The following is a 57,671-nucleotide window of genomic DNA, read 5'->3' as shown; positions in this document are numbered from 1 at the left end:
TTCAGGTTGGTCAGCACAGTTTTAACCGGCGAATACCCAACTTTTGTAAAAGACAAGGAATCTCCTACCGATGCATCAATCGTAAAAACACCAAAAGAGTTACTCAACGTAGACCTGTGTGTACGCATATTAAGCACCACAGCATCTCCAATGCGATTACCGTTACCTTTTTGCAGCACCATCCCCGAAACCTTCTGCAACTGTTGCGCAGTAGCACCGAAATAGGTGAATAACAGTAAAAAAAGCCCTAATATATGTATCTGTATTATTTTCATCCTAATATTTCTCTTCAATTACCCCAATTGGTTTCAGTGCGATTGTGATTCTCAACAATTTTATTGGGTCAAACATTTATTTCCGCAAGAACAGTTTATAATTTATTTCAATTTATTAATTCCCTGTTACACCTAACCTACTTTGCTAAAAGTAGTAATAGTTTGACACTTGTACTGTTAAAAAAGTTTAAATATTCTTTGTTGATCACTTGTATGGATAAAAAACAAAATTAGCGCCTTCAGCAACGACAACAAATAAGCACATATAGTCTTTCGCAGGTTTATAGTTCTGAATAAAAGAAGCCTTACGATCTTCTTGAATAATATCCATTTCTACAAACTCTTCCAATGTAGAGGCATTTATACTCCATTTCGTTTCCAATTCTTTACGATCCAATATCAGTTCACCAACAGAAACTTCATGCTGATGTGCAACAAAAATAGGATAGTCAGAATAACCTTCTTCAACAATCTCCTGCGCTACCTCACGGATTGATTCACTATAAAAATCGAGATCTACCTGCAAACTCTTCAATGGACTTTGCGCTGTAGACGCTGCATTTTCTTCTCTTGCAGATCCTGCAAATAAATCTTCTACTTCCATATGGTATCCTATTACTTCTTTAACTCCAATAAAACGACATTCTCAACGTGTTGCGTATGCGGAAACATATCTACCGGCTTGATCCGCTTCACCTCATATTTTTCGCCTAACAACACCAAATCGCGGGCCTGTGTAGCAGCATTACAACTGACATATACAATACGCGGCGATTCCATTTCTAACAAACGCGCTACAACGTCAGCGTGCATTCCTGCACGTGGTGGATCGGTAATAACCACATCCGGTTTACCGTGTTCGGCGATAAAGGAAGGGGTCAACACATCTTTCATATCACCGGCGTAAAACTTTGTATTCGTGATATCATTGATCGACGAATTCACTTTAGCGTCCTCAATGGCAGTGGGAACATACTCTACACCCACAACTTCTCTTGCGTTCTTAGCGACAAAGTTTGCAATTGTACCTGCTCCTGTATACAAATCATACACCAGCTCATCCCCCTTTAAATTGGCAAAGTCACGTGTGATTTTATACAGCTCATACGCTTGTGCAGAGTTTGTTTGATAGAACGACTTAGGCCCCACTTTGTAACGCAAGCCCTCCATCTCCTCATAGATAAAGTCACGACCTGCATATACATGAATATCCTGGTCGAAGATTGTATCATTGCGTTTCTGGTTTACGATATATAACAGGGAAGCGACTTGAGGAAACTTTTCTTTAACAAATTCCATCAACAACTCAACCTGTCCTTCTTCAGGATATGCAAACACAACGATCACCATCATCTCCCCGGTAGACGAGATACGGATAATCAAATTGCGCAATACACCGGTGTGTTCACGCAGATCGTAGAACGTCATACCTTGACTAAGCGCAAAATCACGAATGCTGTTGCGAACTTCATTTGACGGATCTTCTTGCAAAAAACAATGATCAATATCTAAAATCTTATCAAAACGCCCTGGCACGTGAAAACCTAGCGCATTCATTTCCAATTGGGACGCATCTTCATCAACTGAAGTCAACCATTTTTTGTTGGAAAATGTATATTCTAATTTATTTCTATAGTATTCCGTTTGCGCAGAGCCCAAGATACTTTCCATCGCTGAAGTATCCACTTTCCCAATACGCGATAGGGCATTATCGACAGATTGTTGCTTGAATTTTAATTGAGCATCATAGGTCATATGCTGCCATTTACATCCACCACACACACCGAAATGTTCACAAAACGGATCTACGCGATAAGATGAAGCCTCTTTTAAACTGGTTACCCGAGCTTCCGCAAAATTCTTTTTCTTGCGCATAAGCTCCACGTCAACAACATCACCGGGAACAGCTTTTTCTACAAACAAAACCAAATCTTCGGTTTTTCCAACACCTCTACCCTCTTCGGCAATATCAATGATGGCAATATCTTTCAAGAACTTTTTCTCTTGCGGAATTCTTCTACTCATAGGGTGCAAAAATACAAATTTATACCGATTTTTCATCTGCATAAATGATTTATAGCCATTGATTATCACTGGCATAAACGAGTACCTGACGGGTATGATAAGTTTCAAGCGAATAAAATACGGGGATCAGATTCGGACATTGTTCGTACCTTATTCGGATGCGATACAGATTGTGTACCAATACTGACCAGATTCTGACCTGACTCTGAACAGGAATTATCTGTTCAGAGTCAGGTCAATAATAGTTGCAAGAGTGTTCATCTCCGAAGGTGGTACGAACACAATACGAATACAACCCGGCAACAGCATGAACGTTGCAGAGCATCATAAAAAAGTGAGCATGCAAAAAAGATAAGATGTAAACCTTTTTCAGGAATGGACATAACGTCGCGAATTAGAAAGGGATGCGCGCGTTATAACAACTTTACTGAACTGTTGCCTGAACAAGATAAGGAAGGATTTCTTTCTGAAACGAAATAAAGTTTTTCCGCACATCGGCATCTGAGACAGCCGTAAAAGCAAAAGAAAACACAATACTTTTACTGGACTTGATCAAAAAGGTTAGCTTCTCTTCGCTAATCGCTTCATTTATCTTTTCATTCTGAATGAATGTACTTAAGAGCAGAAACTCCAAATCTTCAGACAGCGTTTTTAAATATTCTTGGGCGTTTGCAGATTCCCGGATAAATTCCCAGCCGATCAATTCATTGCAAGCCGTATAGGTCAGTCGGCTTACCCGCAATATTGTTGAAGCCAAAAACGAAGCCATATCATCTTCATATTTGGTTGTTTTCAAAATATCCTGCAGACTCGCACGAAGATAATCCATGAGAATGGCATGCAGGATCATTTCTTTACTATCAAAATACTTGTACACTGTCGCCTTCGCAATCTTAGCTTTTTTTGCCAATGTGTTCACACTGGTTTTATGATAGCCATTTTGACGAAAGAGCTCACGTGCTGTTCTTTTTATGGATTCAATAATATAATCTGGTTCCATATACGTTAGATCGTACGAATGTTGAAAGTCATCTACAAAGCCTAAAGACCAAAAAGCATCACATTGTTCTCTTGCCTAGTTATCGTAGAGAATAATGTGATGCCACAATCTTTACAATGAATAATTTATATTAATTCAGTCTCAAATTGAGACAAGAAACGTGTGTCATTTTCTGAGAAAAGACGTAAGTCTTTAATCACATATTTAAGGTTTGTGATACGTTCTATTCCCATACCAAAAGCAAAACCAGAATACTTTTTACTATCGATACCACAGTTATCAAGCACGTTAGGATCGACCATACCGCAACCTAAAATTTCTACCCAGCCAGAGTACTTACACAAGTTACACCCTGCCCCCTTGCAGATTGTACAGGAGATATCCATTTCGGCCGAAGGTTCAGTGAAAGGAAAATAGGACGGACGGAAACGCACTTTGGTACCTTCACCATACATCTCTTGAACAAAATGATATAACGTTTGTTTCAAATCGGCAAAAGAAACATTTTCGTCTACATATAAACCTTCTACCTGATGAAAGAAACAGTGCGCACGGGCTGATATAGCTTCATTTCTATAAACACGTCCAGGCATTATCGCACGAAATGGCGGTTTACCGGCTTCCATTAAACGCACCTGAACCGAAGAGGTGTGCGTTCTCAATGTAATGTCATTACCTTCTTGTTTTTTGATAAAGAAAGTATCTTGCATATCACGCGCAGGATGTTCCGGCGGAAAATTTAGTGCGGAGAAATTATGCCAATCATCTTCAATTTCCGGTCCTTCTGATACAATAAAGCCTAATTTCTTGAAAATTTCAACAATTTCTTTACGAACTAAAGAGATGGGATGTCTAGACCCCAGCTGAAAACCTTGACCAGGCAATGTTAAATCACCCGCTAGTTCCTGGGATTTTTGCTTTTCACCAGACCCGAACTTTTCTTGTGCTTCTTTGAATGTATTTTCTGCTAACTGCTTAAATTCATTCAACACTTTTCCCAAAGTACGCTTCTCTTCAGGCGTAACTGTTTTGAATTCATCAAAAAGATTTTTCACAATCCCTTTGGAAACCAAAAACTTCAATCTGAAATTTTCTACATCGGCTGAAGAAGCTGGCGCAAATGCCTTAATCTCTTCAGTATACTGCGTAATTCTATCTTGCAACATAATTAGAGCAAACATAGCCAAAATTTCCACCAAAAAGAAATTTTGAACTTCGACCGGGCATTAAAAACATCACAACAGAAACAGCATGCTCGCTTGGGAGAAAGGAATCAGATTATACGGCTAAAACGCTGATAAAACAAAAGAGCAGGCTTAGTTGCCTGCTCTTTTGTTTTATAGATGATTTTACAATAGTTATTATACATGTAAAGTTTTTACATAATCTCAAATTCTTCAGCTTAAAATGGTAACGGATTATCCTCCTGATCATTCTCCGTAAAATCGACCTCCACTTCCTTATCTTCGACTTTTTGCGCCTGCGTGTTTGCTGTATTACCAGCACTTACACCAGCATTCGGTTCAAAATCCGATTTACGACCTAAAAGCGTGAAGGTTTCAGCGACAACCTCTGTAGCATATCGTCTAATACCCTCCTTATCCTCATAAGTACGCGTCCGCAGTCGACCTTCAATATAAACTAACTTCCCCTTTGTTAGATATTTTACAGCCACATCAGCCAGACCTCGCCACATTACAATATTGTGCCATTCGGTTTGTTCTACTCTTTTCCCGTCTTTGTTATACGTTTCTGATGTTGCCAATGGAAAACTGGCAACAGAGACATTACCTTCTAAATAGCGAATTTCGGGATCTTTTCCAAGATGTCCCACTAAAATGACTTTGTTAACTCCTGACATAATTTAAAAGCATAAATGGTTAAAAATTTGACCTTTCCAAAAAGGTAAAGATCAACTTGTGTTTAGCTAATTTATCTAAATCTTTTAGAAATACATAATCCCAATTGGATTTTTTTTGAATTAGATCGCCTTTTAACCGCACCTCAAAAAATGTCGCGTAGATATTCTGATGACTCAGGATATGTTTTGTCTGCTGCTGTAAAACATAAAGTTGTGCATCGGGGCCGAAACAGGAAATAAACCACTCATCGCTAAGAACATCCGGAATAGACAAGCTGTAGTTAGACTCCAAAAGCGGAAACTCATATAGGTTCTGCCAAACGTCACTTGCACCGCGTTTGGACATCAGTATCCGATCGTTGTCCTTCAAGATAAAATAATTAAAGTATCTATCTTTACTTGCCTTGGCTTTAAGCTTTACAGGCAACTGCTCTACCTGCCCCTGACTCAGCGCATAACAGGAAGGACGAAACATACAGAATTCACATAAAGGCAGCTTGGGCTTACAATGGGTAGCCCCAAAATCCATAATTGCCTGATTATACAATGCCGGGTGTTTACGATCAAGATTTTCTTTAGCGATAGCTGTAAAAATCTTCTTTCCTTCTGTAGAATTGATAGGTGTTTCTATGCCATAGTATCGCGCTAGTACACGAAACACATTTCCATCCAATACCGCCTGGGCTTCATCGTTCGCAAAAGAAGATATCGCCGCAGCAGTATACTCACCTATTCCAGGAAGCGTAATTAATGTTTGATAATCTACCGGAAAGACACCCTGATACTGATCGCGAACAATTCGGGCAGCCTTATGCATATTCCGCCCTCGAGAATAATAACCCAGACCTTGCCAAAGATGGAGAATATCATCTTCTTCTGCATTCGCAAATTCCACAACATTCTTAAATCGCTCGACAAAACGTACATAATAGGGTAAGCCCTGTTCGACACGAGTCTGTTGCAGAATAATTTCAGAAAGCCATATTTTGTAGGCATCTTTTGTTTCTCGCCATGGCAGATCTCGTTTATGCTGTCGATACCATGCTTGCAATTCCTCGCCAAATTTCATAGCGACAAAAATGCGCAATTTTTCGCTAAAACCAGCATTTCATCATTCGAGGATAGGCCTACGAATGTAGGTAATCTGCTCATCAGGTTCCAAAATCGTATTTTCCAACGTGATAAAGCCCTTGTATTTTTCTTTTAGCGCCTGATAGAGACGTCCGTCATAGGAAACAGCAAATCGCCCATCTGCTTTGAGATAAACTGGCAGATGCCGATTGCCCACGTCGAAGCAGAACTCGCCCACAACTGATAGATTCTGACAATCCAACAATACACAAAGACAAGGTAAAATGTTGACCTGGATAAATAAATCACCGCGATGATAAATACACTGTCCTGAACGCAGTGCGCTGCTATCATCGCGCTGTATGCGCACCAGATTACCCTTTCTTGTTTTTCGCTGGATAACGCGCTTATTTACTTCATAATAGGAAAGATCCAAAATATCTGAATCGCGGCCCAGCTTCAATTGGTCAAAATCAGGGATAACATCAATCCATATCTCCTCGTGCAGGCTCTCCTTATGCATAATTAGTTCCTTCCACCACGACAGCTTCCATCAACTCGGGCTTACTTTTTCGACGGGGTTTGCGCTGTTCAATGACGCTGATTTCCTCGGCCTTCGATTTCTCATCTTCCGCTATCGCTTCAACTGTTGTCTCTTCCTTCTTTTCAGAAAGCTTATGTTGTGTAAAATCCCAACACAATTGGCCCAACATGTGTAAGAAGTCGTACAATAACTCTCCATCAGTACCCAAAGCACGCAGGATAACCACATCTTTTGAAGCCTGTGTAAAACCGTACGAAATATCGTTGTATTCGACAGTTAAGATTTCATCCAATTCATATTTTAATTCTTGCGCAAAAAGAGCCGAGAACACAAAAGTGGCCTGATGGGTGTATCCCTCAAAAAACAACATCTTCTGTATCGGCTGACTTTTGGGCCGCAAAACCTGATTGTCAATAAAAGACAGTTTACCATTTCTAAAAATCTTGGTTTGCGTATGCAGACTATCAAACTCAAATGCCTCTTTCATGTGGATTCTACCCACACTAATAATATCCCCCCACATCAAAACCGCATCTTCAGCCAAGTGAATATGATTGCTTGCCTTGAAAATAGAATCCTTAAACGGCGTTACAGGGTGTGGAATGTAATGAAATAGGCCTCCGGCATCCACATGCACATCCGTATGTTGCTTTGCTCCCGTTTTCATGGGGTGAAGCTTATTGAAGGACTGTGTAAAAAGCTTCAATTGTGCATCTTTTTTCACACGAACATCAATATGCAAATAATCCGTATCCATAATACCAGGCGATGCACTCATGATGATCATTTCCAAATGGTTGGTCAATCCTGCCGCGCCATAATGCGTTAGTTTATAAGGTGCATTATGATAACTCTCCTTCAATCTGCTTCTGCCGTCCTCTTTGGCAACATTTAATACGATTTTGCTATCCATATACGATAAAATTTAGCCTACAGGCTCCAACAAAGCATACTTTTTGATCCATGATTTTACATCTTCCAAACCTTCTAAAGTCATTAAGTTTGTAAAAATAAATGGTCGTTCACCGCGCATGCGGATGGTGTCCTGACGCATCACTTCCAAGTCCGCATTTACATAAGGGGCAAGGTCTATTTTATTGATCAACAACAGATCCGAGCGCGTAATACCTGGCCCGCCTTTACGTGGCATTTTTTCGCCTTCAGCAACATCAAGAACGAATATGGTCAAATCGGCTAGATCCGGACTAAACGTGGCTGTCAGATTATCACCCCCACTTTCAACAAATATCAGTTCCACATCCTCAAAACGATGCGCTAATTCTTCTACAGCTTCAATATTCATCGAAGCATCTTCACGGATTGCCGTATGCGGGCAACCTCCTGTTTCAACACCAATAATACGTTCAGCGGGCAGTGCCGAATTCTGCTGTAGATACATCGCGTCCTCACGCGTATAAATATCATTCGTTACAACACAAATACTATAATCTGCCGACATCGAACGTGTCAACCGTTCAATAAGTGCCGTCTTGCCAGAGCCCACAGGACCAGCAACACCAATTTTCACGTAATTTCTCTTAGACATCTTTATTTCAATTTTTTTACGAAATGTAAATTCTCGTGTATAATTTTTCATGTTGCATGCATCGAATATCCTGAGCGATACAACAATTTCCAATCAGATCCTCATCCAGTTCGGGCTGCAATCCGACCAATTTATTAATCAAGGGCTGTAGTTTAAACAAAATCTGCTGTGCATCCATTTGGCTAATGGGAACCAGTTTGGCACAATTCGTCATAATACCATTCAAAGAATTATAATAAAAAGCGCTCAGTGCGTCTGCATAACTAATTTCCTGTGCGTGGGCAAACATGGCAAATGCCATTGCATAGTGACCATGCAGTTCTTGCGCATTGATAGCCTTTAGATAAGCCGAACAACGCTTGACCGGTTTTAACTTTTCTGTTAATTTCAAAAACCGTATTCCCAATTTTTTACTGGCATCCCGAATCTCATAAGGGGCTTTGAAAGCAGTAATTAATGCATCCAGTTCAGCGATCTTTTTCTTGGTTGCTCTTGATTCACACAATTGCCAGGCCTTATGAAAAAAAGCGGCATCGTTGTAATAGAAGCTATGCTCCAATAAAGTCTGTGCATATTCTTTTGCTGTTTTAGCATCATGTACAATCTCTTTATTGATATAGGTTTCCAAGCCATAGGAATGTGTGAAGCCTCCAATCGGAAATACAGAGTCGTTAATCTGCATTAATGTCAACAATGGATTCATATGTAATCGTTATTAATTAAGTATTAAAGCCCCTTGGCCAAGGTAATTTTATGCTGAACTACAGCATACTGATGTATGCGTAAAGTATGGGTTCTTTCAATCACCCGTAACTCTTTCGTCGGTGTAAAACCGGCCCTTTCTAAGGTTTCCCAGAGGGGGTTTTCATACGCTGCAATAATTTCATGCGCAGCGTTTATGAAAACAGGGATATGTTTATTGCCAATCTCGAGACATATCCGAGCCATATCCAAGAGGTTTTTGGGGCGTACGACAAGGCAAGGACAGGGCAATATTCGAACAGCGATACGCAGGTCCTTTGTTTCAAACAAAATATCACCGTCGAACAAGGATTCCGTTCCTAAATTTTTAAAGCCTATTTCGCGGCCTGCAACAGTGAACCCCCGGATAATACGTCTTTCCGTATCGAACCATTCGAGTTCTAAAAAATCAAGTTCAACGCCGTCCTGATCGGTGCCATCGGTCCAAATATTCCCCTTAATGTCTCTTGCTAACAACATAAATAACCAATTAGAATAAGAAGTACCGTTGGGCCATTGGAAGTTCCTTCAACGGTTCACAGGTTGCCAACACACCATCTACTGTTACTTCGTATGTTTCTGGATTAACGACGATATTTGGTGTAGCATGATTATGTACCATATCTTTTTTCATCACCGTACGACATCCCTCCACAGGCAGACATTTACGCGATAAATTCAATTTTTGAATATTTCCGTTCTCCAACGAAATTTTCGAAACGAAATTGAAGCATAGTTTTGAAACTGCTTTACCGTAATTTCCAAACATTGGCCTATAAATAATTGGCTGTGGTGTCGGAATTGACGCATTGGCGTCCCCCATTTTAGCGCCCAAAATCATACCGCCTTTGATGATCAACTCGGGCTTTACACCAAATAATTCCGGTTTCCAAAGGATCAAATCGGCATACTTTCCTTTTTCAATCGAACCGATATATTGATCAATACCATGTGCTTTAGCAGGGTTGATTGTAAATTTAGATACATAACGTTTGACACGGAAGTTATCATTTTCTTTGCCTTTATCTTCAGCTAAAGGGCCGCGTTGGATTTTCATCTTATGGGCCGTTTGGAATGTACGGGAAATAACCTCTCCCACACGTCCCATCGCTTGGCTATCCGAACTCATAATGGAGAATACACCCATGTCTTGCAAAATATCTTCGGCAGCGATGGTCTGAGGACGTATACGTGAATCAGCAAATGCCACATCTTCCTTCACATTTTTATCCAAGTGATGGCAGACCATCAACATGTCCAAATGTTCTTCAGCAGTATTTACCGTAAAAGGTTTTGTTGGATTGGTAGATGCAGGGAGGATATTGGGATACATGGCGATCTTAATAATATCCGGAGCGTGTCCACCGCCAGCTCCTTCCGTGTGGAAAGTATGGATTACACGACCATCTATGGCGGCAACAGTATCTTCCAGGAAACCGGCTTCATTCAACGTGTCGGTATGGATTGCGACTTGTACATCGTATTTATCAGCAACTTTCAATGCCGCATCAATTGATGCCGGAGTAGCCCCCCAATCTTCATGGATTTTGACGCCCAGTGCTCCAGCTTCAATTTGTTCTTCGATAGGTTTAGTGGTCGATACGTTACCTTTTCCGAAAAAGCCAACATTGATAGGAAGGTTTTCAAAAGCTTCAAACATACGCTCGATATACCACTTTCCTGAAGTCACTGTCGTGGCCAGTGTTCCGTCGGCTGGTCCCGCACCGCCACCAATGAACGTGGTTACTCCAGAATATAGGGCTGTTTCAATCTGTTGCGGCGAGATAAAGTGAATGTGCGTATCAATACCGCCGGCAGTTAGTATATAGCCTGCTCCCCCATGTACTTCCGTAGACGCACCGATGATCATGCCCTCGGTTACACCATCCTGTACATCTGGGTTTCCAGCTTTACCAATACCGACAATTTTACCATCCTTAATTCCGATATCACCTTTTACGATACCCCAGTGGTCGATGATAATGACATTAGTGATGCAAAAATCCAATACCCCCTCATCACGCAAGGCACGGGCAGATTGTCCCATACCGTCACGAATGGTTTTACCACCGCCAAACTTGTTCTCTTCTCCGTAAACATTGAAATCTTTTTCAATTTCAATGAAAAGCTCTGTATCTGCCAGACGAACCTTATCTCCAGTGGTGGGTCCAAAAAGAGCAGCATATTTGTCTCTTGGGATATAAAGTTCCCCATCAACATATTTTACAGATGATTTATCTAAACCTAGTTTATCTAAACCAAGCGCATGTAGACCAACAGTAGTACCCAACGTGGTGAGTCCTACGACTTTAATCCATTCGCGTCTATTCCATCCTCCCATAGTTACTTCGATTGTCTGAATTTTAATTTTTTCATTTTATCAATGGCTTTGCTTTTCACCGATTGATCTGTATACTTACCATTTGTCAATCCATTAAAACCGTGGATTTCCTTACTTCCTCCAAATTCAACCAGAACAACTGATTTTTGTTCCCCTGGTTCAAAACGAACAGCGGTACTGGCTGGAATATTCAAGCGCATCCCAAACGCTTTCTCTCTGTCGAAGGAAAGCAACTTGTTGGCTTCAAAGAAATGATAGTGTGAACCCACCTGAATAGGTCGGTCACCTTCATTTTTCACAACAATGCTTGTGGTTCTGTGCCCAACATTAGCTTTGATTTCCTCTTTTTTTAAAATGTATTCTCCTGGAATCATATCATTCAATATTTATTAACGAATAGGATCATGGACAGTCACCAATTTAGTACCGTCCGGAAAAGTAACTTCGATCTGAACATCATGGATCATTTCGGGCACTCCTTCCATGACTTGGCTCCTTTTCAATAAAGTAGTACCATAAGACATTAAGTCCGCCACAGACCTTCCGTCCCTAGCTTCCTCCATGATCTGGGCACTGATGTAAGCGATACACTCTGGATAATTTAATTTTACCCCGCGTTTCAATCGCTTAGCCGCCAATTCGCCGGCCAAATGCAACAGCAGCTTTTCTGTTTCTCTCGGTGTTAAACGCATAAAAAAATAGTTATTTGTTAATTTGTTAAAGGAATTATTATAAAACTGGAATGGTAAAATATGCCCCAAAGGCTAAGCGGTTGTACTGACTCTTGGCCATATCCATATAGCCCTTATAGTTTACGGTGTTACCGACGTAACCTAGATAGAACCGAAGATCCTGGTTATGAAACGGCTTATGTTGCAAAGCCGCAAAATAGGTCCAGTTTTGGCGAAAATTCTTGCCGAGTTGCTTATCATCCCGCGATCCCGCAATCTCATAGCCACCTTTCAACGCCAGCTCCCATTTTTTACTCAAAAATTGATCATAGCGCAGTATGGCAGAGCTGTAGTTTACATCTTTGGCCAATACACGGTTCTCGCCAGTTCGACCATAAAATTCGTTGATCGCGGAAGATGCAATCATTGCATGATCGACAGCAAGATAAGAGTACTGTAAATCAAGATATAGCATCTGCTTTGCTGTTTTGAATTTATTCGCTAATGAAATGGCATGATTGGTATGTCCCTTTGCGAACTGAGCGATGTTGTAAGACCATTTCGTATTAAAACGTTTGTCCATAAATGCACCCACCCATGTGAAATAGGCTCCCATAGGCACAGTAGAGCGTTCCAAATCACCTACAGCAAAACCATTTTTTGTATGAAGCTCCATAAAACTATCATTGGTTGTGTTGTAAACTTGGGCATGCAACGAATGATTCGGGTTGACTTCATAGGATAACATTCCTCCGACGACGAAGAGATTCAATATACGGTCTACATAGTCTGTGAACTTATATTCGTAAATTGGGTTATTTTCGAACTCATAACTCCCGACCATTGCACTTTGTTTACCGGCCGTAACAGACCATTTGAGATCCTTGCCAAACTTGTACTTAATATAAGCCATATCCAAGGCACGCGATCCATTATCCTGACTCGTTGGAGCAAATGACCTATTGAGGCGAAAACGTACTTTATAGGATAATCGATCATTGTATTCCCCGCTCATCAGAATACGGGCGTCATCAAGGTTTGCTTTTGCTTGAGAAGCACCCTCGCCATTGTCCGTTTGCAGACCTGCTCTTAACAGGACATCCAATTGAAATGATTTTGCTCTCGCGGGTTCTTTCAGTAGCAAGCTGCTTCTCTGTGCCTGAACAGAGTCCGTTTGGACCTGCTCCTGCGCATGCAATGATGCTACGCCAATCCCAAGTGTTGTAAAAAGTAAACGTGTTTTTTTCATCCTTATAGTGTATTCCTCTAGGGTAAAGAAGCCATCCCGCGGTTTCAAAACAGAATTCGATTCAAAACAACAAGATAGATCCATGCTTTATACTTATCTCCGGTACAAGTATATCACAGCCACCTAAAAATGGAATAAGGATGAGATTAAAATGAAATTAGAAAGGAGTTTTTGGGATTGTAACAACGACCAAAGTGCCTTGACCTTCCGTTGAATGGAGGAGCAATTCAGCACCATGGAGGTCAAAGATATTTTTGGCTAAAACAAGCCCCAAACCATTGCCATAGATATCACCGACATTAGAAGCGCGGTAAAAAGAGGTAAAAATATGTGGCTGGTCTTTTTTAGGAATACCGATCCCTTGATCAAACACTTTTATCGTAATATTTTTGCTATCGCTACTTATTGCTACGCCAACCTGCAGTCCATTGCCGTACTTAAATGCGTTTGAAATAATATTGCTAAAGGCAATAAAAAACAGATCCGGATTCGCCAAAACCGTAAGTTCATCACTATCTTCCGGGATTTCCGTTAGATCAAAAGAAAGCTTGAGGTCCTTATGAATACTTTTTTCAGCTTTATAAATTTCATAGAGTAACTCGTCAACTCGAATATTTTCTTTATTGTCCACCTCCCCCTTGAAACCCATGCGAGATAGCTGCAAAAGATTATTGATAATCAACTCCATTTTATCCGCATATTTTGCGATAGTCTCCAGGGAATAATAGGCTTCATGCTCTTTCGACAAGAGCTGTTGCGCCAATTCGGCTTCTCCCCCAATAATTGTAAGTGGGGTTTTTAGCGAATGTGAGGCATTTCCGATAAAACTCTGTTGCGATTGAACCGAAATATCCAATCGGTTAAGCATTGAATTTAAGTTCGCAATCAAAACACCCAATTCATCTTTGCTATTACTGAATTTACTGAACAGGCGATGGTCTAAATGGGCGATATCAACTTTATCTAAATCATTGTTGATATCTTTAATAGGTTTCAATAATCGGTCAGCAAAGTAAAAAGACATGAGTACGATTAAAAAAATCGCCAAAATCCCACCTGTGATCAGTGTCTGATCCAATTGACGCTGTTCCTCATGACCGTAATCATCGATCCCTTCCGATACAACAATCAAATTCTCGTGGTGAAGATGATCTTGAAAGAATACCGCTACAAAAGCAGTCTTACCATGCATGTATCTTCCCTTTCCATGGCGAATTACGTCGGTATAGAATGTTTCGGGCATGGGCAACTCAGGCCGCATTTGAACACGATCACTTCCTTTAACAACACGAATAAGATGGTCTGTTCCCTCAGATAACTGTTTCAGGTATTTACGTTTTACCTGAATATAGAGCGCTCTATTTTCATCCTTCTGATGGACGATGTGATCTCCAACAATCACGGCATTCTCTTCTAGCCGATGAAAAAATTTAGTTTGCAGACTGTCGTACGTGAAATAAGACACATAAATGGCAAAAACAACAAGCAGCAGGGTACTGATGATCGAAAATAGAAGAACTATTTTGGTCCTAATTTTCATGACGGATTACATAGCCCATACCAATCACTGTATGGATAAGTTTACGCGAAAATTGTTTATCGATCTTTTTCCGCAGGTAATTCACATATACGTCAACAACATTGGTACTTAAGTCAACATCCATACCCCATACTTCCTCCAGGATATCGATCCGGCTCAATACCTTATTTCGATTGAGCATTAAGAATTCAAGTAGACGAAATTCAGTAGCGGTAAGAATAATAGGAGAATTGGCACGTTGAACCGATTTGCTGTCTCTATCCAATTGAAGATCGTCAAATACCAATATATTTTTCTGCTCGGTCACTGTTTTGGATTTGCGGCTGTAGCGGCTGATTCGAGCCTTTAATTCCTCTAAACGGAAGGGCTTCGTCAAGTAATCATCCGCATCCCTGTCAAATGCCTCGACGATGTCCTCCGTTTGATTTAATGCCGTCAAGATAATAATAGGGACTTCGTTGTTTGACATCCGAATGTTTTTACAGACATCCAAACCATTCATACCAGGCAACATTACATCCAACAGGATGAGGTCATAATGATTCAATCCCGCCATTTTTAGACCAGTATAACCGTCCATAGCAATACTAATATGATAGCCTTCTTCTTTTAAGCCTCTTTCGATCAATGATATGACAGATGGTTCGTCCTCAATTAGTAATAGTTCCACAGGTATCTCTTTTAAACAGTAAAAAATTCGAGGTTTGTAAAATACAAAATTAACATGTCACCTTTTCTCAAAAAGCTACATTCTTAAATTATTTTCGCTTTTTCTTGACGATTATATGATAATAACACATAAAATAAGTATAAAAACACATACACCCTCAAGATCCCTTAACCACCGCCCTAATATCAATTTACTTTACATGATATAAAAAATATGTCCCCCTCTAGGTCTCTACTCAAAGGACGAGGCTACGTCTATCTCCCAAAAAAATAAGCACAGACCAAAAACCGGATTTAAGCATTCGAATACAATAATATCTATTTTTGAAAGAATTTCCACAAATAACGAAAGATTATTTCAAAAATCAATTGAATTTCAATATTTTTGTAGCTCAAAATCACACAATGAAACAATTTATCCTTTGTTTACAGCTGGCATTTTTACTCCTTATAGGACAAGGACATGCTCAGGAGAAACTATATAAAATTTCATACCAATTTGCTGATCCTGAAACGGGAACAGATACGTCATCTTCAGAATTCATCAAAATATTGGCTGGAAATAAGGAAGCGTTAATGCAGGCCTTCATCGCGAAAGACCAGATGCGAATTGAAAGTCTATTATTCGGAAAATCGATACAGATCAGCAATATCCGCGAAGGCAGTTCTTTTCTACTGGATGAAATAAATAAAACCTATACCGCAACAGAACTGGCTACGGGCAAACTCATTGAGACTTCCGCAAACGAAGGCGATAATTATGCCTATTCAGGGGATTTTGAGATCAGCTTAATTCCTAATCAAAAGAAAATAATTGCAGGAATTACCTGCGAAAAAGCAACATTCAATCTAACAGGTAGTCAAGACCAACAAACGGAAATTACCGTTTGGTATGCACCCAAATTACCAAAGTTATACTGGGGCACTTACGATTATCTCGAAAAAGTACCTGGGGCAGCGCTCTATATCGGATCGGCGGGTTTAGGAATTCAGGCCACTAAAGTCGAGGAGATAACATTCGACCAATCGCTCTTTGAAGTCCCAGCAGATTACGAAGAAGGTGAAGCTACAGATGAAGCTGTAGATTCCACGTTAAACGACCATCTATCTTGGTATCAAGATTCCAGCACATCATATTTTGGTGTACAGGACAGCTTAGGAAACAAATTAACACCAGCAAAATATACGGCAATATATAGCTATGTAGGAGACTATGCCATCGTAAACGATGCAGCGCAAATGTTTGGCTTGATAGATCTCCATGGCAAAGAAGTTATTCCATGTCAATATGAATCGCTCAGTTTAGAAACCGAAGGCGGTCCTGTGGTTTATATGAGCGATCTTAAGTATGGACTTCTGGATACAAACGGTAAAATATTGCTGAAGGCGAAGTATGACTTTATTTCAGTACCTAGCCCAGCATATGGACTTTTTACGGAAGGAGAATACACGGGTATTATTGATCAAAAAGGCACCGTTTTACTTCCTGCCAAATATGAGACCATTTCAGATTATCGCGATAATCTCGCGTTAATTATAGTAAACCAATCCTACCAGCTTATTAATAAAACGGGGCACAATCAACTTAAGACGAACTATGAATTTCTGTCTTTTGCAGGAGAGAAACTTCTTTTGGCCTTTAAAGACGACAAGTACGGATACATTGATTACACAGGAAAAGTCGTGGTCCCAATTAAATTTCAGAATGCCCAAGATTTTGAAAACGGGCTAGCGCTTGTAACAGAGGATCTAGAGAATTTTTACTATATTGACACAAAAGGGAAGTTTATCAAGAAATATGAAGAGTAATCCACAGACATTCCACTTGTCGACATTGCATCGTGGAAAATACATGTTAATCTTGCTGGTTTCAATCTTTTTGATCGGAATGGTCATGTCTAAAGTTCCCATACAAGAAATTCTCAAGATTATTGTTGCTCTTTTAATGATCCCTTTAGCACTGTATTTGGCCATAAAGTGTTCGACTTTATCATCGACTTGGGTCTTGGACGAAAATACACTGCAGATAAGCAATGCTAAAAAAACAATCGTTTTCCCTCTGAATAATATTTCTCATATCAGGAATCTTAAACGTTCTGGCGGAAACCTGATCATTATCAACCAAAACAAAGGACCGGCTTTTCGTACTTGGCGCAACAAATTATTTCAAAAAGAAGATGATCTTCCTCTGCTAACCGAAGCCCTAAAGACCGCAGACATCGAATATTACGACCTATAAATTCTTTCTTCCTTCGGTAACATTTGTTACAGGCTTTTGCAAAGGCAGTATGTACCTTTGTAACATCACTTAAGAACATTGTTATGCTATTGGAATACATTAAACAACCGTGGCCCTGGTATATTTCAGGACCTTTAATTGCGCTGGTCATGTACCTGCTGCTCAAACAGGGGAAGGATTTTGGCATGTCCAATAACCTACGTACCATGTGTACTGTATTAGGTGCCGGAAAAACTTCCTCTTTTTTCAGATTCGATTGGAAGACCCAATCATGGAATTTATTGGTGGTACTCGGGACAGCCATTGGCGGTTTTATTGCACATCATTTTCTGAGCGATGGCACTGCAAGCCAGATTAATCCCAAAAGTGTTGCCGATCTAAAAGAGCTGGGTATTATCGACCAACTACAAGGCTACCTTCCTGAATCCATATTTGTTTTCGACGGATCTTTGTTTCAGTTTCTAATTTTAAGTATTGGCGGTGTATTGATTGGATTTGGAACACGCTATGCTGGTGGATGTTCATCAGGCCATGCTATTTCTGGACTTAGCAATTTTCAGCTTCCTTCTTTGATTGCCGTTATAGGTTTCTTCCTAGGCGGGATCATCATGGTTCATTTTTTATTCCCACTAATTTTCGCATAAATGAAAGCACTAAAATTTATTTTCATCGGTATATTGTTTGGAATCATCTTATACAAATCGGAGGCCGCGTCATGGTATAGAATCTACGAAATGTTTCAATTTCGTTCCTTTCATATGTATGGCATCATCGGTACAGCACTGACCACAGCAATTATAATCGTACAGATCATCAAGAGAAAGCGAATCAAAGATAGTAACGGGATGCAAATAGCATTCTATGACAAAGACAAAAGTATTACACGATACCTGGTCGGAGGAACAATCTTTGGCTTGGGATGGGCATTGACAGGTGCGTGTCCGGGCCCCATGTTTGCCCTAATCGGTGCCGGTTATTGGACTATTGGAATCGTCCTTCTTTTTGCTTTGTTAGGTACTTGGCTTTATGGGCTGTTGCGCAATAAGTTGCCGCATTAAGTTGAACAGACTTTGTTATGAAACTACCTCATATATCCGAAATCTGAGGCCTGTACCTGGAGTTTAAATTTTAGAAAGAGAACATGGAATTAATATTTATAGCTGGTTTTATATTAGCTGTTCTGGTCGGGCTATCAATGGGCTTGATGGGTAGCGGCGGAAGTATTCTAACATTGCCCGTCTTTGTTTATATTTTTCATATAGAACCTCAATATGCATTGGACTATTCGCTGTTTTCTATAGGAATATTAGCCTTGGTCGGATCAATTTCTCCGTTGAAAAAAAGAGAAATTGATCTGAAAACTACGGCCATTTTTCTCTTTCCATCGCTAATTTCTGTCTTTCTGACCAAGCGTTATCTGCTTGTAGCCATACCAGAGTCATTTCACCTGGGCGAAATAGCGGTTTCCAGAAACCATATCATCATGTTACTTTTCTCGATGGTGATTCTGATTTCTGCAACAGCAATGGTGCGAAAACGTAAACAGGTTCAGCACGATCAATTCAGAAGCGGAATTGGTCAGATTTTCAACGTTGTCCTCGTCGGATTGCTCGTCGGTATCATGACTGGCTTGGTGGGCGCGGGAGGAGGCTTTATCATTGTACCTGCCCTCGTTTTGCTCTTAGGAATCCCACTTAAACAGGCCATTGCCACTTCGTTGTTTATCATCGGTTTAAACGCTTCATTCGGTTTGATCGCGAATTATCAGTTCCTGGAACATATGAATTGGTTTATATTGGTTACCTTTACGTTAATCACTTTAATAGGCCTCCAAATTGGTTCCAAATGGAAAGACAAATTAGATGCAGCAAAATTGAAAGGTATTTTTGGGTACTTTTTAATTAGTATTGGCATCCTAATCTTTGCTTTCGAATTCATTCAATTTGTAAATCATTAAAATCACACGCTATGTTTTTTCAACACATTTTTGAGTCATCTTTAGCACATTCAAGTTATATCATTGGTTGTCAAGCCAAGGGTGTCGCTATTGTCATTGACCCTAAAAGAGATGTAGACAGCTATCTTGAGATTGCACAAAAGAATAATCTGACCATAACGCATATTGCGGAAACACATATCCATGCCGACTACCTTTCAGGTACGCTAGAGTTAGCCGCATTGACAGACGCCCAACCTTATCTATCCGATGAAGGTGGAGAAGATTGGCACTATGAATTCCCACATATTGGATTAAAACATGGCGATCAATTTCACGTTGGAAATCTGATTTTCCAGGTTATCCATACACCCGGACATACGCCCGAGAGTATCAGTTTTGTATTGATTGATACGCCTGCAACCATGGAGCCGGTCATGCTATTTACAGGTGATTTTGTGTTTGTTGGCGATATCGGACGCCCAGATCTGTTGGAAAATGCAGCGGGAATGGTCGGAACCAAGGAAATTGGGGCCCACCAAATGTACCGATCGTTACAACATTTCCTGACGCTACCTGATCATATTCAGGTATGGCCCGCGCATGGGGCCGGATCCGCTTGTGGAAAGGCGCTGGGTGCAGTTCCGAGTTCAACGGTTGGTTATGAAAAAATACGCAACTGGGCACTTCAATACCAAAACAACGAAACAGCCTTCGTGGAAGAACTATTATCAGGACAGCCCGAACCGCCACGCTATTTTGCCACGATGAAAAAACTCAACAAAATAGCGCGGCCATTGCAAACGGCAGTTCCTCAGTATAACAAGTTATCAAACGAAACTTTTCTGGATTTATACCACCAAGGAACAACCGTCATTGATACACGCTACAAGTTTGACTTTGCCAAAGGGTATCTCCCCAATAGCATCAATATTCAGAACAACAAAACATTTAATACCTGGGCTGGCTGGATCCTTAATTACACAGATCCGTTTATACTCATTGTAGCGGAAAGTCAATTGGACGACATTGCCCGCAAGCTTATGCGCATTGGATTGGATCAAGTCGCTGGATATATTACGCCAGATACGATCCCTCATTTGGGAATTGAATTGGAGCACCAGCAACTCATCGGTTTCGAAGAGATGAATAGTGTATTGGGCAGATCCGATATCCAAATACTTGATGTACGCAATTCTAGTGAGTTTGCAGAGGGGCATTTACCCCATGCGACTCATATCTTTGTCGGTACAATTGCAGACAATCTCCACAAAATTGACCAAAACAAACAGCCGTACCTGCACTGTCAGTCTGGAGACCGCGCAACAATAGCAGCATCCATATTAGCAAAAAACAGTATTAAGGACGTCAAAATTTACAGTCCTTCCATCAATGAATGGAAATCAAAGGGCGGAACTTTGGTACAATAACCTTAAAAAAAAGATCCCAGAATAAACATTCCTGGGATCTTTTTTTAGAGAACCAAACGATACCATCGAATTTGAGCTGCCAATGCATGATAAGGAGCAACTCAACTCGGCAGTATATTTCGTTTATAGACTATTTCTATTGATCCGCAAGAATTCGATAACCTCATCCTTCTTCTCTTCCATCTTGCCTTTCTTTTCGGTAAATTGATGATTATAGATGGTCAGATACTGATGGTCGTCCGTTTCAGATTCATATAATTCGGCCGTAGCAAAAGAGAAATGCTCTTCTTCATCTGAAAGATGATCATACACATAGGCAAAATCATGATTCCCCAAGGAGCTTACTACGGCATCTTTATCCGCCACGAATTTCAACCTTCCGGGCAATGTCCGCTTATTCATCCATACTTCGTCTTTTTCAGAAAAAGGATAAATAGTAATACCGCGGAAAGCCATAATAAGCGGCGTAATCAGAATAATACCCATCTCAATCGCCCAAACGGCCCACAACATACCACCCGAAACCGGGCTCTTTTTCAAGGTAAAGGTACCGACTTCGTTTAAACCTTGCATCGCTTCCCAAATAAATGAAGGGTGTAAGAAAAAGGCTTTGAACCCTTCCAGATTGAAAGATGATTTTACCCAGGTATCTCCGCCCATGGTTCCCTCCGCATTGTACATCAGCGAAACGAAAAGAGCCCATTGCGCATAAAAGGCTAAAAGCGCGACTAGCAAAGTAATCAATAGTGCAATGCCCTTATTTCTTAATTTCCATTTTTTGAAACAGAAATTCAGCACATAGAATATTCCAGCACCAAATCCCAATGTAATAAATACATTAAAATAAATAATAGGGATAAACCACTGCAAAGCGATGTAAACAATTGCCAATACAACAGCACTGATTGTTCCTAGCACAAGAGATCCGATAAATGCCAAAGCAGGAGCCTTTCCCGAGGGCTTATAATATAGATTTTCCATAAAAACAGTAAAATTGATTTTTAACTTAACAGTTAAATTCCCTAACCAAAACCAAGCCAATTCCTAAAGAACAGTTAACTTTCGTCAAGATTTGATGACATTAACTTCGTTACATTCGTTTAAGTGCCATTTATTGAGACAATTTTGTAAGTTTGGGGCATGAAAATCAAAATAATATCCTTTTTTACACTTGCATGTGTATTGAATATTTGGGGGGCAGTAGCGAAGGCCCAAAGAAAAGGATTCTGGCAACAGAAAGTTGACTACCATATGGATGTCAACGTGGATGAAAAAGCATATCAGTACGATGGAAAAATGACCTTGAAGTACAGCAATAATTCAGGGCAATCACTTAAAAAAGTATATTTCCATTTATATTTCAATGCTTTTCAACCAGGATCGATGATGGATTACCGCTTAAAAAACATCAGTGATCCAGACAAGCGCATGGTGACCAACCTTGGCACAAAAGAAAAGCCGGTATATCAAAGCCGCATTGGAGAGCTTAAGACCAATCAAATTGGTCATCAAAAAATCAAAAGCTTAACAATGAATGGGGCTAACGCATCATTTAAAATTGACGGAACGATCTTGGAGGTCGCTTTACCAACTCCTATCCAAGATGGCGAAACAGCACGTTTTGATATGGAGTGGACCGCACAAGTTCCGGAACAAATCAGAAGAACTGGCCGGAATTCTGCCGAAGGTGTAGCATTATCTATGGCGCAATGGTATCCGAAGATGGCCCAATTCGATGAATTCGGCTGGCATTTGGATGAATATACAGGTCGTGAATTTATTGCTCCTTTTGGCAATTTTGACGTCACCATACACCTCAATAAAAATTATGTTGTTGGTGCCTCAGGTGTTCTTCAAAACCCATCAGAGGTCAAAGGTTATCAACAGAAAGCGAAAGTAAAAGCCATCGACAATAAAGCGACCTGGCACTATAGAGCCCAAAATATCCATGATTTTGTCTGGGCCGCAGACCCCAAATTTGTTGTGGATTCCGCTTCAAGTAAAAATGGTATAAAAGTATATACCGTATTCTTGCCAACTGACAAAGAAGTTATTTCAAATTGGAAAACGGCAATAGGCCTTTCTACCGAATTCTTTGACTTCTGTAGTGCGAAGTTTGGTAAATATCCATGGCCAACTTATACCATCATTCAGGGTGGCGATGGTGGTATGGAGTATGGCACAGCTACTCTGATCACAGGCGGCCGCAATCTAAAAAGTCTTGTTGGTGTCATATTCCATGAATCGGCACACTCCTGGTACCAACAATTGTTTGGGATCAATGAAACCGTAGATGAATGGTTTGATGAAGGTTTCACCTCCTATGTCGAAGAGTTGGCCATGCAAGATATCTTTGAAAAAAGAGGTGCTATTGCCTCCAACCCACAAATTGCCGCCTACCGTGGCTACTATAAATTGGCTCTTTCAGGTAAAGAAGAACCGATGAGCTTACTGGCAGATTATTATAACACCAACTACGGCTACAGCAACGAAGCATACAACAAAGGTGCCGTGCTTGCAGAACAGTTGGGGTATATTATTGGTCAGGAAAATTTGGAAAAAACCTTCCTGAAATTTTATGACATCTGGAAATTTAAACATCCGACACCAAATGATTTTAAACGCGTTGCTGAAGAGGTTTCCGGTATAAACTTAAAATGGTATTTCAATCTGTTTATCCATACAACACGTCAAATTGATTACGCCATCGAAAAAGTAACAGACACCGACATTTTATTGGCTAATAAGTCAAATTTTGCCATGCCACTGGATGTTCTGGTAGAATACACAGATGGAAGTAAAGAACTATTTTATATTCCTTTGCGTGAAATGCGGGGAGAAAAACCCGAAGAACATTTTGACATATACAAAGGTGTTAAAAGGACCGTGCTTGAGGATTGGTTTTGGACCAAACCCGACTATACTATCCATGTGTCGAAAACACCAAAAGCGGTAACTATTGATCCTTCACTACGCTTAGCGGATGTAGAATCGGCAAACAACAGTTTTAGCAAATAACTCGTAGATTCCCATTATCTGAACAGATCGGGGTAAAAAAAGCTTCCAAACCACTTCACATATACCTGGTTTGGAAGCTTTTTTTGCTAATCACCTCACCTGAATCAAGTACTCTTAAGAGGAATAACCATATTCCATGTGCGTTCAAATTGATAGGGCGCCGAACCATCTCCCGTAGCAGCAAACAAATGCGTAGGTTTCCCATTTTCAAATAATAAAAACGGTCGTTCAAAATTCGCCTGATGACTCGTTGTGCCATCATCCCATTGAATTGTTTTAGAATAAGCTTTTACAGACTTTGAAAGATGCCAATCTATACCATCTTTGGAATAAGCGTGTATCCCGCCCCCCTCTTCACCGCAGATCTTTCCGTAACGGTCCTTCATAATAAGTTCAAACTGCTGACCATTATGCCACACAAATGGATCTTCTACATCATTTTCATGGTTTTGGTCCGTATGGAATGAAAAAATGGGTTTTTCCGACAAACGGCGATAAGGTCCGAGAAAAGAATCTGCTTGTGCAGCTCCCAATAGAAGTGGCGGATTATAATTTAGTGGGGAAGATTTATACACTAAATAAACCTTTCCGTTCGGTAAGACAACTGGCGAAGGGTTTGACGTAATGGAGGCATCCCATTCTCCTTTCCGCGGATTCAGAATCGGTTGATCAACTCGTTTCCATGGCCCTGCAATTGATCTGGAATAGGCCATCCCAATACGTTTATGCATCCAGGCTTTCTGGCCTAGGCCCGACTCCCATACATTTTCTGTAAAAGCAGGAGTTGGCTCATCATAATTATTGCCAAAGTAATAAAGTACATAATAGTCACCGCTTTTTACAATGCGCGGATTGTGTGTTGTACAACCATCAAAATATTGCTTCCCCCGAGCGGGCAAAACAACTTCAACAAATTCGTATGGCCCTTCAGGGGTATCTGAAATAGCCCTGACGACTTCTGAGTTTGTGACCCAATTACCAAAACCATATTGTTTGCTCCAACGCGAAGCAAACATATGATATCGTCCATCCTCTCCTTTTATAACCGAAGGATCCCAAATCCAATAATCTTTCATCGCAAATCCGCCGCCTTTTGGTGCCGGTAACAACCGATCGATAAAAGAGTCCTGATTATTAAAAGAGTCTTTAGGAATAGCCCCAAACGCATATCCATGGTTTGAAAACAGGAAGAGGCCGGAAACACCGGCAACGTTTTTTAGAAAGTCTCGACGGGAGGTTTTCATACATTTTACTTTTATTAGAAGAAAATAATTCGTTTTCTAATCTATTTGATCGGCTCCCATGAAATAATTTACACGAGGCTGATACCCACAATTTTTTAGAAAGAAACTCTTGAATTCACTTTCCTTCATCAGACATGAGGTGTTATATTGGTACTTCTACAAAAATATCGACAACAAGATAACGAATAACCAGCTCGTTGTCAACCTTCTTGTGGATGATTCTTCCATCCTATTGCACTTTCTTTTTAAATCCTTTAATGAACTGCGGAAAAGTCCAACAGCTATCTTACCCGGAATTTATTCGGCTAGTGGCTACCGGAAATAGTTAAACCTATAAATTCCTCTTGCATCTAGGCATAAGTCTAGAAAAGATTTCAGGTATGCATACTCGAAAGAATAAAAAATAAGGAGCGATTTGGTCAGGTCTTGGTATATTTGTCCCCATGATTTATGTCCATATTCCCTTCTGTAAACAGGCTTGTCATTATTGTGACTTCCATTTTAGCACTTCACTACAATACAAAAGTGAGATGATCAATGCCATACGACGGGAAATTGAACTCAGGGCATCCTATTTGGAAGACAAAAAGGTCGAATCGATCTATTTTGGTGGCGGTACCCCTTCCTTACTGGAAGCGGATGAGATCGCCCAGATCATCGATACGATAGGGAAGCATTTTGACATCGCAAATCATGCTGAAATTACACTGGAAGCTAATCCCGACGATTTAAATGCCGTCAAAGTAAACAGTCTACGGAATACAGTAATCAATCGATTCAGCATAGGCATACAGTCTTTCTTTGAAGAGGATCTTAAATGGATGAACAGAGCACATAATCAACAAGAAGCACTGGCTTCAATTATGCGGGTGCAAGATGCGGGCTTTGAAAATATTACCTGTGATCTTATTTATGGCTATCCGTTACTGACTGACGAGAAATGGCGCCACAATATGCAACAGCTGATTGACTTTGAAATTCCCCATATTTCTTCGTATTCCATGACTGTAGAAAATAAGACAGCATTGGATCACTTCATTAAAAAAGGCTTAAGTCCAGCAATTGATTCGGATCAGGCCGCAGATCAGATGAGTCTCCTTATCCATACATTGAAAGCTGCGGGATATGAACAATATGAAATTTCCAATTTTGCAAAAAATGGCCTTTATGCGCGTCACAATACAAATTATTGGAAAGGTAAACATTATCTTGGTATAGGCCCTTCGGCACATTCGTTCAATGGAATTTCCAGAGCCTGGAATGTTTCCAACAACGCGAAATATATGACCGCAATCAATTCAAACCAACTTCCCCTGCAAATTGAGGAGCTTTCAACATTGGACCAAATCAACGAAAGTATCATGACTTCGCTGAGAACCATGTGGGGGCTCGATTTGATTGCGCTGGAAAGTAAATTCGGGCAATCTATCAAAAACCGCGTATTGAAGGATGCAGAGCCATTTCTGGAAGAGGGCAATCTTGTTTTGGAAGAAAGTAAATTACGTTTAACGGATGCAGGTAAATTAATGGCCGATCATATCATGTCCGACCTATTTGTTATAGAAGATTAATAAATAAAATAGATAAAAATTACAAAAACAATAATAACAACCGTGTTTATGTTTTAAATATTACGAAAATAAAAATATAGGTTATTTTTTTTGGCTCTTTGTGCTATGTTTGCAACATAATCTATTATAACATTATTATGTCACACAAGCCATCTTTTGACTTAGAGATCAAAAGTTACAGAGAGCAACAAAACGCTGCCGTAAGCTTAATTCAAATTGTCAGTAACCTGTGGTATAACCGCGCTATTGAACTTGTATTTTTTCGAAATCAACTCATTGATGTAAAATCGAGTTCAATTCTTAACCTGGTCAAGGAAAGCGTCCTCCTTACCGAAGAGCCATTCGATATTTTTGACACTCTTCAGGTGGCACAGGAATTGGAAAAGCTCACCCTATCTCCTGCACGTATCGATATCGGAAAACTGACCTTACAGGTCAAGAAACAGGCAATTGACAACAACGACCTGCCGAGTTTTATAACAAATGAATTAAAGGACATCAATCAACAAGCGGAATTAAAACCACGCGATGTTGTTCTTTATGGATTTGGCCGTATCGGCCGTTTACTCGCCCGAGAGCTTATGCATAAAGCCGGTGCCGGACAGCAGCTTCGCCTTCGTGCCATTGTAACCCGGGACGCCAATGACAGCAAGTCCATATTGAAAAGAGCGACACTATTAAAAACAGATTCCATACATGGTGCATTCGAGGGCGACATACAGGCCGACATTCCTAATCAGGCACTTATTATCAATGGTATCACTGTCCACCTTATCTCAGCCAAACAGCCAGAAGATATCGATTATACCGAGTATGGAATACAGCATGCTTTGGTCGTCGACAATACGGGCGCTTTTCGAGATGAGCAAGAACTAAGTCGTCACCTGCAATCCAAGGGTGTCGCCCAAGTTTTATTAACAGCACCGGGGAAAGGTGTTCCAAATATCGTATATGCAGTCAATGAAAATAATATTGACTTGCAAAAGCATGCGATCTTTTCCGCTGCTTCCTGTACGACGAATGCAATATCCCCTATTTTGGCGGTGCTTGAAAATAAAATAGGCATTGAAAAAGGACATATCGAAACCATACATTCCTATACCAACGACCAGAATCTTGTCGACAATATGCACAAAAAGTCCAGACGGGGTCGTGCTGCGGCGCTCAATATGGTGATCACAGAAACTGGAGCGGGCGCTGCTGTTTCAAAAGTATTGCCATCGCTAAAGGGCAAACTGACCTCCAATGCCATTCGCGTTCCCGTGCCAAACGGATCATTGGCAATTTTAAATCTCGAAATTAAAGCCAAAACTACGGTCGACGAAATCAATGCACTTTTAAAAGAGGCATCTCTGCAGGGTGACCTGGTCGAACAGATTAAATTTTCTAAAGATCATGAACTCGTTTCTTCGGATATTATTGGTTCCACTGCCACCGCAATCGTGGATGCTCCAGCGACGATCGTTTCGGGAGATGGCAGGAATGTTATTTTATATGTCTGGTACGACAATGAATACGGATATTCCCATCAGGTGATGCGCTTATCGCGTCACATTACCGGTGTAAGAAGATATAACTATTATTAGGAGGCAGTCAAGCATCAAGAATAAGAAACCACGCGTAACCTGCAGAATATAGGCGGCGGCAGTACAGCTACCGCTTATATTTTCACGGAATTGCTTTTGAGGTATTTCATTATAATTGCTGTTGCTCCGGCCTTCTGCAGCACATACGCACGGGCCAGTTTTCCCGCCTCTTGACGGACAGCCTGATCTTGTAGAACAGCAAAGACTTTCTTTAGTTCTTTAGCACTACCAATGGCGAAACCGGATCCATTTTGCACGAGCTCTTTCGCCTCCTGAAACTTCTTGAAATTTGGACCAAATAGCACCGGTATGCCATACGTTGCAGCCTCGAGTGTGTTATGTATCCCTACGCCAAAACCACCACCAATATAAGCCAGTTGGCCATAGCCATACAAAGACGAAAGCATACCAATGTTATCGATAACCAGCACCTTTGAATCGGCAACTAATGCGGCATCGTAGCTAGCCATCTCCGAAAAGCGGAGCGCCTTCGGCCAAAGGTTAAAAATGCTCGCCAAATGTGATTCATTGATTTCATGTGGCGCCAAGATCAGCTTATAGTCTGAATAACCCTGAAGCAATTCCTGTAGAGCCTGTTCATCTTCCGGCCAGGTACTTCCTGCGACAAGCGTCGGACTTTCACCAACAAATTGGCTGATCTCGGAAATCATTTTTCTATTTTTAGGAATGTCTACCACGCGGTCAAAACGTGTATCTCCGGCTAACCCAGCATTCCGTATCCCATATTCTTTCAAAAGACGTACACTTTCTTCATTTTGCACAAAGAAGTAAGTCACAAAACTTAAAATTTTCAGAAAAAAAGTACCATAAGCCTGAAAAAAGATCTGATCGGGTCTAAATATTGCTGAGATCAGAAACAAGGGAATGCCCCGTTTATGTAGGCCTTCAAAAAAATAATACCAATATTCATATTTCGTGAACACAGCGAAACTTGGATTGATCAGGTCGAGAAAAAGCCGTGCATGCTGAGCAGTATCATAGGGGAGATAAAAAACATAATCGGCCAAAGCGGTGTTTTTTCTGATTTCGTAGCCAGAGGGAGAGTAAAATGTTACAATTATTTTATGATCCAAATAATTATTTTTCACCGCTTCCAGGACAGGTCTTCCCTGCTCAAATTCGCCCAATGATGCAAAGTGAAACCAAATATGTTTTTGGGAAGAATCAACCGTTTGTTTCATCCTCGAATACCAGTCTTTTCGCCCCTCTACCATAAGCTTGGCTTTGGCGTGAAAAGGAGCCAAAATACGCAGTAAGAGTCCATAAAGAAAGATTCCAATTGAATAAAGCAAACGCATGTTTTTAAAATAATGTTTATCTTAGTCAAAGATATTAAACCCATTTCATTAAACGGAACCATTGAGTGGAAAATAAACATCGCAAACGGATTTTGATAACAGGAGCAGCTGGCTTCCTCGGTTCTCACCTTTGCGATCGCTTTATTGCGGAAGGTTACGATGTCATTGGAATGGACAACCTGATTACCGGAGATCTACAGAATATAGCACATCTATTTAAGTTGGAAAATTTCGATTTCTATCATCACGATGTATCGAAATTTGTCCACGTTCCCGGACACTTGGATTATATCTTGCATTTCGCTTCGCCAGCCAGTCCCATTGATTATCTTAAAATTCCGATACAAACATTGAAAGTCGGATCTTTGGGAACACATAATCTCTTAGGCCTTGCACGCACCAAACAAGCACGCATATTAGTCGCCTCCACCTCTGAGGTTTATGGCGATCCACTTGTTTCGCCACAATCCGAGGACTACTGGGGCAACGTAAATCCCGTGGGACCCCGCGGTGTATACGATGAAGCGAAGCGTTTCCAGGAGGCAATAACAATGGCCTATCATAATGCACATGGTCTGGATACCCGTATTGTCAGGATATTTAACACCTTTGGTTCTAGAATGCGCCTCAATGACGGCCGAGCTATTCCTACCTTTATTGCACAAGCGATACGTGGTGAAGACATCACGATTTTTGGGGATGGTTCGCAAACACGATCATTCTGTTATATTGACGATCAGATCGAAGGCATTTATCGCCTACTGCATTCGGCATGTGTCACACCGATAAATATTGGTAATCCGGACGAAATCAGCTTGCTGCAATTGGCCCATGAAATTGTCGAATTGACAGACAGCTCAAGTAAAATCGTCTACGAACCATTGCCGGTTGATGATCCAAAACAACGGAAACCGGATATTGGCCTGGCGAAATCTAAATTAGCCTGGGAACCTCAAATAGATCGAAAAACAGGATTGAAAAAAACCATAGCATTTTACAAAAAGATCCCTTTGGATACCTTATCACATAAAGACTTTACTTACTATAATCAACAATAATGAACAAAAAAATATTAGTCACAGGAGGAACAGGTTATATCGGTTCTCACACAGTGGTCGAACTACATCAAGCAGGATATGTGCCTGTCATCGTGGATGATCTGTCCAATTCAAACATCAAAATTTTGGATCAGGTTGAGAAGATCATCGGCGTTAGACCTGAATTTCACCAGTTTGACCTTTGTGACACAGACCGCGTGAATGAATTTGTAAAAAACAATACCGATATCTCGGGCATTATCCATTTTGCGGCCTCTAAAGCTGTAGGTGAATCTGTACAGAAGCCCTTAAAATATTACCACAACAATTTTTTCTCGTTAATCAACTTATTAGAAGCATATCAAAATAAGCCGATTAATTTTGTCTTTTCTTCAAGCTGTACCGTATATGGTGAGCCAGACTACCTACCTGTAGACGAAAGTGCTCCCGTGAAGAAGGCAACCTCTCCTTATGGCAACACAAAACAAATTGCGGAAGAAATTTTACAGGAGACTGCCGCTGCATATGATAACTACAACATTATCGCACTCCGTTATTTCAACCCAGTAGGTGCACATGAGTCGGCTTTGATCGGTGAATTACCAAACGGTGTTCCTCAGAATCTGCTTCCATTTATCACACAAACTGCCATTGGAAAAAGAGAAAAGTTAACGGTATTTGGCTCTGATTACGACACTCCGGATGGATCTTGTATCCGCGACTACATCCATGTTGTTGACTTAGCAAAAGCTCACGTTGCAGCAATCAGATTGTTGGAACAAGGCAACCCCAACGGAAAATACGATGTCTTTAATGTGGGAACAGGAAACGGGTATTCTGTCCTTGAAGCGATCAAGGCCTTTGAGAAAGCTTCTGGACAAAAACTGAATTACGAATTTGGTCCACGTCGTGATGGAGATATTATCAAGGTTTATGGCGACGTTACTAAATCAGCTAATCAGTTGCATTGGAAAGCAGCACTTGGTATTGATGAAATGATGGCTTCTGCCTGGGCATGGGAAAAAAATCTAAAAGAAAATCCCTTGGATTAAACAGTAGCCTATTGTGCGGCAACAAAGCATAATACTTAGCTTAACGTTATATGACCGTCTTAAAAACTAAGACGGTCATATTTTTGGCAGTACGAGTCCTTCGACATCCCTTCTTTCGAATCCTTCCAACCACATCATTCAAGCTGAAAAGCAGTTAGAATCGAAGCTGGATTAAAATCCTTCTCGTTGAGTATATTTGGCCGACGACGATCTTTCGCCAGATACAAAATAGTAAAGCCAACAAAAATAGAACTGCCTACAAAATCGCCACATGCTATGGACAAGGATTTTTCCGGTATGATGTTCTCTTTATACTTCACATCATATTCCCATTCCGTGTCTTGAATGACGACAGATCTAAGTTGATCAAAATTGAATGCGAATGCTTGAAATTTGAATACAATGGCATTACATCTTTTAGGAAGGATCATGGCTCTTTTCATATCAAACTCCGGAAAAGACACCTTCAGTTTTTTCTTTTTGCTCAGTGAAATGGCAGGATCGATAAAAAGATAGTCCTGTGTTGGACAGATTTCATTGAATTGAAAATTTACCAAGCGATCCAGTACACAGTTACTCAGTGTTCGACTGCCTTTTTCGCGATCAAGATTTGTCTTTATCGCACGGTAGATCTGCCTATTAAGGCGATTGCCCATCTGCCCATCGTGGAGCTGCTGATGGATTTCACTAAGATACGTTCGAATCAGTGCACCGGCACGGCTCACCGTTCCAAACTCCCGCCCTGCTTTTTTTGTATCTTCCTTTTGTTTGACAGGTTTTGGCCTACTCTGAACATAATTTTTGTCACCAACTTTTCTATTTACGAGAGGACCAACCAGCCCCCTGATAAATCCATTATCATTGACTCCCATACTTCAATTTACTAAGGGAAAGCCTGAAAACCAAACATCAGCTTGATTTTTAGTGATTTACAAATAGCAGTCAAACGAGGATTTTCAATCTTGCAATTTTCAAGGGTCTTTTTTGCAAATACCTTATAGCCAAATTTGCCTTATGTTCTGCCTGCTCCCAACTTGTAAAAAACGTACCAGCACAATGAAAGCACTTAAAAAGGTAGACTCAACGTGGACTCACTGTAGACTCACCCTGCATACAGGTCGAAGTCGACCACAATACGATCTCAACTTGGCATCCAAAAGGCCCCTCGGCCAACCGATGATCGACATTAAACAAACTCTTTGTCGGAAATGTAATCCATAAGCACCCCAGCTTGATCTCCAAGCTTCTTTTTCAAGCGCTGCATAGATTTTTTTATGGCGTCTGGAGTGACCCCCAATACATTGGCTACTTCCTTATTATTTAACCCCAGTTTCATAAGTACAATTACCCTCAAATTGGATTCCGTTATATCGCGAAATCTGGATTGTATATCCTGCAGTAAATTGGGAAATTCTTTTACAATCAATAATTTAAATTCCTGCCATTTCTCTTCGGTGATGAGATGTGACTGCAGCAATATTTTTAGTTCCTCACGATCTTTTTCAACAACATTCCCTTTTTCCTCAAGCATAGCAGAAAGCACATTGATCTGTTCATTATTCCGCTTAAGGTAAGCGACGTACTCTTCCACCTGGCTTTTAGAGCTCACCAGTTCCCTGTCCAATTCCGCTTTTGTATATTTTAAATTAAGAAGCTGATATTCATAGTCACGTATACGTTTTCTCGCACGGTATCGAACCGCATTATAAATAAAAAAGAATACCACCAGTACCAACAAACTTATTATGACCCATAATCGTCTCTCAGCTTGCTTTTTCTTAATAACAGCTTGCGCCAGCGATAACTTATCGGCATACTTTTGCTTATCGGCCATAAACTTCAACTGGGTCAATACTGGATCACCATCTAAAAAGCGTAGGGAGTCTTGGAGGCGTTCTATCCGTCTTCGTGCATTCAGCTCACGACCGATATCGTTACTTTGCATGGCCAAATTCAACTTGTGAATTTCCAGTTCAAGTATGGTCTTCTTATCATCCGAGCCTGACAAAAGCGATTCAGCTTCCGCAATCATAGGACGGACATCTTTCGTTTCCTTATTCGCTATATCTAAACGAATTCGCATCATTAAGGCGAAAATTGTATTTCTATCATTACCAAGTGATCTTGAGATCTCAAGATCCTTATCGAGGAGCAATAAGGCTTTATGGTAGTCCTTCATCCCTTCGAACACAGCAGCCTGATTACCTAAAATCTTCGCGTAGCGTAATGAGTCATTTTCTGAAAGTGCCAACGTCTGCGCCAATTCAAAAATTTTCATCGCCTGCAAGGTATCACCACCACTTTTCAGCGTCAATACACCTAAATTGTCTAAGATTTCAGCTTTCAATCTCGGCGAAATTTGTTCTTGTCGTTGCCCTAAATCCAGATATTTAATTCCAGAAATATAATCACCTAAGGTTCCAAAAAAATAGCCAAGCTTCTTGTACGTTTGAGTTAGGTCTAAAACAAGTTCTTTAGGTACATCTTCTAATCCTTTCTCCCCTTCCAAAATAAAAGGTAATGCCTCAGAGGCTTTCAGGCATCGATATAGGTAAAAGCCATACATCACTTTTACCCAAACGCGTACATTTTGGTAGCTATAGCCTTCTTCAAGGTCCAGCGCTTTTAAATAGTATTTATCACTAAAGTTATTTCTTGTACCTTCATCATTAAACGACTGATCCGCCAGTAAACAATAATAGATTGCCAAAAGCGCCTTATCATTTTTTCGTACCGCCTGACTAAAATATGGTGCAAGATATTTACTCAACGACAGACTGGAGGATTGATACTGCGCTGATTCTTTTATAATTGTTTCGTAAAAGTTCTTCTCTTCTATCGAGGAATTGGAATCCATTAAATCCATCCCATAGACCACATGACAAGGTATGATTGCTAGGAAAAGAAAAAATAGAAGATATCGAAACATATCGGCGCAGGCATTGAATTTCGCAATAAAAATAAAAAATAATTTTAATTAAATCAGCATGCGACAAAATCAACCAACTACTTATCAAAAAAATGATAAATATGATCTGGCGTAATGGCCTGCGTCAATTGGACATCGTATTCATTTTTATCCGCAATAACATCAATTGGATCAAAAAAAGATAGTCCAACACGCTGCACATCAACTTTACAGGACGCGAAAAAACGGTCGTAAAACCCTTTTCCGTAACCTACTCTGTAGCCCAAAAGATCAAAAATTAACAAAGGAACTATAATCATATCAATAAGCGATGAATTCACCTTAATGCCGGATACTGGCTCAGGAATACCCCAGTTGTTCGTCTCAAATAGGGTATGCTCATCCAATATGAAATGTTGCATCGAATAGTCCTCAAAATTAGATCGCGAAACGACGATCTTTATCTGTGGAAAAGATTCTTGAATATAGTTGATTATTAAATATGTATTGGGTTCGTGATATTTCCCTATGGGAATGAAAATATGCAAAAATTCGACCTCCGACAGATCAAGCTTTGTAAACTGCGAAAGTAGTCGTTCATTGAGCGTAGTTTCTGTCTCTACAGACAATTGACAACGCTTAGTTTTATACTCAAGCCGTAATTCTTGTTTCGATTTCATTTGTACAATAGTTATTTTTAAATTTTATTTCCCTTCTTCACCAAAATCCCCATTTAAGTCTACCACTTATGCCACGATTAATCAAAAATAGCATTCCTCCCAATTCAATTTTTATTTGATCTTCAAAAGCCATTAGAAATTCTTATTCTGAATCGAAAACCGTATGCTCAACTCAGTTGAAACTTTTGTAAAAAAAAACGGCCTTGTAGCGAGCGCTAACAAGACCGAATAATCAACCTAAACCTAAAATCTTTGTATTATTTTACGCGCTCGATATAATTACCTGTTTGCGTATCAACTCTTACTTTCTCACCTTGATTAATGAACAACGGCACCATAATTTCAACACCAGTCTCTACAGTTGCTTTTTTCAATGCATTTGTAGAAGTATCTCCTTTTACAGCCGGTTCAGTATATGTAATTTCCAACTCAACACTTTTTGGAGCTTCTGCCATGATAGGCTCATCACTTTCAAAAGCAATAATTACAGTCATTCCCTCTTTCAAGAAACGAGCTGAATCACCGAACAAAAATTTAGGAATATTGAATTGCTCGTAGGTATTGTTATCCATTACCACGAAGAAATCTCCATCCTCATACAAATACTGATAATCGCTAGTTTCTACACGCGCTATTTCTACAGATTCGTCAACTCTAAAACGGTATTCAACTAACTTACCAGTTTTAACATTACGCATTCTCGCTTGATAAAACGCGCGTAAATTACCTGGTGTACGGTGTATATATTCTTCTACGGATACTAATTCTCCGTTAAATCTTAAGATATTTCCTGATTTTACCTCTGATGCCTTAGCCATTCTTTGAATTGAACTTTAAACGGTTATCTCATTATTGAGTCGTCAAAAGTACAAAAACTAATTGTGTTATTAAAATTTCATTCGCTACTTTTTTTCTGAACCTGTTTGTTTTTATTGGCCGGAGAGAACCTTCAGTTCACTTTTGTAGCTGCTCATGATGATACAGTCTTGACGGTTTTATTGAAAGTAGCTATTTTTAATACAGGACAAGAACTTTTCGCCTATTTTCGATGTGATAGCAACAAATTGTTGATCTCCCTAAGGCTTAAAATCGACTATAGAAATACTTTCATCGCAGAATTCATACTCTTTTTTTTGGTTCGAACAGACGATAAACAATCTAGACTCCAATTTTGTACGCTCAATTAAACGAAGATACCATTGTTCACCCGCACTATCCAAATTACTTGTAGGCTCATCCAACAAAACCAAGGCAGATGCAGAACAACAAGCTAGCGCTAGCTTGACACGTTGACGCATACCTGATGAAAAAAAACGGATCTCTCTGTCAAGCGCAAGTTCCAATCCCAATAGCTTTACAACAGTTGCTTTATCAAAAGAAGGAAGATAATTTTTAAATTTAAAATGAAAATCAATCAGCTCGTTTAAGGTAAATTCCTCGATCAGTTCAACATAAGGAGCTGCGAGAGACAGCTGCTGATATATCGTATCCACACCCAGGACTTGGTCTCCATCGGTGTAGATCAGTTCACCCGCTGAGGGTGTCAAACTACTTGAAAGCACTTTTAAGAAAGTGGACTTTCCGGAACCATTATGGCCAAGGATGGCATAACTCTTGCCGGACTCGAAGGTATAGTTTATATGCCTAAAAATCCATTCATTGTTATACCTCCTACCAATATCTTTTAATGTAATTTTCAAATTCACTAGAATCGACAAAGCGACTACATCGCTCTATTATTGAATCCTTTCATGATACCCCGGCCTGAGTTTCGAATAAAATCCAAAATTTCATCACGGATTTCCGTTGCCTGATATTCAGCTTCTATAATTTCTATTGCTTTAGCCAGATTTCTGTTTTGAACAAAAAGAATGCGATAAAGATTCTGAATCTCGGCAATTTGCTCTTCCGAAAATCCTCTTCTTCTCAATCCAACAGAATTAATACCCGCATAAGAAATCGGTTCACGTGCGGCCTTAACAAAAGGTGGAATATCCTTACGTACCAATGAACCACCGGTAACAAATGCATGCGAACCAATTTTAACAAATTGGTGAACAGCGACCATCCCAGCAAGTACAACATAATCGCCTACTGTAATATGTCCAGCAAGTGTACTGTTGTTCGAAAAAACACAATTATCACCTACTTCACAATCATGTGCAACATGACTATACGCTTGGATCAAACAATTTTTTCCAATGACCGTTCTATACCTATCCTTAGTTCCTCTATTGATTGTTACACACTCACGAATGGTTGTATTGTCTCCAATTTCGGCTGTCGTAATCTCACCATCAAATTTTAAATCTTGAGGTTCGCCAGAGATTACTGCACCGGGATATATTTTACAGTTTTTTCCAATTCGAGCTCCATCCATGATCGTCACATTTGATCCTATCCAAGTGCCTTCGCCAATGACGACATCTTTATAAATGGTTACAAATGGCTCGATGACCACATTTTTAGCAATTTTTGCATCCGGATGAATATAAGCTAATGGCTGTATCATCTATACTACTTTAGTTGTTATTTACTCTTACGATCTGTGCCATAAGCTCCGCTTCGCACACAATTTTCTCTCCTACCATAGCCACACCTTTCATTTTTGCGATACCTCTTCGGATCGGCTCCATCAAGTCGCATCTAAAAATAACAGAATCCCCTGGAGTTACCTGCGCTTTAAAACGTGCATTTTCAATTTTAAGGAATAAGGTCAACCAATTCTCTGGATCAGGGACCGTCTTCAGCACTAAAATTCCTCCTGTCTGTGCCATAGCCTCTACCTGCAAAACACCGGGAAATAATGGCGCACCAGGAAAATGTCCCATAAATAGATCTTCGTTCATGGTAACATTTTTCAAACCCACCACATGTGTTTCCGTCAACTCAAGAATTTTATCGACCATAAGCATGGGCTGACGATGCGGTAAAATCTTCATGATTTCTACTGTATCGTATAATGCAGGCATATTGGGATCGTAAACTTTAATTTTTTTACGTGTTTTATCTTTTTTGATCTGCTCCTTTATCTTTTTTGCAAAAGCCACATTCGCTGCATGACCTGGTCGTGCAGCCATAATATGCCCTTTCAAAGGTCTTCCGACAAGTGCTAAATCTCCAACCATGTCCAACAATTTATGTCGAGCAGGTTCATTTTGGTAACGCAATTGATTATTGTTTAATATTCCTTCCTTAGCAACTGCAACGGTTTCTTTATGAAAAAGATGCGCTAATTTCTGCAATTCCTCGGGAGAAGTCTCCTTATCCACAATAACGATTGCATTACTCAAATCACCACCTTTAATTAGGCCATGATCAACCAACATTTCCAATTCGTGTAAAAAACAAAACGTACGTGAAGAGGCTATTTCTGATTTAAAGTCCTCAATCGATGTTATTGCGGCATGTTGGCTTCCCAACACCGGCGAGTTAAAATCGATCATACAAGTCAAACGATACCCGTCCATCGGCATACCCAGTATTTCAACTTTGCGATCTGGCTCTGCATAATGGATATTATTGGATATCTCATAATAATCCCGGTCAGCATCTTGTTCTTCAAATCCCGCTTCCTCCAGCAACTTCACAAAAATAGCTGAGCTACCATCGAGTATGGGTATTTCAGGGCCATCAATATCAATCAGCACATTATCGATTTGTAAACCAATTAACGATGCCATCAAATGTTCAATTGTACTCACACTTGCTCCATTCTGCGTTATTGTCGTCCCTCTGGAGGTATCCGTCACATTATCCGCATCAACCAAAATTTCTGGTTGTCCCGCTAAATCTACACGTCTGAACTTAAACCAGTGATTTTCCGGAGCTGGCTTGATCGTCATCGATACAATTTTCCCTGTATGAAGACCTACCCCCGAAATTTCAACCTCGTTTTTGATGGTTCGCTGTTTTACATTCATTTCTAATAACATATTTTTAAATCAAAACTTCTTTTGACAAAACATTTATCCCTTAAGCTACATCGATGTTGCCATAGCCGTGCCTGGAATGCTTATTTCATCACCATTAAAGAACAGTTTATTTTCAATGAAAAATAATTATTTCAATTTTTTTTCTACTAACTTTTCTAACTCTTGGATTCGTTTTTCCAACTCAGGGAGGCGTGCAAAAATCACATTAGAACGCAATTGGGGCTGATAAGGCATCACCGGTGTACCGCCCCACTTTTTACCTTCTTCTTTAATCGATCTATTCACTCCTGATTGCGCCTGGATTTGAGAGCCCTTTGCAACAACAATATGACCAACAACCCCAACCTGGCCTCCTAAAACCACATGTTCTCCAATTTTTGAGCTACCAGAAATACCTGTTTGCGCTGCGATCACAGTATTCTTTCCAATATCAACATTATGTGCAATTTGAATCAAATTATCCAACTTAACACCATCACGCACGATTGTAGCACCCATTGTTGCTCTATCGATTACTGTATTGGCGCCGATCTCAACATTATCCTCCACTTGCACATAACCAATCTGAGGTACTTTTTTATATGTTCCGTCTTCTTGTGGTGCAAATCCAAATCCATCCGATCCGATCACAACACCAGAATGTACGACGACATTTTTCCCAATCTTACAATCATGATAAATCTTCACCCCTGGATAGAGTGTTGTATTATCTCCAATCGTTACTTTATCGCCAATATAGACCTGTGGGTAAATTTTCACGTTATCTCCAATGGAAGCTCCGCGTCCAATATATACAAATGCACCGATATAACCTCCTTGGCCGATCTCCGCTTCAGTATGTATAAAATGAGGCTCCTCACGTCCGCTTTTGTCAAGACGGAACTCATTATACATATTCAGAATAGTAGAGAAAGCAGCATATGCATTCTTCACCCGTATGATCGTTAAAGTCGGCTTAGTTGCTTGGGTCAATTGTAAATCTTCATTCACAATTACAATCGAGGCGTCAGTAGTATAAATAAAATGCTCATATTTTGGATTTGACAAAAAAGAAAGATCGCCTTTTTTACCTTCCTCAATTTTGGCAAGGTTACCTACAGTAACTTCTGGATTTCCTTCAATCCGTCCTTCTAATAATGTCCCTATTTGTTGAGCAGTAAATTGCATGGTACAAATCTATGTTTTTTTATTAAAAAATAACTACTTGATGGAAGTAATTGCAACATATCCCACCTCTTTTGGATAACATAAGGCGTATTTAGCCACATTTTTCGATAGTGCTTCTAAATTCCCTAGATCAGAAGCCTCTGTTATATCCACGAGCTCACCGGATTTCAATAATATTTTTATTTGATCCTTGGAAGAATTATAGGCACGGTTTTGAATTTCCTGCATAAATACATAATAATGAATATCCTCCTGAGCCACACCCAGCTCAGCTTGTACTTTCGATTTCACTAAATCTACATATGCTGGCGAGAATGGTTTATTGCTCATGACAGAGCGATATAGATTACGTTTCATAACGCGCTGGCACATTGTACTTAAAATAGAATCCTCATGATGTTCCCATGTTTTTATCGCAGACATAATATCCGTATCATCTAAACGAGTAAACCAATCCAAATGTAACGGATCATCCAAAAAATTAGTTTTGTTGACCTGCTGGCTTAAAAACCAATGAAAAGCCGGGGTAGAAAAGAGCTTATGACCAGTAGCCGTTAAATATTTTGCCCGCTGCAGAATTTTAATCAATAATTGTTCAGCACCGATAACGGTCTTATGTAAATAGACTTGCCAATACATGAGCCGTCGTGCAATCAGGAATTTCTCCACAGAATACAGCCCTTTATATTCCACCACGATTTCATCCGCCACGACATTGAGCATTTTTATGATACGATCAAATGAGATCACGCCTTCCGATACACCGGTAAAAAAACTATCTCTATTGAGGTAATCCATTCGATCAACGTCCAATTGGCTCGACACCAATTGATGGAGAAATCTGCGTTCATATTTATTGTTAAAGATTGTAATTGCCAAGCTTAACCTTCCGTCCAAATCCTGGTTGATACGATCCATCAACAGGGAGGACAATAACTCATGTGAAACTCCTTCAATCAAACTATGCTCCAAAGAATGGGAAAAAGGACCATGACCGATATCATGCAGTAAAATTGCCGAAAGAACAGCCTCCTCTTCATCCGCAGAAATGATGACACCTTTACTCCGCAAAGTTTCCAAAGCCATTGACATCAAATGCATCGCCCCTATGGCGTGCTGAAAACGAGTATGTAAAGCTCCGGGATAGACAAGATGCGTCATGCTCACCTGCTTAATATAGCGGAGCCTTTGAAAATAAGGATGTTGCACTAAGTCGAAGACCAATCCTGTAGGAATAGCGACAAATCCATATACCGGATCATTAATAATTTTATTTTTGTTCAACGTGGCGACAAATTAATACGATCATCAACACTATAAATTATGAAACCGAGCGCTTTAATTACGAAGCCTTGGGTAACACTAGTATAAACTTAAAACAAAGATAGTTAGTTCACCGTTAAGAAATGTTAAAAATAAAATCTAAAGCACGATATTTGCTTATGTTAGCATGAGATCGAAAATCCGATCCTCCCCTCTACTAATAGACATATAATAACAAGATGCAAAAAACACATATCCTTTGGGCTGACGATGAGATTGACTTTCTAAAACCACACATATTATTTTTAGAAAGCAAAGGTTACAAAGTTGACACGGTCAACAATGGAAATGATGCCGTTGAAGCCTTTAAGAATGGTTTTTTCCACCTCGTTTTCCTAGACGAAAATATGCCTGGGCTAACCGGGCTCGAAACACTTGCTATACTCAAATCGATCAACCCTACTGTCCCTGTTGTTCTGGTTACAAAAAACGAAGAAGAACATGTCATGGAAGATGCCATCGGCTCCAAAATAGATGATTATCTGATCAAGCCGGTCAACCCCAAGCAGATCTTGATGACAATTAAAAAATTAACGGAGAACAAGCGTCTTGTCAATGAGAAAACATCCATGGCCTATCAACAAGACTTCCGCAATTTAGGGATGATTCTAAATGACAATTTGGATTTCAATCAATGGTCAGAAGTCTACAAAAAATTGGTCTACTGGGAATTGTCTCTCGAAAAGCTTGAAGATAACAATATGCATGAAATTCTGACGATGCAAAAATCCGAAGCAAACATGCAATTCTCAAAATTTATTGAAAACAACTATATACAATGGATTAATCGTCCCGAAAACGCGCCCATTCTATCCCACCAGCTATTTAAGAAGAAGGTATTTCCGACCATAGAAGATCATATTCCGACATTTTTCTTTCTAATAGACAATTTGCGTTTCGATCAATGGAAAATTATCAATGAGGTCATTACCGATTATTTTAGACTTGAGGAGGAGATAACCTATTACAGTATTTTACCAACAGCAACACAATATGCTAGAAATGCCATCTTTAGTGGCTTAACTCCACTGGAAATGGAAAAACGCTTTCCGAAATTATGGCAAAACGATGAAGATGAAGGCGGCAAGAATTTATATGAGGATAAATTTTTGGAAGATCAGATCAAACGACTTTACCGCAAGTCCATAAAACACTCCTACACGAAAATTTTGACCCTGGAACAAGGAAAGGATGTGTTAGACAATCTTGGTAATTTGATGCACAATCAACTGAATGTATTGGTGTATAACTTTGTTGACATGCTTTCTCACGCACGTACAGACAGCTCTATGATTCGTGAATTAGCAAACGATGAAGCGGCATATCGCTCGCTTACATTGTCATGGTTTGAACACTCACCTTTATTAGAGGTTATAAAATGGCTCTCTCAAAAGAAAGTTCGTGTGATCATTACAACCGACCACGGCACGATCCGGGTAAAAAAACCAAGTAAAATAGTTGGTGACCGCAACACAAATACAAATTTGAGATATAAGCAAGGGAAAAACCTGAACTATATTGACAAAGATGTTTTTGCTATCAAAAATCCCCACGAGGCACAGCTGCCTAAACTTCATGTAAGTTCAACATACGTTTTTGCCAAAGAAGATTCGTATTTTGTTTACCCTAACAACTACAATCAATTTGTCAATTACTTTAATGGAACATTCCAACATGGTGGAATATCGCTGGAAGAAATGATTATCCCCTTTGCGACATACCTACCGAAATAGTAATTTTGCAACATGGAAATTATTGTAAATACCACAGCAGATCTATCTCAAGCGGCTCAGACACTTTTAAATAGTTTTCCAAAGGACCGGATTTTTCTATTATATGGTTCCATGGGAGCAGGAAAGACAACTTTTGTAAAACACCTGTGTAAACAATTGAATGTACAAGATAGTACATCTAGTCCAACATTCTCCATTGTTAATGAATATGAGTCTCCAGCTGGCCCCGTATATCACTTTGATTTTTACCGCATTAAAGATGAACAGGAGGCATTCGATTTTGGTTATGAGGAATATTTCTATTCCGGTGCTTATTGCTTTGTTGAGTGGCCGGAGAAAATCCCCAACTTACTTCCTGAAGAAGCAAAAGAGATACATATTAGCATCCTAGATGCAACAACACGTCAAATTTCTATTCGTTAACTACCTTTTTTTCGACTCCCTACTATGGCTCATTCATCCTCTTGTCAATATATTCCAACTGATATCCATGTGCCCGGATTAGCGGCTATACATGCCGAACACTTGAGCTTTTCCTTTCATGAGAACAATATGCAGTTTGCTGTTGAAAATAGTTCTTTCGATATCGACGAAGGAAAAATAACAGCGATCATTGGTGAATCTGGTAGTGGAAAAAGTACCTTGCTTAGACTTATATACGGTCTTTTGGAACCAACTGGTGGCATTGTGCGCTATAAAGGTTGGCAGGTCCCGACGCGCAAGGACAAGCTGATCCCCGGACATGATGCCATGAAATTAGTCTCGCAAGGCTTTGACGATTTGAATACGTATGCCAATGTATGGGATAATGTTGCTTCCCAATTGCCAAACACAGATATCAAACGCAAACAAGACAAAACTGCGGAAATATTACAACGTCTACGGATTGATCACCTCGCTAAAAAAAGAGTAGCCGACATCAGTGGCGGAGAAAAACAACGCGTCGCAATCTGTCGTGCACTAATCAACGAGCCTGAAGTCTTACTTATGGATGAACCATTCAATCAGGTCGATGCCTCTTTTAGGGATACCTTACAACAGGACATCAAGGATATTGTTAAAGAAACCGGGCTAACCGTCATTTTAGTTTCACACGATCCGACGGAAGTACTTGCCCTGGCAGATAATCTTATTGTGATGAAATCTGGCAAAATCCTGGATCAAAACAACCCACATGTGTTGTACAGCAATCCATCGCACCCTTATACTGCCCAATTATTGGCAAAAAGCAATATATTACAGGTTGAGCAAGCTCAAAATTTAGGCATAGCAAGCGAAAAACCAATCGCGATACATCAAGAATGGATCTCAATCAGTCCTGCTGAGCAGTCTACTTTTTTTGTGAAAGATGTCCGATTCAGAGGTTTTTATTATGAAATCGTCGTCAGCAATAATGAGATTAACTTACATGCGATTATTACATCGCAAATAATTCCACAAAAACAACAGGCTGTTGACCTAACAATATCCCACTGGATCTCTTTTGACCATTAATTGCATAGCTTAGTCCTGTGTATCAAGCCAAGATAAAAATGCGTCAAACCATAACTTATCCGAAGTTTTGTTAATTAATCCAAAACCGTGTCCCCCTTGCTCAAAGGTATAAAGCTTGTTGGGTACTTTTGACTTGTCCAGAGCAGCAATCATTCTATAACTGTTTTCTATCGGTACAGCTGTATCGTCTTTGGCATGTACAAAGAAAACCGGACAAACTTCAGGAGATACCTGCAAATTGGAAGAAAAAAGGTTGATTTGGTCTTCTGAAGGGTTTTCTCCGATGAGATTTATACGCGAACCTTTGTGTGTGATATCATTTTGCATAGAGATTACAGGATAAATTAATCCAGCAAAATCAGGTCTTAGGGATACATGTGAAGGATTCACTATATAGTCTTTCTTAAACTTCGTTATTAAAGTGGAAGCCAAATGTCCGCCTGCGGAAAATCCGATAACCCCCACCTTTCGAAGTCCGGGGTGCAGGGTTCTGATCAATTGCATTGCCCGCTGCGCGTCCTGAAGAGGCCCTATAGATTTGTCACGCATGATATTCGGCGAAGGCAATCGATATTGCAAAACATATGCCGAATACCCATTTTTCACCAACTCTTTAGCAACGGCATGTCCCTCATGATCCATTGCGATATGAGCATACCCGCCCCCAGGAATAACCAGTACGGCGATATTTTTATCGACACTTTTATCTGCTGTATAGGCAAATAGCTTGGGGACGTTCTTTTCTAAATTTACCTGCTCTTTATCAGTCGCATTTGGAATAGAATCTGCATAAAGGTTGATTGCCTCCTGCGCTTTAACAAGCGAGATCAAGGAACATAAAATCATAAAAACTTTTTTCATTTAAATAACATTTAAAAAAGATCGCAAAATTATATTTACTAGAAATATCCTTCCATTTTACATGCAACATCTGCATGGAGTAGATCAAGAAGCAGCTGGATACGCTTAGAATTTATAACGAAGAGACGACTAATAAATCTAAATCCTTTGCTGTCATATTAAACCTGGAGGCCATATCTATATTCGTCAGATTACCTTGATACAAATAAATGGAACTTCGAATACCAGGGTTCTTCCAAATGGCATTTTTCAATCCCCCGAGTTCAGCGAAATCGAGCAAAATCGAAGTGAAGATATTGCTCATGGCATAGGTGGCTGTTCGCGCTACCCGAGACGCTATATTAGGAACACAATAGTGAATAACATCAAATTTCCGAAAGATAGGTTTATCGTGAGAGGTCACCTCCGAAGTCTCAAAATTACCACCTTGATCAATGCTTACATCTATAACAACGGAATTGGGTTTCATTTTAGAAACGGTCTCTTCCGAAATCACGCAAGCGGAACGTCCATTAAGCGCTCGTAAAGCACCGATAACAACGTCTGAACTGATCACGGCTTTGTTTAAAATAATAGGTTGTATAACAGATGTAAACACACGACTACCCAGGTTATTTTGTAGGCGTCTAAGTTTATAAATCGAATTATCAAATACTTTTACCTCTGCTCCTAGCGCCAAAGCCGTCCGAGCAGCTTGTTCACCAACGGTCCCTGCGCCGATAATAACAACTTCGGTCGAGGCTACCCCGGTAACGCCGCCGAGCATCAGTCCCTTGCCTCCAAATGCATTGCTCAGATACTCTCCAGCAATTAAAGTTGCCGTCGCCCCTACGATTTCACTCATAGCACGAACCACAGCTAGGCAACCGCCCTCATCTCTTAAATATTCGTAAGAAATTGCGGTAATTTTTTTATGCATTAATGCCTTTAAGACATCCAAGTTCATAAGTGAAGGTTGCTGAGAAGATAATAAAAGCTGTCTTTCTTTCATCAGCTTGACTTCACTAATTACAGGGCTGCCTACCTTGATGATCAGATCCGCTTGGTACACTTCTTCTCTTGAAGATACAATACGGGCTCCCTGCTCACTATAATGGTGATCCAAAAAATTGGCTCCTGCTCCTGCTCCCGTCTCAATGATTACTTCGTGCCCATTTTCTACCAATAATGCAACCGCTAATGGTGTCAGGCAAATTCGCTTTTCCTGAAGCGAGATTTCTTTTGGAATGCCAATAAATAAACTTTTTGCATTCTTTTTCTTCTCAAACAGCATCTCTTTTGGAGAAATCATAGCCTGACTCGCAAGCTTTCCTAACTCATTCATCTTGTAAAATTGATCGTTAGCTAAAATTACAACAAATAATCAATCTTATCAAACGAAGATAAATTTGGTTTGGCACAGCTTTGGAATGAAACAAATTTATCTACATTTGTTTTAAATTAATCAGATATAATACCATGCTCAGTAAAGTCAATATAGTGCCACGGTGGATCATTTTTTTATTGGACATCTTTAGTGTATCCGTCGCTTATCTCCTCGCAAATGTCATTTATTATGATTTTAATTTCGATTTTTTACTCGATATTGATTTTAGCATTCGTTACATTTTATTTATCGGTGTATGTTCTTTGTCGTTCTATCTCTTTAAAATGTATACTGGGATCGTGCGTTACACAAGCGCCATCGATTCCATACGTATATTATCAACGATAACATTCAGTGTGTTTGTTCTCCTCGTTATAAAACTAGTTATCCAAGCAAATGAAATCGAGCGCAACATTCCAACGGCACTCATTATCTTCTTTGCCCTATTCTCCTTTCTTATTTTAACTGTATATAGAACAATTATTAAGATTTTCTTTCTATACACCAAAAAAGTCAACGGTTCCAGAAAAAAAACACTGATCTACGGAGCTGGTGATTTGGGGATTGCTGTAAAAAGAACCTTAGACCATGATGTACGTTCCAAAAATGCTATTGTAGGATTCTTGGATGATAATGATCAAAAAATCAACAAAGTAATTGATGGGACCAAAATTTACTCTTCTCAAAAGTTTAGCCACCTCATCAACACACTAAATATTGAAGAGGTCATCATCGCGTCACACAACATCCCTTCGGACCGCAAAAATGAAATAACAGATGTCGCGCTCGAAAAAAACGTCAATATTTTAACACTTCCGCCCGTTAAAAAGATCATGAATGGCGACCTTAACCCCAATCAGATTCAGAAAATAAAAATTGAAGATTTGTTGGAAAGGGAGCCGATCAAGATTAACGACGACCACATCTTAAGCCAGACGAAGGGCAAAAGAATCCTTGTTACTGGAGCAGCCGGTTCTATCGGAAGTGAAATTGCAACCCAATTGGGAAGATACGAGCCCCAGATGATTATTCTTTGTGACCAAGCAGAGTCCCCCTTACATAATCTCCAGCTTGACCTTCAAGATGAATTCCCAAATCAAGTCTATCATACTTATATAGCAGACGTCCGAAGTACAAAAAGGATGCAATTGCTTTTTGACACGTTCAAGCCGCACTATGTTTATCATGCGGCAGCATACAAACATGTGCCAATGATGGAAAACCATCCTTTGGAAGCGGTACAGACCAATGTTATGGGAACAAAGAATTTGGCGGATTTAGCCGTAGAATTTCAGGTTGAAAAATTTGTCTTTGTCTCTACCGATAAAGCTGTAAATCCCACGAATATCATGGGGGCGACAAAACGTATCGCAGAAATCTATGTACAATCGTTAAACAATCATTTGGAAAATACATTGGGGGCAAGTGTTCACACCAAATTTATAACAACACGCTTTGGCAATGTCTTAGGCTCCAATGGATCTGTTATCCCCCGATTCAGGGACCAGATTCAGAAAGGTGGCCCTGTAACCGTTACTCATCCAGAAATTACACGGTATTTTATGACCATTCCCGAAGCATGCCGACTAGTCCTTGAAGCTGGAACAATGGGACAAGGTGGCGAAATTTTTGTCTTTGATATGGGTAAATCTGTAAAAATAGTAGAGCTAGCTAAAAAAATGATTCGCCTTTCGGGATTTAAACCGAATGAAGATATTGAAATAAAATTCACGGGATTAAGGCCTGGTGAAAAACTATATGAGGAATTACTAAATGATTTAGAGAATACCTTACCGACGCACCACGAGAAAATCATGATCGCCAAAGTCAGAGAAAATAATTATGATAGGGTGTGTATGAAAATCGGAGAATTGCAACAGCGTTTAGCGACGCAGAACAAAAACGAAGTTGTCTATCAAATGAAAATTATTGTACCTGAATTCAAAAGTAAAAACTCCATCTACGAACAGCTAGATAAGGAAATTGAACTATCGAATGAGTCGGAAAACCAAAGTTAATTCACGTTAAAATTTGCAAAACACTTGCAAATTTGCTCGAAAAGTGTATTTTTGCAATCCATATTTTACTGATTAGTAATGTCTAAAAACACAAATAATACAAATCAAGGTTTCAAACCTTCAAAAGGATCTTTTTTTCAAGATAACCAAAAAAGTGTCGTGTTCATTTTAGGTGGTATCGTTGTATTGATCTTACTTTATTTTGGTTATCAAAAGCTTTATCTAGATCCAAGAGCAGAAGAAGCTTCGAATCGTATGTACAAAGCAGAACAGCTTGCTACAATTGATTCGTTACAAAGCAAAGCAATCATGGGCGATGGTGCATTTCTTGGATTTAAACAAATTGCGGACGAATATTCCAATACAAAATCCGCAAATATTGCAAACGCATATTTAGGAGGTTTGTATTTGCGTCAAGGTAAATTCGATGAAGCTGCAAAAGCGCTTGAAAAATATGCTCCGACAGGAAGTCAAATTCTAGATCCACTCGTAATTGGTTTAACAGGTGATGCTTATTCAGAATTAAAAGACTACAAAAAAGCTGCAGACTACTATAAGCAGGCTTCTGAAAAATCAAGCAACTCGTATACAACTCCACTCTTTTTGAAAAAACTAGGACTTGTATATGAAGCCCAAAATGACTACAAAAGTGCAGAGACAGCTTACAAAAAGATTAAAACAGATTTTCCGGAGAGCCAAGAAGCTTCAACAATTGATGGTTTATTAGGCCGTGTACAAGCACATTTATAATAGAATAATTATAAAAATATACTAAAAAGAGGCTATTTGATAGCCTCTTTTTTTGTGACCATCTAAAATCACTATCTTTGTTCCTATTATGGCAAGTAGCATTAAAAATTTATCCGACTTTTCGCATATTCAGGTTGCGGATGCAAGTCCATTCAAATTTGCAATCGTTGTTGCACAATGGAATGCAGAAATCACAGGTGCATTATTGAATGGTGCAATTACAGGCTTAGAGAAGCATGGCGCTCAAGAAAAAAATATCCAAGTCATCGAGGTTCCTGGAAGTTTCGAATTAATTTCGGGAGCAGATCTTGTGTTCAGAAACCAGAATTTTGATGCTGTTATTTGTTTAGGCTGCGTCATTCAGGGTGAGACGAGACACTTTGATTTTATCTGCGATGCAGTTGCAAATGGCATTGCCAATGTAGGGCTCAAATACAATAAACCGGCCATTTTTGGTGTATTAACTACTGATAACCTTCAGCAAGCATTGGATCGTGCTGGTGGAAAACATGGCAACAAAGGTGAAGAAGCTGCTATTACAGCAATACAAATGGCTCATATTGCCAAAAAATTCTAGTTTGGTATTAATTTTGCCTACCATTCAATGATGAAAAGTATTACTGAGCACAGCTTATTACTCAGTTACTTATATTTTATACAAATCGATTAATAACATATTCAGTTATCTTATTAATCGATTTTTATTTTTTCACTGGAATAAATTGTTATTGAATTGTTTTGATTGTATTGTAAATCAGATGTACAACAATCGATAGTTTTATAGACAATGACGCAATGATGAAGTTTATCCCGATCAATTTTGATACGGCTTACTTGATGATTGTTTCTTAAAAAAATAGGATTATGAAAACATTATCGAATGTACTCTTGGTCGTTATGCTGACGTTATTCTGTCAGCTGGATCTAGTGGCGCAAGACGATAGTCTAAACAAGCAGATTTGGCAAAGTATTGGTGGCCAGGAAAAATGGGATTCTTTGCAATATTTGGCATTCTCAGCAAAGGGAAATACCATCTCCGACCAATTGTCAAAAGAAGAGCGAAAATTCTTGTTCAATCGCAGCACCGGAGCATGTCGATTTGACGGCTATAGCGCCACAGATCAGGTGACCTATCTGTTTAATTTTAAGAATCCAGGGGCCGATAAACTCTTTATTGAAGGGAATATAGCTGGAGATGGGCCAGAGCTAAAAAAGTCAATTAAAAACCAGCTATTTTCGGATCTCAATCTACTACTTTTACCCACCTTGATCGGACAGAAGAATGTGCAGCTAAAAAGTCAGAAGGAAAGTTTCAGCGCTGGACAAAAATTAACGATAGCAACTATCAGCTCGTCAGGCCCTATCTTTGGTTCAAAGATGGATGGTTTGCTTTACATTGATCAAAATACCGGTGAGATTGTACGTTACGAATACACAGATAAGGGCGAAAAAAACACTTATGAAGTGAGCAAATATAAGGAGATTGGCGATGGTATACGTTTACCTAGTTTCTTCAATTCGACAAGCAATGACCAAAAGAGTTGTATATTCTCCGCTATTTCGTCTTTTGTACAAGTAGAACAGAAAAAATTTACAGAACTATAATATGATTAACTGGATAGAATTAAATACAGAGGAACAGTTACAGGAGCTTTATCAATCTGATAAAGTTGCAGCCATCTTTAAACATAGCACGACTTGTGGTATCAGCAATATGGCTAAGCGCAGTCTTGAGCGTATGTCTGCGACGTCAGACCATGATTATGCAATCTATCTTTTAGATCTTTTGCGCTACCGTCCATTATCAAATGAGATTGCCCAACGTTGGAATGTAACACATCAATCCCCTCAGATACTGATTGTTGAAGGAAAAGAAAGTCTATATGATGCTTCCCATGGCGATATCCAATTTGATGAGATTGAACAATACCTGACGGCAATTTAAATAGTATAGGCCGTAATCGCTGTTCAATAAAAAATAGTTAACAAAATTTATCCCAAGGGGTTAATATGTTATATTGATCCCTTGGGATATATTATGATGATGAAAACAGCTGTGCTGGCTATTTATAAATTTCTACTGTTATCTTACCGTCTTTGGTCACGGTACCCCGGTACATCCCGGCAGTATTAAAAGGCATAGCAACATGTCCATTTTTATCCAGTGCGATCAGGCCGCCATTTCCGCCCATTTCACCAATCCGATCGATCACTTGCCGGCTCGCCTTATCAACATGTTCACCTTTGTATTCCATTAAAGCCGACACCGAATATGCAGCCACGGTGCGGATATAATATTCTCCCCATCCAGTACAGGAAACAGCACAGGTATTATTGTTCGCATACGTTCCAGCACCAATAATTGGCGAATCTCCGACACGTCCAAACTTCTTGTTTGTCATCCCTCCTGTAGATGTACCGGCGGCCAGGTTACCTGCTTTATCCAAAGCAACACAACCAACTGTACCAAATTTAGCATCCTTATTGATGATTCCTAAACGTGAGCTTTGTTTTTGATCGTGATCTAGTTGTGTTTGCGTACTGTCCTCCCTGTTCACTTTCTGCAAAGCATCCCAACGTGCTTTAGTCCAAAAATAAGAAGGATCTACGATGGTTAGCCCCACTTTTCTTGCAAATTCTTCGGCACCTTTCCCCACCATCATAACGTGCTCAGACTGTTCCATCACCGCTTTTGCTGCTGAGATTGGATTTTTGATCGTCGTCACTCCTGCAACTGCGCCCGCAGCCAAGGATTTACCATCCATAATGGAGGCATCCAGCTCGTTGCGTCCGTCATGTGTAAAAACCGCTCCTTTCCCTGCATTAAACAAAGGTGAGTCTTCCATCACATGGATAGCCGATTCGACGGCATCCAAACTGGATTTACCTTCTTGCAACTTTTGGTAGCCTATACGAAGTGCTTGCTCTAAGACAATCCGATAAGCTTGTTCCATCGAATCTGTCATATTCTTTTTCAAGATCGTCCCCGCTCCACCATGGATCGCCAAAACAAATCCGCCCTCTGTCACGTTTACAGATTTTTTATACGACTTACAGGAGATAGCCAACAGGGCTCCCGCAATTATCACAGCACTTATCTTGAGCTTATTCATCTTCTTTCTCCCACCATTCTGAAGATTGTAAATCATCTATCTCACGACGGTCTTTTTTCGTAGGACGCCCTGTACCGCGATCGCGTTTTAGGACAGGAGCATGAAATACGGATTTAAACCCTACCGTTTCTTCTACAGGCGTCTGATCTTCGTAGAATTGAACAGCAGTCTTGGCGTCAACACGACGGTCTAAAAGACCTGTCACCTGCACCACTTTTTTTTCAATTCCCTTTTGGATATGGTATACATCTCCGATCTTAACTTCATAAGAGGGTTTTATATTTTGGCCTTTGAGTTTTACTCGTCCAGCCTTACAGGCCTCTGTTGCCAAGGTTCTTGTCTTAAATAAGCGAATTGACCACAAATATTTATCAATTCTCAATTTTTCTGATGTTCCAGCCATATTTACAAAAATAATTATATTCAGAAACTATCGGGGCCCCTTCCAGGTAAATTAACATATTTCCGTTATAAATATATGCTTAAAGCACAAGGAGCCATGGATAAAGTTGCTTTTAACTGCAACTTTATCTAAGTTTGTACATCAAAATAAACTAATTCAAATAAGCAAACAAATAATATGGTAGAGCCACTTAAAAAATTGATTGAGGAAGCTTGGGAAGATAGACAATTATTGGAGTATAAAGAATATACAGAAGCGATCCGCGCTGTTATCATGAAGTTGGATAGCGGTGAAATCCGTGTGGCTGAGATGATCGGTACAAGATGGCATGTAAATGATTGGATAAAAAAAGCGGTCATCTTATATTTTCCAATCAATGATATGCGCGAAATGACTGCAGGTCCTTTTGTGTTTCATGATAAAATGAAATTAAAAACAGACTACAAGCACACAGGTGTACGTGTTGTACCTGGAGCTTCCGCTCGTTTAGGTGCATATTTGGCTAAAGGAGTGATTATGATGCCTTCTTACGTTAATATCGGTGCTTATGTAGACGAAGGTACCATGGTGGATACCTGGGCAACTGTTGGCTCTTGTGCGCAAATTGGGAAACATGTACACTTAAGTGGCGGCGTCGGAATTGGAGGTGTATTGGAGCCGGTACAAGCAGCCCCGGTTATTATTGAGGACAATGTTTTTATCGGTTCAAGAGCGATCGTAGTAGAAGGCATTCGTGTAGAAAAAGAGGCTGTATTAGGTGCCAATGTTGTATTGACAGCCTCAACAAAAATTATCGACGTTACGGGACCTGAACCTGTAGAATATAAAGGTTATGTACCTGCCCGCTCTGTTGTTATTCCGGGTTCTTACACCAAGAAATTTGCAGCGGGGGAATACCAAGTTCCTTGCGCTTTGATCATTGGTCAACGTAAAGAGTCTACAGACAAAAAGACTTCATTAAATGACGCACTACGTGATCATAATGTAGCTGTATAAAGTTAAAACTAGTATAAAGATAAGATGAGTGCATTCGTAGATCGTGAGGATTTGAATAAGGCCTTGGAGACGTTAAAAAACGGCGGATTAATTCTATACCCCACCGACACCATTTGGGGGATAGGCTGTGATGCCACCAATCCAGAAGCCGTGGAGAAAGTTTTCCAACTAAAAGGAAGAGATAAATCCAAAAGTCTGATCGTCCTTTTACACAACGACAATCAATTAGCGAGTTATGTCAATGAAATCCCGGATGTGGCTTATCAACTTATTGAATATACAGAAAAACCCTTGACAATTGTCTATTCGAATGCCAAAAATCTTGCGCCCAATGCAATTGCTGAGGACGGTTCAATTGGCATTCGAATTGTCAAACACCCTTTTTGTGAACAGCTTTTGCAACGGTTTCGCAAACCGATCATTTCAACTTCGGCAAATATCAGTGGTGAGCCAACGGCAAAAGATTTTGACGAAATATCGGATGCCATCAAGGATGGGGTAGACTATATTGTTACCTATGACAGAAACGTAACAACAGATGGGAAATCATCTACTGTCATGAAGCTGGACCCTAGTGGTAAATTTGAATTTATTAGAAAATAGCATGAAAAAGATCGTTTTATTTTTTGCATTAGCCTTTGCTGTTACCAATATATCTTTGGCACAGCAAAAGGATATTCCCGGCGCCAAACCTGGTGTAAAATATGGGAAAGAAATCTCTGCGTCCAATGCGATTTCAGTAGCAAAGCTTGAAAAAGAACTTACGCAAAAGAACGCATTCAACGGAAAGGTAGCCGGTAAGGTCGTTGAGGTATGTAAGAAAAAAGGCTGTTTCATGACGTTGCAACGGGAAGGTGAAGAGCCTATTACCGTTCGTTTTAAGGACTATGGTTTCTTCATGCCAGCAGACATTGTCGGTAAAACGGTTGTTGTCGAGGGTATTGCGAAGAAAAAAGAAGTTTCCGTAGCGTCGTTACAACATGCGGCAAAGGATCTGGGTAAATCACAGGCTGAAATAGATCAGATTACTCAACCTAAAAAAGATATTAGCATTATTGCCGACGGCGTTTTGGTTGTCAAATAAGCCCTTCTCACCAAGCCTAGCATTGTTCTGATGAAAATATTCCAGCCTTCACCCTGTCATTCCATACTGGTCGATGGTACCTTAATGGCTTTCGAAAAGCCCATTATTATGGGGATACTCAATGTGACTCCAGATTCATTTTATGATGGTGGCGACAATACAACCGTCGAACTTGCGGTAGAGAAAGCCAAGAAGCTATTGCTTGAAGGTGCTCAAATCCTTGATATTGGCGCCTATTCCTCACGTCCAGGTGCTCCATTGATTTCATCACAGGAGGAAATGGATCGAGCTCTTCCTGCTATTCGGGCGATTAAAACTGCATTTCCTGACGCAATTTTATCAATAGATACCTTTAGGGCAGACGTTGCCGCTGCGGCAATCGATGCGGGAGTGCACATCATAAATGATGTTTCGGGAGGTACACTCGACGATAACATGTTCGCCACGGTAGCAAAATATCAAGTTCCGTATATTCTCATGCATATGCGCGGTATTCCCGAAAATATGCAGGAAAAAACCGATTACAACGATATTGTAACTGACGTAGCCACCTTTTTAGGTGACCGCATTGCGACGCTAAGAAGTATGGGGGTGAAAGATATTATTCTTGATCCGGGATTTGGTTTTGCAAAGACAGTGGAACAAAACTATGAGTTACTCTATCGTGTCAATGAACTTCATTACTTTGAATTACCAATTTTGGGCGGAATATCCCGTAAATCCATGATTTATAAAAAAATCGGAATCACTGCCCAGGAAGCTTTAAACGGCACCACTGCTTTAAATACGCTACTTCTCGAAAGAGGTGTACAAATTCTCCGCGTACATGATGTAAAGGAAACGAAGCAATTGGTTGATCTCTTCTATTCGTAAATCAGCATTATTTGCCTACAAATTTCGGATCACTTAATGTTTTAATAAAAGCGATGATCGCTTCCTTTTCTTCTTCTGTCATAGGAATTCTTTTTCCATTTTCTTTCAAAATCGGATCAAGGTTAGCTGCATCCAAAACACCCTTGTCGAAATAATCCAGCACAGATTTCAACGTTGGGAACTGCCCAAAACTTCCATAAGGCGCTGTATACTCCGCATTTCTTAAAGAAGGTACCCGAAAAGCCATATAGTCTGTATCAATACCTGTGATACGTGCTCGCCCGGCCTCATCTGGATGTTTGTTTAACGGAAACCCGACATTTCTAAAACTCTGATCGGTAAATAATTCTGATGCATGGCAGCTTTCACATTTCAATTTAAACAGCTGATACCCCCGTTCTTCCTCAATAGTGAATTGCTCCCCTTCACCTCGTTTTACCTTGTCATATTTACTGTCGGCTGAAATTAGGGTATACTCATATTGTCCAATGCTTTTATAAATTCGTTCAGGTGTAATATTCTCATCGCCAAAAGCCTTCTTGAACAATACTTTGTAGTCAAAATCCCCATTAATTTTGCCGATAACCTCCAAGATAGAAGAGTTCATCTCTTCATGCGTGATAATTGGAACTAAAGGTTGCTTTTCCAGTTCGAGTATATTGCCATCCCAATTATAAAATTTCATAAAAGCCAAATTCTGCAAAGGCGGCGTATTCCGAAATCCAACACGATCATCTATCCCTACCGCCTGCATTTTTCCATCGGAAAAAGCCAATGCGGGGTTATGGCAACTGGCACATGATATCGTATTATTTCCACTGAATCTTTTCTCATGAAACAGCTTTCCCCCCAATTCAACACCATATTTTGTTGGCTTATTGCTCTTAAACGCATTGTTTAGACTCGGAAAATCCGCAGGAATGTTGAAAGTGACTATAGGGTTATCTTCCAGCTTAGAATCAACAATATCATCCCTACTACAGGATAAAGCAATCACTATAA

The 57,671-nt window shown here is 39.9% G+C and carries 58 protein-coding genes (2 of these 58 cut by a window edge); 23 read left to right on the top strand and 35 right to left on the bottom strand.

Annotated elements, in window-relative coordinates; translation table 11 throughout:
* From B4Z47_RS11510 to B4Z47_RS11425, 18 genes are all read right to left on the bottom strand, one after another.
* Positions 1-275 carry the 5' portion of a hypothetical protein gene (locus B4Z47_RS11510; RefSeq protein WP_070561645.1) on the bottom strand. It extends 478 nt beyond the left edge of the window, so the window shows 275 of its 753 coding nt (coding positions 1-275); its start codon is at positions 273-275; its stop codon lies off the left edge, out of view.
* A 205-nt stretch (positions 276-480) separates the two neighbouring features.
* Positions 481-879 (bottom strand): hypothetical protein, encoded by a 399-nt coding sequence (locus B4Z47_RS11505; protein ID WP_112373963.1) that lies wholly within the window; start codon positions 877-879, stop codon positions 481-483.
* An 11-nt stretch (positions 880-890) separates the two neighbouring features.
* A complete protein-coding gene (gene rlmD, locus B4Z47_RS11500) occupies positions 891-2,300 on the bottom strand; it encodes a 23S rRNA (uracil(1939)-C(5))-methyltransferase RlmD (RefSeq protein WP_115049425.1) in 1,410 nt (469 codons plus the stop codon).
* 424 nt (positions 2,301-2,724) lie between these two features.
* Positions 2,725-3,300 (bottom strand): TetR/AcrR family transcriptional regulator, encoded by a 576-nt coding sequence (locus B4Z47_RS11495; protein ID WP_046674798.1) that lies wholly within the window; start codon positions 3,298-3,300, stop codon positions 2,725-2,727.
* Positions 3,301-3,425: 125 nt separating this feature from the next.
* Positions 3,426-4,466 (bottom strand): phenylalanine--tRNA ligase subunit alpha, encoded by a 1,041-nt coding sequence (gene pheS, locus B4Z47_RS11490; RefSeq protein ID WP_046674797.1) that lies wholly within the window; start codon positions 4,464-4,466, stop codon positions 3,426-3,428.
* Between the two features lie 236 nt (positions 4,467-4,702).
* Positions 4,703-5,161, bottom strand: a complete 459-nt coding sequence (locus B4Z47_RS11485; protein WP_046674796.1) for a single-stranded DNA-binding protein — start codon at positions 5,159-5,161, stop codon at positions 4,703-4,705.
* 19 nt (positions 5,162-5,180) lie between these two features.
* Positions 5,181-6,230 (bottom strand): A/G-specific adenine glycosylase, encoded by a 1,050-nt coding sequence (gene mutY, locus B4Z47_RS11480; RefSeq protein WP_070561649.1) that lies wholly within the window; start codon positions 6,228-6,230, stop codon positions 5,181-5,183.
* Between the two features lie 42 nt (positions 6,231-6,272).
* Complete coding sequence (locus tag B4Z47_RS11475; RefSeq protein WP_053003768.1) at positions 6,273-6,755, bottom strand: hypothetical protein; 483 nt, start codon at positions 6,753-6,755, stop codon at positions 6,273-6,275.
* Positions 6,748-7,689: an urease accessory protein UreD gene (locus tag B4Z47_RS11470; RefSeq protein WP_070561651.1), complete on the bottom strand. Its 942-nt coding sequence runs from the start codon at positions 7,687-7,689 to the stop codon at positions 6,748-6,750. Before B4Z47_RS11470 ends, B4Z47_RS11475 begins: the two co-directional genes overlap by 8 nt.
* A gap of 12 nt (positions 7,690-7,701) precedes the next feature.
* On the bottom strand, positions 7,702-8,322 hold the full coding sequence (gene ureG / locus B4Z47_RS11465; protein ID WP_046674969.1) for an urease accessory protein UreG: 621 nt from the start codon (positions 8,320-8,322) through the stop codon (positions 7,702-7,704).
* A gap of 16 nt (positions 8,323-8,338) precedes the next feature.
* Positions 8,339-9,025, bottom strand: a complete 687-nt coding sequence (locus B4Z47_RS11460; RefSeq protein WP_070561653.1) for an urease accessory protein UreF — start codon at positions 9,023-9,025, stop codon at positions 8,339-8,341.
* 23 nt (positions 9,026-9,048) lie between these two features.
* Positions 9,049-9,543 carry an urease accessory protein UreE gene (locus B4Z47_RS11455; RefSeq protein ID WP_070561655.1) on the bottom strand — a complete coding sequence of 165 codons (495 nt, stop codon included), beginning with the start codon at positions 9,541-9,543 and terminating at the stop codon, positions 9,049-9,051.
* A 10-nt stretch (positions 9,544-9,553) separates the two neighbouring features.
* Positions 9,554-11,404, bottom strand: a complete 1,851-nt coding sequence (gene ureC, locus B4Z47_RS11450) for an urease subunit alpha (protein WP_115046981.1) — start codon at positions 11,402-11,404, stop codon at positions 9,554-9,556.
* A 2-nt stretch (positions 11,405-11,406) separates the two neighbouring features.
* Positions 11,407-11,778: an urease subunit beta gene (gene ureB, locus B4Z47_RS11445; protein WP_070561656.1), complete on the bottom strand. Its 372-nt coding sequence runs from the start codon at positions 11,776-11,778 to the stop codon at positions 11,407-11,409.
* 15 nt (positions 11,779-11,793) lie between these two features.
* A complete protein-coding gene (gene ureA / locus B4Z47_RS11440; RefSeq protein ID WP_046674789.1) occupies positions 11,794-12,096 on the bottom strand; it encodes an urease subunit gamma in 303 nt (100 codons plus the stop codon).
* Positions 12,097-12,133: 37 nt separating this feature from the next.
* Positions 12,134-13,324 carry a porin gene (locus B4Z47_RS11435; protein ID WP_115046979.1) on the bottom strand — a complete coding sequence of 397 codons (1,191 nt, stop codon included), beginning with the start codon at positions 13,322-13,324 and terminating at the stop codon, positions 12,134-12,136.
* 157 nt (positions 13,325-13,481) lie between these two features.
* Positions 13,482-14,864, bottom strand: coding sequence for a sensor histidine kinase (locus B4Z47_RS11430; RefSeq protein WP_115046977.1), 1,383 nt, complete (start codon positions 14,862-14,864; stop codon positions 13,482-13,484).
* The gene (locus tag B4Z47_RS11425) at positions 14,854-15,534 is read right to left on the bottom strand and encodes a response regulator transcription factor (RefSeq protein ID WP_115046975.1); all 681 of its coding nucleotides are present in this window, start codon (positions 15,532-15,534) and stop codon (positions 14,854-14,856) included. Before B4Z47_RS11425 ends, B4Z47_RS11430 begins: the two co-directional genes overlap by 11 nt.
* A 404-nt stretch (positions 15,535-15,938) precedes the next feature.
* On the opposite strand from B4Z47_RS11425, the gene B4Z47_RS11420 reads away from it, so the two are divergent.
* From B4Z47_RS11420 to B4Z47_RS11395, 6 genes are all read left to right on the top strand, one after another.
* The gene (locus B4Z47_RS11420) at positions 15,939-17,342 is read left to right on the top strand and encodes a WG repeat-containing protein (protein WP_286727364.1); all 1,404 of its coding nucleotides are present in this window, start codon (positions 15,939-15,941) and stop codon (positions 17,340-17,342) included.
* Positions 17,332-17,772, top strand: a complete 441-nt coding sequence (locus B4Z47_RS11415) for a hypothetical protein (protein ID WP_053003767.1) — start codon at positions 17,332-17,334, stop codon at positions 17,770-17,772. The genes B4Z47_RS11420 and B4Z47_RS11415 overlap by 11 nt, the downstream gene beginning before the upstream one ends.
* Positions 17,773-17,855: 83 nt before the next feature.
* Positions 17,856-18,416, top strand: coding sequence for a YeeE/YedE family protein (locus B4Z47_RS11410; RefSeq protein ID WP_197084072.1), 561 nt, complete (start codon positions 17,856-17,858; stop codon positions 18,414-18,416).
* On the top strand, positions 18,417-18,830 hold the full coding sequence (locus tag B4Z47_RS11405) for a DUF6691 family protein (protein WP_070561666.1): 414 nt from the start codon (positions 18,417-18,419) through the stop codon (positions 18,828-18,830).
* Between the two features lie 83 nt (positions 18,831-18,913).
* A complete protein-coding gene (locus B4Z47_RS11400; RefSeq protein WP_112373967.1) occupies positions 18,914-19,729 on the top strand; it encodes a sulfite exporter TauE/SafE family protein in 816 nt (271 codons plus the stop codon).
* Between the two features lie 11 nt (positions 19,730-19,740).
* Complete coding sequence (locus B4Z47_RS11395; RefSeq protein ID WP_112373968.1) at positions 19,741-21,138, top strand: MBL fold metallo-hydrolase; 1,398 nt, start codon at positions 19,741-19,743, stop codon at positions 21,136-21,138.
* 123 nt (positions 21,139-21,261) lie between these two features.
* Here B4Z47_RS11395 and B4Z47_RS11390 read toward each other — a convergent pair whose 3' ends face one another.
* A complete protein-coding gene (locus B4Z47_RS11390) occupies positions 21,262-22,119 on the bottom strand; it encodes a hypothetical protein (protein WP_112373969.1) in 858 nt (285 codons plus the stop codon).
* 159 nt (positions 22,120-22,278) lie between these two features.
* On the opposite strand from B4Z47_RS11390, the gene B4Z47_RS11385 reads away from it, so the two are divergent.
* Positions 22,279-24,156, top strand: coding sequence for a M1 family metallopeptidase (locus tag B4Z47_RS11385; protein ID WP_286727363.1), 1,878 nt, complete (start codon positions 22,279-22,281; stop codon positions 24,154-24,156).
* A gap of 104 nt (positions 24,157-24,260) precedes the next feature.
* Here B4Z47_RS11385 and B4Z47_RS11380 read toward each other — a convergent pair whose 3' ends face one another.
* Positions 24,261-25,400, bottom strand: coding sequence for a glycoside hydrolase family protein (locus tag B4Z47_RS11380; RefSeq protein ID WP_201303455.1), 1,140 nt, complete (start codon positions 25,398-25,400; stop codon positions 24,261-24,263).
* Between the two features lie 443 nt (positions 25,401-25,843).
* On the opposite strand from B4Z47_RS11380, the gene hemW reads away from it, so the two are divergent.
* Positions 25,844-26,971: a radical SAM family heme chaperone HemW gene (hemW, locus tag B4Z47_RS11375; protein ID WP_286727362.1), complete on the top strand. Its 1,128-nt coding sequence runs from the start codon at positions 25,844-25,846 to the stop codon at positions 26,969-26,971.
* Between the two features lie 137 nt (positions 26,972-27,108).
* The gene (locus B4Z47_RS11370) at positions 27,109-28,557 is read left to right on the top strand and encodes a glyceraldehyde-3-phosphate dehydrogenase (protein ID WP_286727361.1); all 1,449 of its coding nucleotides are present in this window, start codon (positions 27,109-27,111) and stop codon (positions 28,555-28,557) included.
* A gap of 74 nt (positions 28,558-28,631) precedes the next feature.
* Here the strand turns inward: B4Z47_RS11370 and B4Z47_RS11365 are convergent, their stop codons facing one another.
* Complete coding sequence (locus B4Z47_RS11365) at positions 28,632-29,876, bottom strand: 3-deoxy-D-manno-octulosonic acid transferase (protein ID WP_112373973.1); 1,245 nt, start codon at positions 29,874-29,876, stop codon at positions 28,632-28,634.
* A 65-nt stretch (positions 29,877-29,941) separates the two neighbouring features.
* Between B4Z47_RS11365 and B4Z47_RS11360 the strand changes: the two genes are divergently transcribed.
* Positions 29,942-30,934: a UDP-glucuronic acid decarboxylase family protein gene (locus tag B4Z47_RS11360; protein ID WP_286727360.1), complete on the top strand. Its 993-nt coding sequence runs from the start codon at positions 29,942-29,944 to the stop codon at positions 30,932-30,934.
* Positions 30,934-31,965 carry a UDP-glucose 4-epimerase GalE gene (galE, locus tag B4Z47_RS11355; RefSeq protein ID WP_046674775.1) on the top strand — a complete coding sequence of 344 codons (1,032 nt, stop codon included), beginning with the start codon at positions 30,934-30,936 and terminating at the stop codon, positions 31,963-31,965. Before B4Z47_RS11360 ends, galE begins: the two co-directional genes overlap by 1 nt.
* Before the next feature lie 134 nt (positions 31,966-32,099).
* On the opposite strand, the gene B4Z47_RS11350 is transcribed toward galE, so the two are convergent.
* The 9 genes from B4Z47_RS11350 to B4Z47_RS11310 form a co-directional block, all read right to left on the bottom strand.
* A complete protein-coding gene (locus tag B4Z47_RS11350) occupies positions 32,100-32,837 on the bottom strand; it encodes a hypothetical protein (protein ID WP_115046965.1) in 738 nt (245 codons plus the stop codon).
* 314 nt (positions 32,838-33,151) lie between these two features.
* Complete coding sequence (locus B4Z47_RS11345) at positions 33,152-34,894, bottom strand: helix-turn-helix transcriptional regulator (protein WP_286727359.1); 1,743 nt, start codon at positions 34,892-34,894, stop codon at positions 33,152-33,154.
* A 77-nt stretch (positions 34,895-34,971) separates the two neighbouring features.
* Entirely contained in the window at positions 34,972-35,553 is a 582-nt protein-coding gene (locus B4Z47_RS11340; protein WP_070561690.1) for a 5-formyltetrahydrofolate cyclo-ligase, read from the bottom strand.
* Positions 35,554-35,810: 257 nt separating this feature from the next.
* Positions 35,811-36,371 carry an elongation factor P gene (gene efp / locus B4Z47_RS11335; protein ID WP_046674772.1) on the bottom strand — a complete coding sequence of 187 codons (561 nt, stop codon included), beginning with the start codon at positions 36,369-36,371 and terminating at the stop codon, positions 35,811-35,813.
* 258 nt (positions 36,372-36,629) lie between these two features.
* Complete coding sequence (locus B4Z47_RS11330) at positions 36,630-37,259, bottom strand: ABC transporter ATP-binding protein (RefSeq protein ID WP_312128732.1); 630 nt, start codon at positions 37,257-37,259, stop codon at positions 36,630-36,632.
* Positions 37,260-37,276: 17 nt separating this feature from the next.
* The gene (lpxA, locus tag B4Z47_RS11325; protein ID WP_070561692.1) at positions 37,277-38,065 is read right to left on the bottom strand and encodes an acyl-ACP--UDP-N-acetylglucosamine O-acyltransferase; all 789 of its coding nucleotides are present in this window, start codon (positions 38,063-38,065) and stop codon (positions 37,277-37,279) included.
* A 10-nt stretch (positions 38,066-38,075) separates the two neighbouring features.
* Positions 38,076-39,476 carry a bifunctional UDP-3-O-[3-hydroxymyristoyl] N-acetylglucosamine deacetylase/3-hydroxyacyl-ACP dehydratase gene (locus B4Z47_RS11320; RefSeq protein ID WP_175441947.1) on the bottom strand — a complete coding sequence of 467 codons (1,401 nt, stop codon included), beginning with the start codon at positions 39,474-39,476 and terminating at the stop codon, positions 38,076-38,078.
* 138 nt (positions 39,477-39,614) lie between these two features.
* Positions 39,615-40,655: a UDP-3-O-(3-hydroxymyristoyl)glucosamine N-acyltransferase gene (gene lpxD / locus B4Z47_RS11315; RefSeq protein WP_046674769.1), complete on the bottom strand. Its 1,041-nt coding sequence runs from the start codon at positions 40,653-40,655 to the stop codon at positions 39,615-39,617.
* A gap of 33 nt (positions 40,656-40,688) precedes the next feature.
* Positions 40,689-41,939, bottom strand: a complete 1,251-nt coding sequence (locus B4Z47_RS11310; RefSeq protein WP_070561694.1) for an HD domain-containing protein — start codon at positions 41,937-41,939, stop codon at positions 40,689-40,691.
* Positions 41,940-42,157: 218 nt separating this feature from the next.
* Between B4Z47_RS11310 and B4Z47_RS11305 the strand changes: the two genes are divergently transcribed.
* From B4Z47_RS11305 to B4Z47_RS11295, 3 genes are read left to right on the top strand one after another with little or no spacing between them, the layout of a single operon-like run.
* On the top strand, positions 42,158-43,711 hold the full coding sequence (locus B4Z47_RS11305; protein WP_070561696.1) for a bifunctional response regulator/alkaline phosphatase family protein: 1,554 nt from the start codon (positions 42,158-42,160) through the stop codon (positions 43,709-43,711).
* Between the two features lie 12 nt (positions 43,712-43,723).
* Positions 43,724-44,134, top strand: a complete 411-nt coding sequence (gene tsaE / locus B4Z47_RS11300) for a tRNA (adenosine(37)-N6)-threonylcarbamoyltransferase complex ATPase subunit type 1 TsaE (RefSeq protein WP_070561699.1) — start codon at positions 43,724-43,726, stop codon at positions 44,132-44,134.
* Between the two features lie 24 nt (positions 44,135-44,158).
* Positions 44,159-45,205, top strand: coding sequence for an ABC transporter ATP-binding protein (locus tag B4Z47_RS11295; protein WP_070561701.1), 1,047 nt, complete (start codon positions 44,159-44,161; stop codon positions 45,203-45,205).
* Positions 45,206-45,214: 9 nt separating this feature from the next.
* Here B4Z47_RS11295 and B4Z47_RS11290 read toward each other — a convergent pair whose 3' ends face one another.
* Together B4Z47_RS11290 and B4Z47_RS11285 are read right to left on the bottom strand one after the other, a co-directional pair.
* Entirely contained in the window at positions 45,215-46,066 is an 852-nt protein-coding gene (locus B4Z47_RS11290) for an alpha/beta hydrolase (RefSeq protein WP_070561704.1), read from the bottom strand.
* Between the two features lie 112 nt (positions 46,067-46,178).
* Positions 46,179-47,390, bottom strand: a complete 1,212-nt coding sequence (locus B4Z47_RS11285) for an alanine dehydrogenase (RefSeq protein ID WP_070561706.1) — start codon at positions 47,388-47,390, stop codon at positions 46,179-46,181.
* A gap of 134 nt (positions 47,391-47,524) precedes the next feature.
* On the opposite strand from B4Z47_RS11285, the gene B4Z47_RS11280 reads away from it, so the two are divergent.
* The 5 genes from B4Z47_RS11280 to ytxJ all read left to right on the top strand — a co-directional run bounded on the left by B4Z47_RS11280 (position 47,525) and on the right by ytxJ (position 52,145).
* Entirely contained in the window at positions 47,525-49,450 is a 1,926-nt protein-coding gene (locus B4Z47_RS11280) for a polysaccharide biosynthesis protein (protein ID WP_070561708.1), read from the top strand.
* A gap of 78 nt (positions 49,451-49,528) precedes the next feature.
* On the top strand, positions 49,529-50,200 hold the full coding sequence (locus B4Z47_RS11275) for a tetratricopeptide repeat protein (protein ID WP_046674761.1): 672 nt from the start codon (positions 49,529-49,531) through the stop codon (positions 50,198-50,200).
* Positions 50,201-50,288: 88 nt separating this feature from the next.
* Positions 50,289-50,777, top strand: coding sequence for a 6,7-dimethyl-8-ribityllumazine synthase (ribH, locus tag B4Z47_RS11270; RefSeq protein WP_070561710.1), 489 nt, complete (start codon positions 50,289-50,291; stop codon positions 50,775-50,777).
* Positions 50,778-51,064: 287 nt separating this feature from the next.
* Positions 51,065-51,805 carry a hypothetical protein gene (locus B4Z47_RS11265; RefSeq protein WP_070561712.1) on the top strand — a complete coding sequence of 247 codons (741 nt, stop codon included), beginning with the start codon at positions 51,065-51,067 and terminating at the stop codon, positions 51,803-51,805.
* A 1-nt stretch (position 51,806) separates the two neighbouring features.
* A complete protein-coding gene (gene ytxJ / locus B4Z47_RS11260; RefSeq protein ID WP_197084070.1) occupies positions 51,807-52,145 on the top strand; it encodes a bacillithiol system redox-active protein YtxJ in 339 nt (112 codons plus the stop codon).
* 118 nt (positions 52,146-52,263) lie between these two features.
* Here ytxJ and B4Z47_RS11255 read toward each other — a convergent pair whose 3' ends face one another.
* The gene (locus tag B4Z47_RS11255; RefSeq protein WP_083295785.1) at positions 52,264-53,313 is read right to left on the bottom strand and encodes an isoaspartyl peptidase/L-asparaginase family protein; all 1,050 of its coding nucleotides are present in this window, start codon (positions 53,311-53,313) and stop codon (positions 52,264-52,266) included.
* Entirely contained in the window at positions 53,306-53,716 is a 411-nt protein-coding gene (locus B4Z47_RS11250) for an RNA-binding S4 domain-containing protein (RefSeq protein WP_070561714.1), read from the bottom strand. Before B4Z47_RS11250 ends, B4Z47_RS11255 begins: the two co-directional genes overlap by 8 nt.
* Before the next feature lie 177 nt (positions 53,717-53,893).
* Between B4Z47_RS11250 and B4Z47_RS11245 the strand changes: the two genes are divergently transcribed.
* The 4 genes from B4Z47_RS11245 to folP are packed head-to-tail and all read left to right on the top strand — an operon-like array spanning position 53,894 to position 56,669.
* A complete protein-coding gene (locus B4Z47_RS11245; RefSeq protein ID WP_070561716.1) occupies positions 53,894-54,712 on the top strand; it encodes a 2,3,4,5-tetrahydropyridine-2,6-dicarboxylate N-succinyltransferase in 819 nt (272 codons plus the stop codon).
* Between the two features lie 24 nt (positions 54,713-54,736).
* Entirely contained in the window at positions 54,737-55,315 is a 579-nt protein-coding gene (locus tag B4Z47_RS11240; protein WP_070561718.1) for an L-threonylcarbamoyladenylate synthase, read from the top strand.
* A 1-nt stretch (position 55,316) separates the two neighbouring features.
* The gene (locus B4Z47_RS11235) at positions 55,317-55,796 is read left to right on the top strand and encodes a DUF4920 domain-containing protein (protein WP_070561720.1); all 480 of its coding nucleotides are present in this window, start codon (positions 55,317-55,319) and stop codon (positions 55,794-55,796) included.
* A gap of 30 nt (positions 55,797-55,826) precedes the next feature.
* A complete protein-coding gene (folP, locus tag B4Z47_RS11230; RefSeq protein ID WP_070561722.1) occupies positions 55,827-56,669 on the top strand; it encodes a dihydropteroate synthase in 843 nt (280 codons plus the stop codon).
* Between the two features lie 7 nt (positions 56,670-56,676).
* Here folP and B4Z47_RS11225 read toward each other — a convergent pair whose 3' ends face one another.
* Positions 56,677-57,671: the 3' portion of a cytochrome-c peroxidase gene (locus tag B4Z47_RS11225; RefSeq protein WP_070561808.1), read on the bottom strand. 28 nt of this gene lie beyond the right edge of the window; 995 of the gene's 1,023 nt are visible here — the last part of the coding sequence; the start codon falls outside the window, past its right edge; the stop codon is at positions 56,677-56,679.

Origin of the sequence: Sphingobacterium sp. UBA2610, assembly GCF_002339225.1 — a bacterium.
Classification (GTDB): Bacteria; Bacteroidota; Bacteroidia; order Sphingobacteriales; family Sphingobacteriaceae; genus Sphingobacterium; species Sphingobacterium multivorum.
This window is presented reverse-complemented; position numbering and strand designations above follow the sequence as displayed.

Excerpts from the sequence above, each read along its gene's own strand:
- B4Z47_RS11505 (WP_112373963.1), bottom strand. The coding sequence starts at position 879 with ATGGAAGTAGAAGATTTATTTGCAGGATCTGCAAGAGAAGAAAATGCA.
- rlmD (WP_115049425.1), bottom strand. The coding sequence starts at position 2,300 with ATGAGTAGAAGAATTCCGCAAGAGAAAAAGTTCTTGAAAGATATTGCC.
- B4Z47_RS11495 (WP_046674798.1), bottom strand. The coding sequence starts at position 3,300 with ATGGAACCAGATTATATTATTGAATCCATAAAAAGAACAGCACGTGAG.
- pheS (WP_046674797.1), bottom strand. The coding sequence starts at position 4,466 with ATGTTGCAAGATAGAATTACGCAGTATACTGAAGAGATTAAGGCATTT.
- B4Z47_RS11485 (WP_046674796.1), bottom strand. The coding sequence starts at position 5,161 with ATGTCAGGAGTTAACAAAGTCATTTTAGTGGGACATCTTGGAAAAGAT.
- mutY (WP_070561649.1), bottom strand. The coding sequence starts at position 6,230 with ATGAAATTTGGCGAGGAATTGCAAGCATGGTATCGACAGCATAAACGA.
- B4Z47_RS11475 (WP_053003768.1), bottom strand. The coding sequence starts at position 6,755 with ATGCATAAGGAGAGCCTGCACGAGGAGATATGGATTGATGTTATCCCT.
- B4Z47_RS11470 (WP_070561651.1), bottom strand. The coding sequence starts at position 7,689 with ATGGATAGCAAAATCGTATTAAATGTTGCCAAAGAGGACGGCAGAAGC.
- ureG (WP_046674969.1), bottom strand. The coding sequence starts at position 8,322 with ATGTCTAAGAGAAATTACGTGAAAATTGGTGTTGCTGGTCCTGTGGGC.
- B4Z47_RS11460 (WP_070561653.1), bottom strand. The coding sequence starts at position 9,025 with ATGAATCCATTGTTGACATTAATGCAGATTAACGACTCTGTATTTCCG.
- B4Z47_RS11455 (WP_070561655.1), bottom strand. The coding sequence starts at position 9,543 with ATGTTGTTAGCAAGAGACATTAAGGGGAATATTTGGACCGATGGCACC.
- ureC (WP_115046981.1), bottom strand. The coding sequence starts at position 11,404 with ATGGGAGGATGGAATAGACGCGAATGGATTAAAGTCGTAGGACTCACC.
- ureB (WP_070561656.1), bottom strand. The coding sequence starts at position 11,778 with ATGATTCCAGGAGAATACATTTTAAAAAAAGAGGAAATCAAAGCTAAT.
- ureA (WP_046674789.1), bottom strand. The coding sequence starts at position 12,096 with ATGCGTTTAACACCGAGAGAAACAGAAAAGCTGCTGTTGCATTTGGCC.
- B4Z47_RS11435 (WP_115046979.1), bottom strand. The coding sequence starts at position 13,324 with ATGAAAAAAACACGTTTACTTTTTACAACACTTGGGATTGGCGTAGCA.
- B4Z47_RS11430 (WP_115046977.1), bottom strand. The coding sequence starts at position 14,864 with ATGAAAATTAGGACCAAAATAGTTCTTCTATTTTCGATCATCAGTACC.
- B4Z47_RS11420 (WP_286727364.1), top strand. The coding sequence starts at position 15,939 with ATGAAACAATTTATCCTTTGTTTACAGCTGGCATTTTTACTCCTTATA.
- B4Z47_RS11415 (WP_053003767.1), top strand. The coding sequence starts at position 17,332 with ATGAAGAGTAATCCACAGACATTCCACTTGTCGACATTGCATCGTGGA.
- B4Z47_RS11410 (WP_197084072.1), top strand. The coding sequence starts at position 17,856 with ATGCTATTGGAATACATTAAACAACCGTGGCCCTGGTATATTTCAGGA.
- B4Z47_RS11405 (WP_070561666.1), top strand. The coding sequence starts at position 18,417 with ATGAAAGCACTAAAATTTATTTTCATCGGTATATTGTTTGGAATCATC.
- B4Z47_RS11400 (WP_112373967.1), top strand. The coding sequence starts at position 18,914 with ATGGAATTAATATTTATAGCTGGTTTTATATTAGCTGTTCTGGTCGGG.
- B4Z47_RS11395 (WP_112373968.1), top strand. The coding sequence starts at position 19,741 with ATGTTTTTTCAACACATTTTTGAGTCATCTTTAGCACATTCAAGTTAT.
- B4Z47_RS11390 (WP_112373969.1), bottom strand. The coding sequence starts at position 22,119 with ATGGAAAATCTATATTATAAGCCCTCGGGAAAGGCTCCTGCTTTGGCA.
- B4Z47_RS11385 (WP_286727363.1), top strand. The coding sequence starts at position 22,279 with ATGAAAATCAAAATAATATCCTTTTTTACACTTGCATGTGTATTGAAT.
- B4Z47_RS11380 (WP_201303455.1), bottom strand. The coding sequence starts at position 25,400 with ATGAAAACCTCCCGTCGAGACTTTCTAAAAAACGTTGCCGGTGTTTCC.
- hemW (WP_286727362.1), top strand. The coding sequence starts at position 25,844 with ATGATTTATGTCCATATTCCCTTCTGTAAACAGGCTTGTCATTATTGT.
- B4Z47_RS11370 (WP_286727361.1), top strand. The coding sequence starts at position 27,109 with ATGTCACACAAGCCATCTTTTGACTTAGAGATCAAAAGTTACAGAGAG.
- B4Z47_RS11365 (WP_112373973.1), bottom strand. The coding sequence starts at position 29,876 with ATGCGTTTGCTTTATTCAATTGGAATCTTTCTTTATGGACTCTTACTG.
- galE (WP_046674775.1), top strand. The coding sequence starts at position 30,934 with ATGAACAAAAAAATATTAGTCACAGGAGGAACAGGTTATATCGGTTCT.
- B4Z47_RS11350 (WP_115046965.1), bottom strand. The coding sequence starts at position 32,837 with ATGGGAGTCAATGATAATGGATTTATCAGGGGGCTGGTTGGTCCTCTC.
- B4Z47_RS11345 (WP_286727359.1), bottom strand. The coding sequence starts at position 34,894 with ATGTTTCGATATCTTCTATTTTTTCTTTTCCTAGCAATCATACCTTGT.
- B4Z47_RS11340 (WP_070561690.1), bottom strand. The coding sequence starts at position 35,553 with ATGAAATCGAAACAAGAATTACGGCTTGAGTATAAAACTAAGCGTTGT.
- efp (WP_046674772.1), bottom strand. The coding sequence starts at position 36,371 with ATGGCTAAGGCATCAGAGGTAAAATCAGGAAATATCTTAAGATTTAAC.
- lpxA (WP_070561692.1), bottom strand. The coding sequence starts at position 38,065 with ATGATACAGCCATTAGCTTATATTCATCCGGATGCAAAAATTGCTAAA.
- B4Z47_RS11320 (WP_175441947.1), bottom strand. The coding sequence starts at position 39,476 with ATGAATGTAAAACAGCGAACCATCAAAAACGAGGTTGAAATTTCGGGG.
- lpxD (WP_046674769.1), bottom strand. The coding sequence starts at position 40,655 with ATGCAATTTACTGCTCAACAAATAGGGACATTATTAGAAGGACGGATT.
- B4Z47_RS11305 (WP_070561696.1), top strand. The coding sequence starts at position 42,158 with ATGCAAAAAACACATATCCTTTGGGCTGACGATGAGATTGACTTTCTA.
- tsaE (WP_070561699.1), top strand. The coding sequence starts at position 43,724 with ATGGAAATTATTGTAAATACCACAGCAGATCTATCTCAAGCGGCTCAG.
- B4Z47_RS11295 (WP_070561701.1), top strand. The coding sequence starts at position 44,159 with ATGGCTCATTCATCCTCTTGTCAATATATTCCAACTGATATCCATGTG.
- B4Z47_RS11290 (WP_070561704.1), bottom strand. The coding sequence starts at position 46,066 with ATGAAAAAAGTTTTTATGATTTTATGTTCCTTGATCTCGCTTGTTAAA.
- B4Z47_RS11285 (WP_070561706.1), bottom strand. The coding sequence starts at position 47,390 with ATGAATGAGTTAGGAAAGCTTGCGAGTCAGGCTATGATTTCTCCAAAA.
- B4Z47_RS11280 (WP_070561708.1), top strand. The coding sequence starts at position 47,525 with ATGCTCAGTAAAGTCAATATAGTGCCACGGTGGATCATTTTTTTATTG.
- B4Z47_RS11275 (WP_046674761.1), top strand. The coding sequence starts at position 49,529 with ATGTCTAAAAACACAAATAATACAAATCAAGGTTTCAAACCTTCAAAA.
- ribH (WP_070561710.1), top strand. The coding sequence starts at position 50,289 with ATGGCAAGTAGCATTAAAAATTTATCCGACTTTTCGCATATTCAGGTT.
- B4Z47_RS11265 (WP_070561712.1), top strand. The coding sequence starts at position 51,065 with ATGAAAACATTATCGAATGTACTCTTGGTCGTTATGCTGACGTTATTC.
- ytxJ (WP_197084070.1), top strand. The coding sequence starts at position 51,807 with ATGATTAACTGGATAGAATTAAATACAGAGGAACAGTTACAGGAGCTT.
- B4Z47_RS11255 (WP_083295785.1), bottom strand. The coding sequence starts at position 53,313 with ATGAATAAGCTCAAGATAAGTGCTGTGATAATTGCGGGAGCCCTGTTG.
- B4Z47_RS11250 (WP_070561714.1), bottom strand. The coding sequence starts at position 53,716 with ATGGCTGGAACATCAGAAAAATTGAGAATTGATAAATATTTGTGGTCA.
- B4Z47_RS11245 (WP_070561716.1), top strand. The coding sequence starts at position 53,894 with ATGGTAGAGCCACTTAAAAAATTGATTGAGGAAGCTTGGGAAGATAGA.
- B4Z47_RS11240 (WP_070561718.1), top strand. The coding sequence starts at position 54,737 with ATGAGTGCATTCGTAGATCGTGAGGATTTGAATAAGGCCTTGGAGACG.
- B4Z47_RS11235 (WP_070561720.1), top strand. The coding sequence starts at position 55,317 with ATGAAAAAGATCGTTTTATTTTTTGCATTAGCCTTTGCTGTTACCAAT.
- folP (WP_070561722.1), top strand. The coding sequence starts at position 55,827 with ATGAAAATATTCCAGCCTTCACCCTGTCATTCCATACTGGTCGATGGT.